The sequence below is a fragment of the Robertmurraya sp. genome, from assembly GCF_036676585.1.
Lineage (GTDB): Bacteria > Bacillota > Bacilli > Bacillales > Cytobacillaceae > Robertmurraya_A.
The window spans coordinates 1-52,671 of record NZ_JAKFCQ010000101.1; the positions used below are offsets into that span (position 1 = coordinate 1).

Consider the following 52,671-nt stretch of genomic DNA (forward strand, 5'->3'; position numbering starts at 1 on the left):
TTTTCAAAACAGAAGGAAGAACGAATTCGTCGAAGATTCCGTTGTTGTAAGAGTCTTCTACAACATCCATAGCGTTTGAGTAGGCAGGACCTTCTCCATACACCATAGCACGGTAAGACTTTTCTACACGTTCCCAACGCTTGTCACGGTCCATCGAGTAGTAACGACCAGAAATCGTTGCAAACTGACCAACACCGTATTCCTTCATCTTTTCTTCTGTTTGTTTGATAAAGTCACCAGCAGACTGCGGTGCTACGTCGCGGCCGTCTAAGAATGCGTGAACGTATACGTTCTTCACACCTTCCCCAGCAGCTAACTTTAGTAGCGCAAATAAATGCTGAATGTGACTGTGAACTCCACCATCAGATAATAATCCGAATAAGTGAAGGTTTGTTCCATTCTTTTTCACGTGGTTGATCGCATTTAAAAATGTTTCATTACGCTCGAATTCACCTTCGCGAATCGATACGTTCACACGCGTTAAGCTTTGGTACACAATACGTCCTGCACCGATGTTTAAGTGGCCCACTTCAGAATTTCCCATTTGACCTTCAGGTAATCCAACCGCTTCCCCAGAAGCAGTTAGCTGTGCGTGTGGATAGCTGTTCCAAAAACGATCAAAGTTCGGTTTGTTCGATTGTGCAACTGCATTTCCCATACGCTCGCCGCGAAGTGCAAAGCCGTCAAGGATGATTAACGCAACAGGAGACTTACTCATTCTTACCTGCCTCCAATAATTGTACAAACGAATCAGCTTCTAAGCTTGCTCCACCAACTAAAGCACCGTCGATATCTGGCTGTGCCATGTACTCAGCGATGTTACCTGGTTTTACACTTCCGCCGTATTGAATGCGAACAGCAGCTGCTACTTCGTTAGAGTAGTTGTCTGCAACCACTTGGCGAATATGTGCACATACTTCGTTTGCATCTTCAGCAGTGGAAGATTTACCTGTTCCAATTGCCCAGATTGGCTCATAAGCGATAACCGTTTGCTTTACTTGCTCATCTGTTAAGCCAACAAGTGCTTTTTTCACTTGATCGCCCACAAGCGTGTTAGTTTCACCAGCTTCACGTTGCTCTAAAGTTTCCCCACAGCAAACGATTGGTGTAATTCCATGCTTAAATGCAGCAAGAGTTTTCTTATTTACAGACTCGTCTGTTTCATTGAACATTTCACGACGCTCAGAGTGACCGATGATCACATATTGAACACCAAGATCAGCAAGAGCTGGTGCAGATACTTCACCTGTGAATGCTCCGCTTTCTTCAAAGTGCATGTTTTGAGCACCGATTTTTACTTCTGTTCCTTTTGCTCCGTCAACTAAACGCTCTAAAAATAATGCTGGAGCACAGATTACAGAATCCACTTTTTCAGAAGAAGGAACGATTGACTTTACTTCATTCAAAAAGCTCGTTGCTTCTGAAAGAGTTTTATGCATTTTCCAGTTACCTGCAATAATAGGTTTACGCATGGTTTTCATCCTCTCTAAAAATATTACTTATCGTTTAACGCAACGACTCCAGGAAGAACCTTACCTTCCATGAACTCAAGAGAAGCTCCGCCACCAGTAGAGATATGGCTCATCTTATCAGCAAGGTTGAATTTTTCAACGGCTGCAGCTGAATCTCCGCCACCGATAACAGAATATGTACCTTCAGATGCTGCTAATGCCTCTGCTACTGCCTTTGTTCCGTTTGCAAACGAATCTAATTCGAATACACCCATTGGTCCGTTCCAAATAACAAGCTTAGACTCTTTAATTACATTGCTGTAAAGCTCAGCTGTTTTTGGTCCGATATCAAGTGCTTCCCAATCTGCAGGGATTTCATCGATTCCAACTGCTTTTTTGTTTGCACTATCAGAGAAGTCGTCAGCAACAATAGCATCAACTGGCATATAGAACTTAACGCCTTTTTCTTCCGCTTTCTTAATGAAAGAAAGAGCTAAATCCATTTTGTCAGCTTCTAAAAGTGACTTACCAATCTCGTGACCTTGAGCTTTAATGAATGTGTAAGCTAAGCCACCACCGATGATTAGGTTGTCTACTTTATCTAAAAGATTGTCAATTACACCAATCTTGTCTTTTACTTTTGCTCCACCGATGATTGCAGTGAATGGTCTTTCCGGATTAGAAAGAGCTTTTCCAAGAACATCAAGTTCTTTTTCCATTAATAGACCAGATACAGCTGGTAGGTGGTGAGCGATTCCTTCTGTTGAAGCATGAGCACGGTGTGCAGCTCCGAATGCATCATTCACGTATACGTCAGCTAGCTCAGCGAATGCTTTTGCTAATTCTGGATCATTCTTTTCTTCCCCAGCATAGAAACGTACGTTTTCTAATAAAAGAACATCGCCTTCAGCCATTTCAGAAACTAAAGCTTTTACGCTATCTCCGTAAGCTTCGTCTGCCTTCTTCACATCTTTACCAAGAAGTTCAGATAAACGACCAGCCACTGGAGTTAAACGCATTTCTTCTACTACTGCACCCTTTGGACGACCAAGGTGGCTAGCAAGGATAACTTTTGCACCCTGCTCAGTTAGGTATTGGATTGTTGGAAGAGCTGCACGAATACGAGTTTCGTCAGTAATCTGTCCATCCTTCATAGGTACGTTGAAATCCACACGGCAAAATACTCTTTTACCTTTTAAATCAATGTCTTTTACGCTTTTCTTGTTCATCGGAAAATCCTCCTATTTAGCATAAGCTTTGAACATTAGAAAAGGAGGGGGATTTTGTTCCCCTCTCCCCTTTTTACACCTATTTTGCTTCAAAATGGAAAGAGTTAAACCCATAATCCATTTATTGTCGCAATTGAAGTTTTTTTCCCTTAAGATTAAAGGCCTTTAGAAGCGATGTATTCAGCAAGGTCAACTACGCGGTTAGAGTAACCAGACTCGTTGTCATACCAAGAGATAACTTTCGCCATGTTGCCTTCCATAACCATAGTAGAAAGAGCATCGATTGTAGAAGAAGCTGGGCTACCGTTGTAGTCAGTAGAAACTAGTGGCTCTTCAGAGTAATCAAGAATTCCTTTTAAGTCACCTTCAGATGCTGCTTTAAGAGCTGCGTTGATTTCGTCAACTGTTACATCTTTGTCAAGTTCAACAACTAAGTCTACTAAAGAAACGTTAGGAGTTGGAACACGCATAGCTCCACCGTTTAACTTACCTTTAAGCTCAGGAAGAACTAAAGATACAGCTTTAGCAGCACCAGTAGATGTAGGGATGATGTTTTCAGCAGCTGCACGAGCACGACGTAAATCTTTGTGTGGTAAGTCTAAGATTTGTTGGTCATTCGTGTAAGAGTGAACAGTTGTCATCATACCGCGACGAACACCGAAGTTGTCGTTAAGAACTTTAGCAAAAGGAGCTAAACAGTTTGTAGTACAAGATGCGTTAGAGATAACGTGGTGGTTAGCTGCATCGTACTTGTCGTCGTTAACACCCATAACGATTGTGATATCTTCATCAGTTGCAGGAGCAGAGATGATAACTTTCTTAGCGCCAGCTTCTAAGTGCTTAGCAGCGTCAGAACGCTTAGTGAAACGACCAGTAGATTCAACTACTACTTCAACTCCAAGGTCTCCCCATCCAAGTTGAGCTGGGTCGCGCTCAGCGATAACTTTTACTTTCTTTCCGCCAACTACTAGGTAGTCGCCGTCAACAGTTACGTCTTCATTAAGCTTACCGTGAACTGTGTCATATTTTAAAAGGTGAGCAAGTGTGTTTGCATCAGTTAAATCGTTTACTGCTACAACCTCTACGTTAGGGTTTGTTAATGCTGCGCGGAAAACATTACGTCCAATTCTACCAAATCCGTTAATACCTAATTTTACTGCCATGATTTGTTTCCTCCTTTAATTGAATAAGGATATTTTTTATTTAAGGGGGTTAACCCTGTAATAACTGTTTTGCGGCTCCTTCATCCGTAATTAATACGGTGTTTTTGGGAGCTTGCTTCATATAAGAGCGAATTGCCTTTTCCTTTGAAGCTCCTCCAGCAACGGCGAGCACATGCCCTGTCTTTGCTAGATCATCGAGCTGAAGTCCAACTGTTCTAACTTTGTGAACCACTTCTCCCGCTTCGTTAAAGTAATACCCGAATGCTTCACCAACCGCTTGCCTTTCTTCGATTTTACGTAAGTCCTCCGCGCTTGTTCGCCGGCGTTGGGCCATTGTCATAGCGTCTCCTACTCCGTGTAAAACCATGCTTGCAGATTTGATTAAACCAAGAACTTCTTTAATATGAGGTTCCTTCAACATCATGTGGTACGTTTCACTGCTTACTTGATCAGGGACATAGAGCACCTTGTGGCTTGATTTGGTTCTTTCAGCCATTTTGGCACAAATGGTGTTGGCTTGATTTTGAACATCTTCCCCAATTCCCCCGCGTCCCGGTACAAAAAGAAGATCTTTGCCGAGGTCTGGAGTTAGCATCTCTGCTACAGTTGCCATTGTTGTACCACCAGTAACTGCGATGATATTTTTTCCCTGCAACGAATTTTTCATACAAAGAGCACAAGCTCTTCCTAATTCGCTTTTTACCCATGGTGACTCATCACTGTTACCCGCTACAATGATCACTTGCTGAATACCAAGTTTCCTTCGGAGTCTTTCTTCCATTTTGTCGATACCTGATATCTCACGCATAACCGCTTCTAATCCCTCTAGTAATTCCCTTCCATCTTCAGTAAGACTCATTCCTACACTTGATATAGTGATTAAATCTTGTTCTTTTAAGAAGGAAACTTCACTTCTGAGGACTCGTTCTGTTACACCGAGACTGACAGATAAGCTTCGACGACCTACTGGCTCCATGGAACCTATGTACTGTAAAATATGAAAACGTTCCTGCATAACAGAGAGCAAATCAGGTAATAATCTTTTTTGGATATCAATGATCGACTGCATATTGATGTCTCCTTCATCCTATATGGACATTATATGTCCCTCATAGACATAATGTGTCCCGCTGAAGGTAAAAAAAATCACCCCTGCTACAAAACTTATTCTAACAGGTGCGATTTCCCTTTTCAACTCATATACGGTGTATTTTTTTTGTAAGCGCTTCGTTTATGAACATTTTGTCTAACTGTCCATATTGAAGCTCCTCTCCGTCCAAAACCACGACAGGGATCATTAATCCATACTGCTCGGTCCATTCATCATTCGTATCAATATCTTTCTCGATAATTTCAAACTCCCAGCTTTCCTGGAGTTCGGTTAAGATCGCTTTTCCTTTTTCGCATAAAGGGCATCTTTTTCTAGTATAAAACTCAATAATCATTAGACAATCTCCTTTAAAATCTCTTTCGCTTTGATGAAGATGGAATTCCGAGCTGGTCCCGGTATTTGGCTACCGTCCTTCTGGATATCACAAATCCATCGTTTTCTTTTAATATATCTAAAATTTCCTGATCGGAATAAGGCTTTGCTTTATCTTCCCCATCAACCAATTTCTTAATGGCATCCTTCACCTGGTTTGACGAAGTAGCCTCTGAGTTGGTCGTGGAAACCATGTTTGTAAAGAACGATTTTAGCTCAAACGTTCCAAACGGGGTTTGCATATACTTTTCACGGACCGCCCGACTAACAGTGGACTCATGAACCTCTATCTCCTCTGCAATTTCTCTCATCGTCATCGGCTTTAAGTGTAATGGCCCTTTTTCAAAAAAGTCCTGCTGTCTTTGTACAATCGCAAGCGACACCTTAGTAATCGTTTCCCTTCGTTGCTCTAAGCTTCTGACAATCCATGAGTAATCTTGTTGCTTTTCTTGCAAGTATTTGTTGAGACTTGCATCTTTTACGGATGAAAATTGCTGATAATACTCCTGCTGGAACGTAAGCTTAGGGAGCACGTCATCGAACACACTGATCTCAAAATGTTTCCCGTCCCATTTGACCGAGACATCTGGTATCACATAGGACGATGCTTCTTCATGAAAGTCAGCCCCTGGGCGCGGGTTTAATGTTTGAATCAAGTCAAAAGCCGCTTGAATATCAGAAAGACTTACGTTTAGTTGTTTGGATATTGTTTTCCATTTCTTTTCAGCAAACTCCTCAAAATGATCATTGACCAATTTTTCCGCTAAAGGATTTCGGTTCGGCATACGGACGAGCTGTAAGAATAAACACTCCCCTAATGACCTCGCGCCTACTCCTGCTGGTTCAAGGTCTTGGATGATAGAAACTACTGAGTCTACTTTCTCGTGTGAAACGCCTAATGCAGTTGCAAGAGATTCGTTGCTCACTCCGATGTAACCGTTTCCATCAATGCATTCTAAAAAAGTCTTAAGTAGCTTCACTTCCGAGTGGTTTATCACTTGCGCATAAAGATGGTCATATAAGGTAGTGGCAGTTTTACCAATTTGCTCAATCCAGTTCTGCTGATCTTTATCTATGACTCTCGTTTTTTTCGGTCTATCTTTGCGGGGATCCATCGTTTTAACATGGGAGGTTTCGATCTGGATAAGGGGATTTTCCAATGCTTTGCTTTCTAAAAAAGCCGTAAGCTCCTGGGAAGAATACTGAAGAAGCGTAATTGCCTGAGAAAGCTCTTGCGTCATCTTTAATTTTAATGTCTGCTGTTGCCACAAACCTGCTTTTAAATTCATCTTCTCACCCCCAATATCTATTTTACATGAAGATAAGAGGGAATTGAATGGGTAGTAAATAAAAAAACACCTGTCTATAGTGACAAGTGTTTCTCCATATAAATGACGCCCTCGGCAGGAATCGAACCCACATCTCAAGAACCGGAATCTTACGTGCTATCCGTTGCACCACGAGGGCCGAAAAGTGCTTATATGCAAAATAAGCGCACTTACATCATACTAGATGATTCGTAATGCTGTCAACGACTAGTCGACCCTTGTTCCCACTCTACTTCATATACTTCTCTATAAACTTCTCTTCTTCTTTCATGCTTAACAGGCCAGTCGCTTTTCCAACATTTCCGTCCTGTAATTCCCATATCGCATTATGGTCACTGACTGCTTGTGAAAAATCCCCTTCAAGCCATCTTTCTAGAATCTTGATGTACGTGTTCGCATACTTATATTCATTTTGATTGGCGACCACCACATCGTAAAGGCGCTTGACTCGCTCTTCCGTAATAAGAATGGCTCCCCATTTTTTTTCTGCTTCTACTTTTTGATGTGACATATGGTGAATAGCAGATTGCACTTCAAATTCTTTTAAGTCACTCGGAAATACTTGCTCCACGTTTTCATCTATTTGGATTTCAAGTCCTCCTTCTTCAACGGATGCCTCTGCTTCCTCTGCCTGCTTGAGCACCCGGTCGGTCCCACCGCTTGATGGAGTGGCATTTGTCCAATACGAAAACACACCAAAACCAGCCATGATTACGAGGCCTGCACTAATTGCTGCGATTTGTATTTTGTTTAGTTTGAAGGTCTTTTTCGTTTCCACGTTTCCCACTCCTCTGCTAATTTTTCTACATTTTATGATGTTGAATTGCTGGATTTCGTGGGGCTGAGAGTGTTTTTGATGGTTTTTTCGCGAATAAGAGAGTGATTCTTTCAGATTCATAGAGTTTGTTTGGTGATTCTGAGAATTCATTTGCGATTTTGAAATTTTACTTGCGATTCTGAGATTTTTCTTGCGATCTTCAGATTTTATTTGCGATTCTAGGATTTTACTTGCGATCTTCAGATTTTATTTGCGATTCTGAAATTTTTCTTGCAATCCTCAGTCTTTATTTGCAATTCACAAAAGTTACTTGCGATTCCCCGACAATATTTGCGATTACTAACCCTCATTCGCATTCAACCGATCCCACTACCCCAAACCCATCCACCACTAACCAATTCCCTCATTATCATTACCCTACATTTTACAACAGTTCCCATTTCCAGTATAGCGGAAAAGCTCAACTTCTTGTTTAAAAAACTGCCCAGTGGGTATGATGGAAAGTGGGTTTAAAAGTACATAGCAATTTGTGTCGAACAATTCTGCAGCTATTTGTTTGACCTTTATTGACCATGAGTGTATCATGAAAATACATACAGTTACACTTTAAACATACTTAACCAATTGTATGTTTGACTCTCATTTAAAGGAGGAAAAAGAAATGAATTTAATCCCTACAGTTATTGAGCAAACGAACCGTGGAGAGCGTGCATACGATATTTACTCACGCCTATTAAAAGACCGCATTATCATGCTTGGAAGTGGAATTGACGATAATGTGGCTAATTCAATCGTCGCTCAGTTATTATTTTTAGAAGCGGAAAATCCTGAAAAAGACATATCCATCTACATTAACTCACCAGGCGGCAGCATTACGGCTGGTATGGCAATCTACGACACAATGCAGTTCATTAAGCCTGACGTTCAAACAATTTGTATCGGTATGGCGGCATCTATGGGTGCATTCCTTCTTGCTGCTGGTACAAAAGGAAAGCGTTATGCTCTTCCAAATGCAGAAGTAATGATTCACCAACCGCTTGGTGGAGCACAAGGTCAAGCAACAGAAATCGAAATCGCTGCAAAGCGCATCCTTTTCCTTCGTGAAAAGTTAAACGGCATTCTTGCTGAGCGTACTGGTCAACCAATGGAAGTCATTTCTAAAGACACAGACCGCGACAACTTCATGACAGCTGATCGTGCAAAGGAATATGGCCTAGTTGACCATATCATTTCACGCAACACGCTTGAAACGAAGAAGGAAGAAAAATAATATTTGAACAGTAAAAAACTCGCTCTCATATACTGGAGCGAGTTTTCTTTATTATGCTTCTTTTTGAACATATTTTTCTAATGCTTCAAGTGCTGCTTCTTCATCAGTTCCATTAACGATCAAATTCACAGATGAACCTGAGCTAACAGCTAAGCTCATAAGCCCCATGATGCTCTTTGCATTTACCTTCTTGCCGTCTTTCTCTAAAAATACTTCTGACGAAAAACGATTTGCTTCTTGTACAAACAACGCTGCAGGGCGTGCCTGTAAACCAGTCTTCAACTTTACTACCACTTGTTTTTCCACCATACTTGCTTTCCTCCCCTATCCTTATCTTTTTATCTATATAATTACATGGTTTTACTCACGTTTTCCCCGACTCGTAGCTTTTCGGCAATTTCGTCAATTTTGCGAAGACGGTGATTGATACCTGATTTACTAATGTTCCCTCCAGATACCATTTCTCCTAGCTCCTTCAACGTGACATCTTGGTATGCAATACGAAGTTCTGCAATTTCTCTCAGCTTTTCAGGTAAAATATGAAGACCTACGGTATCTTGTATAAACCGAATATTTTCAACCTGTCGTAAAGACGCACCAATCGTCTTGTTTAAGTTCGCCGTTTCACAATTGACCAACCGGTTCACCGAATTACGCATGTCACGTACGATCCGAATGTCCTCAAACCTTAGCAGTGCATTATGGGCACCGATAATATTTAGGAATTCGGTGATTTTTTCAGCTTCCTTTAAGTACGTGATGAAGCCCTTTTTTCTTTCCAGCGTTTTGCTGTTTAAACCAAATGTATTCATCAATTCACATAAAGAGTCGTTATGCTCTTTATAAAGTGAAAAAATTTCGAGATGATAAGAGGAAGTTTCCGGATTGTTCACCGAACCTCCTGCTAAAAATGCTCCACGTAAATAGGAGCGCTTACAGCATTTCTTTTTAATAAGTACCTCAGCAATATTGTGAGCAAACACAAATCCTTCTTCTAGGATAAATAAATCCTCTAAGATGATCTTTGCATCCTGTGATAGCCTTACAATATACACATTGTTCTTTTTCAATCTCATTTTCTTTCGAACTAGAAGTTCTACTTGAACGTCGTAGTATCTTTTTACCAACGTATAAATTCTTCGTGCAATCGCAGCATTTTCCGTTTGGATATCGACCACTAGTTTTCGATTAGAGAAGGACAATGAGCCATTCATTCGAATCAAAGCGGACAGCTCCGCTTTCCCGCAGCATTCTTTTCCTTCAATATTCGTTAACTCTTTTTTCGTTTCCGAAGCGAATGACACATCTTCACCTCCTACACAAACGGTTGCTTAAGTTCTTCTACGCTTTAGACCGCTTGCGGGTTTCATTTATTAATAAAGAATATAAAATATTTGCTACTTCCCTTGTGTCATGGCGGATTACTCCATTTTCAAGGCTCATGATTTCTCCCTCTACCACTTCAAGTCCTAAATCATATAGAGTAGTTAAATCAAAGTGTACAGGTTTTGCTAGCTCTTCGCTATAGCGAGTAAGAACCTCTTCTGGGATATGTTCCCTATTTACTAAAATGGTGTTCATAAAATCATTCTTCATATGGTCGTAAATCGCTTTCACATGGTCGCTCGCGGAATAATCAAGCGTCTCACCCGCTTGAGTCATTAAGTTGCATATATACACCTTCTTCGCCTTTGCACGGCACACTTCCTCGCCAAGCTTTGGTACAAGAAGATTAGGTAAGATACTAGTATATAAGCTTCCTGGTCCAATTACGATTAAATCCGCTTTTCGAATGGCTTGAAGAGTTTCTGGCAGTGGAGTCGCATCACCAGGTGTTAAAAACACCCGCTTGATCCGTTTTCCGGAGTAAGGAATTTTCGATTCTCCTGAAACGATCGTGCCGTCCTCCATTTCTGCATGTAACACCACACTTTGTGTGGCAGCTGGAAGCACCTTCCCACGCACGTTCAATACCTTGCTCATCTCTTGAATGGCATGAGTAAAATTCCCTGTGATGGATGTCATTGCTGCTAAAATCAAATTACCAAGCGAATGGCCAGATAACTCGTTAGCTGTTGCAAAACGGTGCTGAAACATTTCCTCAATTAACGGTTCAACATCAGATAATGCCGCTAGTACATTGCGAACATCTCCCGGAGGAGGAATGTCCATTTCATCTCGAAGGCGTCCAGAGCTACCGCCATCGTCAGCAACCGTAACGATGGCCGTAATATCAACGGGAAACTTCTTTAATCCGCGAAGCAACACCGGTAGCCCTGTTCCGCCCCCAATAATCACAATTCGAGGCTGTCGAATCTTCGTCATGTAGTTTGTTCCTTTCTCCTTTCGATGTCACGATGAGTGATTCGAGTTTCATAGTCTTTTTCGAAGTGGTGTGCAATGGTTTCAGTCAATGCCACAGATCGATGCTGCCCACCTGTACATCCAATGGCCACCACGAGCTGCGCTTTCCCCTCGCGTTTGTAATGAGGAAGCATAAAGGCTAACAGCTCCGTTACTTTTTCTAAGAACTTCGTTGTCTCATTCCACTTCAGTACATACTTTGAAACATCCTCATCAAGACCCGTCTTTGGTCTCATCGACTCAATATAGTGCGGGTTCGGTAAAAAGCGAACATCGAAAACTAAGTCTGCGTCAATCGGAATTCCGTACTTAAATCCAAAGCTCATCACATTGACCGTAAAGATCGTTTGCTTATTCGCTGAAAACTCCGTTAAGATTTTTTCGCGTAATTCTTTCGGCTTCATTTGTGAGCTATTGTAAATGAGCTGTGCTCTTCCCTTTAATTCCTCAAGCAGTTCTCGCTCCAGCTGAATACCTTCTAATGGAAGTCCGGACGGAGCAAGCGGATGAGTACGTCGAGTTTCCTTGTAGCGACGAACAAGCGTGGAATCGTCCGCATCTAAGTATAGAATTTGCGGTGTCACCCATGATGTTTCAGCAAGATCATCGAGCGCCTTGAATAAGTGGTCGAAAAACTCCCTCCCCCTTAAATCCATTACAAGCGCTACCTTATTCATCTTATTTCCGGACTCTTTCATAAGTTCAAGAAATTTTGGCAATAAGGTTGGTGGCAGGTTATCCACACAGAAAAAACCTAGATCTTCAAAGCTTTGAATGGCGACTGTTTTCCCTGCACCAGACATCCCCGTTATAATCACCATTTGTGTATCTTGTGTCGCTCCAGTACTCATAAAAATTCCTCCTTAGCTAGGATCAAGACGATATTGAATTAACTGAAAATCGGTTGTATATGTAAAAGTGCCATAGATGATTCCTTGACCGTGGATCATGTAGTCCAATATATGATAATCCCCGTCTGCCATCGGTAAATCTTTAATCTGATGAAAGTCATGCCAAGCAAGCTTTCCTTCCTCTGACTCATCCAGATTGATACCATCAGCTTCTGTTCCAAAAAAGGTGAACATCATCCACTCTGAAACAACTTGGTCTCCATCTTTCATGATAAATGTAAAAATGCCCTTAATATTGGGATTTCTCAAGTAAATACCCGTCTCTTCACGGTACTCTCGAATACAGCAGTCCCTCACTGATTCACCGGGCTCCATCTTTCCACCGGGAGCCACCCACCAGCCACGTCTAGGCTTTTGGAGCAGCAAGACTTTATTATCCTTTACTAATACACAATTTGTCACTCGTTGCACGCTTCAATCACCTCAGAGACTAGATTTAACGACTTTTATTCTTTCTATTATACTATTTTTACAATGGGCTCACAATGAATAGGAAATGGACAAATATAAAAAAAGAGCACAGGACATGTTCCTGTGCCAAAGATATATATCTTAAAAGGGGGTCAATTTCAATTCTTATTCTACACGAACAATGTTTCACTACTGTTACAGTATAATTAATTGGAGATTACGTTTTGTTAAGAATGGATGAAGTGATGCACCAATTTGATTCATAGATGTTTCTCGATGAACTTCATTTCACCCTAAATCTTCATCACTTTTGATCTTCATCAGCTTGATGAACTTCATTTCATTCTAAATCTTCATCACTTTTGATCTTCATAAGCTTGATGAACTCCATTTCATACTAAATCTTCATCACTTTTGATCTTCATAGGCTCGATGAACTTCATTTCACCCTAAATCCTAGATCCTTTATCCCTAAAAAGCAAACAAGCTAACCCCAAAAGGCTAGCTTTTCCTATGTTATGCTTTTTGCTTTAATGATTCCATTAGTTCTTCTACATAGTGTTGCGCAGCTTGAGCGGCGATACTTCCGTCACCTGTTGCAGTAACAATTTGACGAAGTGTTTTTTCGCGAATATCTCCAGCAGCGAAAATACCAGGAACCTTCGTTTCCATACGGTCATTGGTTTCAATGTATCCGTCACTGTTAGTAATACCAAGGTTCGCAAACGGTTTTGATAGAGGAACCATTCCGATGTAGATGAATACGCCATCCGCTTGGAATTCCTGTTCTGCGCCATCTTGTGTTGACACAAGAGTAACACTTCCAACTTTGCCGTCCTTGTCATTGATTTGCTTCACTGTGTGATTCCAGATGAAATCAATTTTTTCATTGTCAAACGCACGTTGCTGAAGAATTTTTTGGGCACGAAGCTCGTCACGACGGTGAACGATCGTTACTTTAGAAGCGAAACGTGTTAAGTACACTCCTTCTTCTACCGCAGAGTCTCCTCCACCAACAACGACAAGTTCTTTTCCTTTGAAAAATGCGCCATCACAAACCGCACAGTAAGAAACCCCACGGCCACCAAGCTCTTTTTCACCAGGAACGCCAATTTTCTTATATTCAGCACCAGTTGTAATAATCACGGCACGAGCTTTATACTGCTTTGAACCCGCAACAACCGTCTTATACTCTTCACCATCAATGACTTCTTTTATATCGCCATACGCGTACTCAGCACCAAACTTTTTCGCATGATCAAACATTTTTGTAGAAAGCTCAGGTCCTAAAATATGGTCAAAACCTGGATAGTTTTCAACCTCTTCAGTGTTCGCCATTTGTCCACCTGGTACACCGCGCTCAATCATTAATGTAGAAAGATTCGCACGTGATGTATACACAGCGGCCGTCATCCCAGCAGGACCAGCACCAGCAATAATGACATCATAGATTTTTTCTTCAGACACGTTTATTCACTCCTTTTAAAAAAGAAAACAATACTTGTATTAGTATTTCCTTGTTACCCTTATCCTATAAAACAAAGTGAGTGGAGTCCAAATATATGCTCACTAAATGAGCCCTTTTACAATTTTGACATATTTTTGGAGGGTGGAGCTGGATAGACTGTACAGCTTTGCCACCTGCTGCTGTGATGTTCGCTCCCCACGTTGCTTTCTCCACATATATTCGGTCGCAGCTGCCAAAGCCTTCGAGTTGTTTGCTTGCACATTTTCTTTCATAAGACCTGGCAAAATGGTAAACCATAATAAAAACAAGCTCGACTGTGTCGTTCCAATCGGTTGATGCTGTTTATAAAGCTCCATTGCTGTCTCGTGACCGGAACGCATGATAGGTTTTTCACATGTTTTCATGCTTAAAAGCTCGACATATTCCTTTTCTATCAAATACTTTGGCTTCATAGAAGTTAAAAGCTTCTCTTTTTCTCCCGATAAAGAAGCAAGGAATAACCCGAATAAACGCTCTTCAATAAAGTTGCTTTCTAGCTTTTGATGAATCGCTTTTGGAATATGCTCAAAGCCAGCTGCTTCTGGCTTATTCTTTTCCCATGGCTCATGCCCTTCTTTTTCAGGGCTGAATTCAAGAACTCTTTTCCATGCTTGCTCAGCCATGGATTGACGATCCGTATGGTACGCAGAGTAAGATAGCCAGTAATAAAACGGTCCGTCCCCTTCAAAGCCTACTCGTTGCAGCTTTCTTAGCCAACCGTAAGCCAGCTCATACTCTCCAACAAGCGCAAAGCTCGCACCAAGTTTGAATTGATGTTCTTGCAGCATCGGCTTAATCTTTTTCAACACTTCCATCAGGCTGCTCAGCTCCTTTTTATCCTTCAGATAAAAAGCAAACACAAGCTTGTTGCACAACGCATGCAAGTTGCCTGGATTTTTCGTGAGTACATCTTCAAGAATGTCGTCCGCCTTGTCTGTTTCTCCTAGATAGAAATAAGCAAGGGCTAGGTTGTTGTAAGCTGACCAATATTCAGGAAATTCCTCGATCACCTCTTCTAATAGGTCAACAGCTCTTGGAAAATGTCCCGATTCTAATAAACGGCGCGCCTCATCCTGCTTTACGATTAAGTCATCCTCTTCGTACAGGTCCTCTTCAAGCTCCTCCGCTTCAAGAGTTAGTAAGTCGATTAATTCTTCCGTATCCTCGACAAACTCTCCGTCTTGATCCAGTTTTAAATACAGCGACGCGTGTGTGTATGCATCTTTAAAAAGGCCGAGATGTGCGTAGTTGTTAGCCAAGAAATAATGACACTCCAGCATATGCTCATCCAGCTCTTCTAAAATTTCGTGCAAATAACGATTGGACTGCTGATAATCACCAAGCTCCGTACAAACAATCGCCAGCTGACAATAAATCATCGGCTCGCCCGGCTCTAGCTGAATCGCACGCTCCAAATATTTTTTTGATTTATAAAAATCCCTCCGTTGATACGCCTTTAAGCCTTTCGCAAAGTAGTATTCACCAGTTGGATGAAAAGATAACAATTTACCTTTAGGTTGATATGCTTTAGAGTCTTTGCTCATGAAATCCTCCATTTAACGTGTTTACAAGCACTTCTTAGATGTAATGAAGTAAGTTATAAAAAATATGATTAACCTAATTATTATATCATAAGTCCTATGTGGCTGAAACCATGAATGTAGAAAGGCTATCGAGGAAGCTTTGTCCAAAAACAAAAAACCAGCCCCTCGGCTGGTTATTTTGCTGCTGATTTTTCATGTCGCTTATTTAATACGGACAATACGTCTCTAGCTGGCAAGCCTTGCTCTACCAACAGTACGTATAAGTGGTACAATAAATCGGCTGCTTCCCACTTTAGCTCCTCGGCATCACGGTTTTTCGCAGCGATGATCACTTCAGATGCTTCTTCGCCGACCTTTTTCAAAATCTTATCAACGCCTTTTTCAAACAGGTACGTCGTGTATGCTCCTTCTGGACGTTCCTTTTCACGGTTGCGAATCAACTGCTCAAGCTCAAACAATATCTGATAGTCTGCTAGGCTTTCCGCACCAGACGCTGCTTCCTCACCTGTGAACACACTCTCTGTAAAACAGCTTGTTGTTCCGTTGTGGCACGCAGGACCAGCTGGTTCTACCAATACAACCACTGCATCTTGGTCACAATCGAACTTCATATCAACGATTTTCTGTGTATTCCCGCTTGTTGCTCCTTTATGCCAAAGCTCCTGACGTGAACGACTGTAAAACCATGTTTCACGCGTATCAATGGATTTATCTAAAGACTCCTTGTTCATATACGCAAGTGTTAATACTTCCTTCGTCACTGCATCCTGAACGATTGCCGGCAGCAAGCCGTTTTCATCAAATTTTACATTCATCGTACATTCACCCCTTTTTCTTTTAAAAATGATTTCACTTCTTCAACTGATGTTTCCTTGTAGTGGAAAATTGATGCCGCTAATGCTGCATCTGCCTTTGCTTCTAAAAAGGCTTCCGCAAAATGCTCAGCGTTTCCTGCTCCACCAGAAGCAATGACCGGCACCGATACCGCCTCGCTCACAGCACGAGTTAGTGCCACATCAAAGCCTTTTTTCTCTCCATCACTATCCATGCTTGTTAACAGAATTTCTCCTGCCCCGCGGCGAACCGCCTCTTTTGCCCATTGTATAACTTCATATTCGGTAGTTTTTCGACCACCATGCGTGAAAACACGCCACGAACCAAGCTCTTCGTCGTATTTTGCATCAATAGCAACGACAATACATTGTGTCCCGAAGAAGTTCGCTCCTTCTGTAATGAGCCCAGGGTTAAGCACAGCTGCTGTATTCAATGACACTTTGTCCGCACCCGCACGTAAAATGCGCTTCATGTCTTCAAGGGAATTGATCCCTCCACCTACAGTAAACGGAATTGCTAACTCGGAAGCAACAGATTTTACCACATCCACCATCGTACCGCGGCCTTCATGCGAAGCAGAAATATCTAAAAAAACTAACTCATCTGCTCCCTGCTCATCGTAAAAACGAGCCAGTTCCACAGGGTCTCCAGCATCGCGCAGCTGTACAAACTGAATTCCTTTTACCACACGACCGTCCTTCACATCCAGGCATGGAATAATACGCTTGGTTAGCATGTTACTTCACCTCTTTCAATGCTTCAGGAACAGAGAATCGTCCTTCATAAATTGCTTTTCCGACAATCGCACCGCTCACGCCTTTTCCTACAAGCTCCTTCAATGCCCGTAGATCAGCTAACTCACTTACCCCACCAGAGGCAATGACGCTTTTTCCTGTTTCAACCGCTAGTTTCTCTACAGCCAATAAGTTCGGGCCAGAAAGCATCCCATCTGTTGCGATATCTGTAAAAATAAACGTCTCTGCACCCGCTTCAGCAAGTCGCTTTCCAAGCTCAACCGCTGTGACAGAAGAGGTATCGAGCCAGCCGTGCGTTGCCACATAGCCATCCTTCGCATCGAGCCCAATCGCAATCTTTTCTCCGTACTTTTGAATCATTTCAATGGCAAACTCTGGGTTAGACACTGCCACACTCCCGATAATGACACGTGACACGCCATTATTTAAGTAATGAAGAATATCTTCCTCGGTACGAATACCTCCACCAATTTGCACTTTCGCATCAAGCTTTTGAGCAGCCTCGATCACAAAGCGGTCGTTCACACGCTTTCCATCCTTTGCTCCGTCAAGGTCGACCATATGTATCCACTCGGCTCCTGCCTCGGCAAAGCTTTTCGCCATATCAAATGGTGAATCTCCATACACGGTTTCTTGATTATAATCTCCTTGTAAAAGGCGGACACATTTGCCTCCGCGCATATCAATCGCTGGATAAATAGTAAAGCTCATCGTGCCACCCTTTCTTTCGTTAGCTCAGTAAAATTACGCAATAGCTCCATGCCTAGCTTGCTGCTTTTTTCCGGGTGAAATTGCATTCCGAATACATTTCCACGGCCTACTACAGCAGGTACTTCAACGTCATAATCGCAGCTAGCGATTACGACCTCATGATCCGGCGTGTTTACGTAATATGAGTGAACAAAATACACAAAGTCTTCATGGATATTTTCTAAAATCGGCGACGAACGGAAGAAGTGAATATTGTTCCAGCCCATATGCGGGACTTTGTACGCCTCTCCCTCAGGAGTTACTCCTGGAAAACGAATCACGTTTCCTGGTAGTAACGCCAATCCCTTCGTTAGGCCATTCTCTTCGCTTTCCTCAAATAATAGTTGCATTCCAAGGCAAATGCCTAGCAATGGCTTTCCAGTTTTCACATATTCCTTGATCATCGCAGTCAGGCCTGATTCGTTCAGCTTTTCCATAGCATCCTTAAACGATCCAACCCCTGGTAAGATTAAGCTATCAGCTTGTAGCAGTTCGCTAGCATCCTCTGAAATGAAGTAAGGAGCTTCGAGCCGTTCAAGGGCCTTCGAAACACTGAATAAATTCCCCATTCCATAATCAATAATTCCGATCATTTACAACATCCCTTTCGTTGATGGAACGCCCTTTATTCTTGGGTCAATCGTGGTTGCTTCATCCAACGCTCTAGCTAATGCTTTAAAAATGGCCTCGATGATATGGTGTGTATTTTGACCATAGTGAACGATCACATGGAGGTTCATTCGTGCTTCAAGAGCAAGCTTCCAAAGAAATTCGTGAACTAACTCTGTGTCAAAGGTTCCAACCTTTTGACTTGGGAATTGCGCTCGCATTTCTAAATGCGGACGGTTGCTTAAGTCAACGACTACTTGCGCAAGTGTCTCATCCATTGGTACAAAGGCATTACCATAGCGCTTGATTCCTTTTTTATCGCCTAATGCTTCACGAAGGGCATGTCCTAAGCAGATGCCGATATCCTCTGTTGTGTGGTGATCGTCCACCTCTGTGTCGCCCTTGGCGTTGATGGTTAAGTCAAATTGACCGTGCTTGGTAAATAAGTCAAGCATATGCGTCATGAAAGGAACGCCAGTCTCTAGTTCTGATTTCCCTTCACCATCAATTGTTAAAGCAAGTTCTATATTTGTTTCACCTGTTTTTCTTGTAATGCTTGCTGTCCTTGTCATCCCGAATCCTCCTGTTCAAAAAAGTGTTGGTCAAGGGTCGTTTCACCCTCCGTGCGCTGGTGTTGCTACGCAACAAAGGCTTCTTCGGGTGGAAACGCCCCCTATTCCATTTATTTAAATCGTGATTCTACCGCTCTAGCGTGGGCTTCTAAGCCTTCGAGTCTTGCGAAGGCGGCGATTTTCTCTACGTTTTGTTGTAATGCTTTTTCACTGTATGAGATAATGCTTGATTTCTTTTGGAAATCGTCAACGTTTAATGGGCTTGAGAAACGGGCGGTTCCGTTTGTTGGCAGCACGTGGTTTGGGCCTGCGAAATAGTCTCCGACTGGTTCGGAACTATATCGACCGATAAAAATCGCACCTGCATGCTTGATTTGCCCTAATAGCTCCATTGGGTTAGCCGTCATCACTTCAAGATGCTCTGGCGCCAATGTATTAATGGTAACAATCGCTTCCTCTAATGTGTCGGCTACATAAATCGCTCCGTAATCAGCGATTGATTGTTCGGCAATCGCCTTACGAGGCAGTGTTTCTAGCTGACGAACAACCTCCTCAGAAACCTGTTCTGCTAACTTTTGCGAGGTGGTAACAAGCACACAACACGCTCTCTCATCATGCTCCGCCTGCGAAAGAAGATCAGCTGCCACTTCGCTTGCTCGAGCCGTGTCATCTGCTAAAACGGCAATTTCACTCGGACCTGCAATCATATCAATATCCACGTCACCGAACACTTCACGCTTGGCTAGGGCCACATAGATGTTTCCCGGTCCGACGATTTTATCAACCGGCTTAATTGCTTCAGTGCCGTAAGCAAGGGCTGCCACTGCTTGTGCTCCCCCTACCTTGAAAATCTCCTTCACACCGGCTTCTTGTGCCGCAACAACGACCGCTGCTGGTAACTTCCCATTGGCACCTGGAGGAGACACCATGACGATGCGCTCAACCCCAGCCACTTTTGCTGGCATCACATTCATAAGGACAGACGATGGGTATGCCGCTGTTCCACCTGGTACGTATACGCCAACGGAATCAAGCGGAGTTACCTTTTGGCCAAGAATCGTTCCATTCGCTTCTGTCGTCAGCCATGAATTACGAACCTGCTTTTCGTGAAACGTGCGAATATTCTCAGCCGCTTCCTTGATAATCGCCACATATTCCGCACCTGTTTCCTCGTATGCTTCACGGATTTCTTCTTCAGAAACCTGCATCGAAGTTAACGTGGCACGATCAAATTTTTCTGTATAGGCAAATAGAGCAGTATCTCCATTTTTTCGTACATCTTCAATAATTGCCTTTACCGTTTGGCGTTGCTCCTCGGTTCCCGCATCCACCGAACGCTTAATGGAAACCGCCTCACTCACCTTTTGAATGTTCATCCTGTTCAGCTCCTTACACCGTGAATCACGTCTGTTAACTTATCAACGATCTCACTAATTCGCTCATCCTTTGTTCGGTAGCTGACCGGATTTACAATCAGACGAGAGGTAATATCGGCAATGCGCTCGTATTCTACTAGTCCATTTTCGACCAATGTTTTTCCTGTAGACACGATATCTACGATGCGATCAGATAATCCAATAATCGGTGCAAGTTCGATCGAACCATTTAGCTTGATAATCTCCACCTGCTCCCCTTGTTCACGGAAGTAGGCTGCTGCCACATTCGGATACTTGCTAGCCACCTTTGGAGCGACATCGTTCATCTTTGTATTTGGTAAACCTGCAACAGCTAAGTAGCAGGCACTAATTTTCAAATCTAATAGTTCATACACGTCACGCTCTTCTTCAAGCATAACATCTTTTCCTGCAATCCCTAAATCAGCCACGCCGTGTTCTACATAAGTGGGGACGTCCATCGGCTTTGCTAAAATAAAGCGAAACTGCTCTTGTTCCACATCGATAATAAGCTTGCGAGAGTCTTCAAACTCTGGTGGAAGATTGAACCCCGCTTGACGAAGAAGCTCGACTGCTTCGTCAAAAATCCGCCCCTTCGGCATTGCAATTGTTAGCATTTCCTTCACTGTTAAGACCCCCTGCCTGCTTTTCCGATTAAAAAGACGATATCTGTATATTGATTCGTGCATGCATCAATATTTTTCACACCATTGATATCTTGTAACACGACTTTTTCTCCGATGGCGCGCTTCTCTTTTGCCACTTCGTACGCTTCCTGTCGTCGTTCATCACTGAATAAAATACATGTCATCGGTGTTTCTTCTGATAATCCACCAAGCGCTTCAATTAGGCGGTCTAAGTATAAAGCAAATCCGGTCGCTCCGGTTGCCTTCCCGAACTTTTCTAAAAGAAGATCGTATCTGCCGCCGTTTCCAATCGGTGTTCCTACCGCATGGGAGTATACTTCAAACACGATTCCCGTGTAGTAGCTCATATGACTAATAAGCGTCAGGTCAAACTTTAGCTTATCTTCCTCACCAAAGGCTACGACAATCTCCCACAATTGCTGAAGCTGAGAAAGTGCTTCACGACCACTTTCGTTTTCAATAATATCATTGGCAAAGCTTAGTACCTCTTTTCCTCCACGAAGCTTTAAGAAGTCTAATAATCTTTGCTTATCAATAGAAGATAACCCGAGGTTTTTCACATGCTCACGGTATCCTACGTAATTTTTTTCGTATAAAAATTTCGTTAATGCTTGGGCGCGCTCTTCCGTTCCAAGAATTTGCTGGAACAATGTCTGTACAAAGCCGATATGACCTACGGAAATTTGGAACTTTGGTAGTCCAGCCTCACGTAATGATGAGATTAATAGAGCAATGACCTCTCCATCTGCGCTAATCGTATGGTCACCAATACACTCTACACCGATTTGCTCAAATTCTGCAGGTCTGCCCCCTTCTCTTTGCTGTGCTCTGTATACATTCGCAGAGTAAGCTAAACGTAGCGGCAAGTCTTCCTTCAACAGCTTTGACGCTGCCACACGCGCAATCGGCGCGGTCATATCTGGTCTCAGCACAAGTGTATGTCCTTGTGAATCTAATAATTTAAACAACTGCTGGTCAAGAATAGCTGAAGCCGTTCCGACCGTTTCATAATATTCAAGTGCGGGCGTTTCAATAAACTGAAAACCCCAGCGCTTCATTTCTGATTTTATTGCATTTCTAGCAATGCTTTTCGTTTCATATAATCCTGGAAGGGTATCTCTCATTCCAAGCGGTTTTTCGAACATAAACAAACGACTCAAGACAATCACCTCTATATCTAAATGTTCCGAATCCTTTAGTTCGCTAATATGTTAGCAAAATGAAGTTATATGTAGTTTACTCCTTTCCCAAGGAGGTCGTCAACTGAAAAATTGGATAAATTGTCGGTTGGTGCCCAGTCTCTTCGCTGTTATTGCTAGCGCAATAAAGGCTCGATTATGGGCACCAACCGATCAAAATATACAAATAAGCCTCACTAACTTGCGTTAATGAAGCTTATTATTTCCGTAAATCGGATCTTGTTCCCATCTTTCTGCGAGCTCTTCCTTTGTGTAAATCACACGCATGGGGTTGCCACCAACGAACGCTCCTGCAGGAACATTCTTATGAACGAGCGTTCCTGCTGACACAATAGCTCCGTCTCCAATGGTGATGCCAGGTAAAATCGTCGTATTCGCCCCGATCATTACTTCGCTTCCGATTTGTACTTCTCCTAACCGATACTCTTTGATTAAGTATTCGTGTGCAAGAATCGTGGTGTTATAACCGATGACGGTGTTTTTTCCCACGCTGATTTTTTCCGGAAACATAATATCGAGCATGACCATAAGAGCAAACGAGGTTTGGTCACCAATATTCATTTTTAGAAATGTTCGATACAACCAGTTTTTCATTCCTAAAAACGGTGTATATCGTGCCAGTTGTATGACGATGAAGTTTTTAACGACTTTTACAAATGGGACGGTTTTGTATACATGCCAGAGAGAGTTCGCTCCTTCGACCGGGTAGCGAGTCGTCCTTCTCATTGACCTTCTGCCTCTAAAATAGCCAGTAAATCGGTCATGTTTTCAAGCATATAGTCTGGATTGTACTTGGCTAAATACTCACGACCTTTAATCGACCAAGCAACCGCAGCCGTTCTTACTCCGGCATTTTTCCCTCCTAAAATATCATGATGGTTATCTCCAACCATGATCGCTTCCTCTGGAGAAGAATGCAGTTTTTCTAAAGCCATACGTACCGGACCTGGGTCTGGCTTTGCTTTTTCCACGTGATCAAGTGCCACAATGATTTCAAAATAAGGATCTAGCTTGGTTAGCTTCAACCCTTTCATAACGACGTCAGACATTTTCGACGTTACGATTCCAATTTTATAACCTTTTTCCTTTAAGGCAATTATGGTTTCCTTTACACCCTCGAACTCCTTCACAAGCGAATCATGATTGCTAATGTTAAAGGCACGATACGTCTTTATCATTTCCTCGACACTATCCGGATTCATTCCGCCAAATGTTTCAACAAGCGTTGGTCCCATAAACGGGATCACATCCTCACGCTTGTATTGGTCAGGATAGTAGTGCTGCAAGGTGTGTAGAAAGGACTGAATAATCAGTTCGTTTGTATCTATTAATGTTCCGTCTAAATCAAATAAGATGGTTGTCGTTTTAGTGGTCATAGACTGCTTCCTTTCGTTTTGAGAACTCGACTCGCTTCCATATTTTCACCACAATGGCGGTCAGGACGATCGCCAACACTAATCGGATGAGTAGTAGAGGAAGGACAGGAATTCCTAATGGTAAAAAGATGAGGGTATCTTCCACAACGGCGTGGCAGGCTGCGAGGAAAATAAAAGCAATCGTTACGTCCTTCTTGCTCACTCCATCCTCTTTTACGGCCTGAATCATGACGCCGGCTCCATACGCAAGGCCAAAAATCAATCCTGCCGCAAGAGTCGTTGACGTATTTTCCTTCATTCCTAATGCTCTTGTCACTGGTGCCATCCAACGCGAAAACACTTGAAGCCATTGTAAGTCCTTTAATACTTGAATCACAATCATTAACGGCATCACAATCATGGCTAATTGAACAATTCCAAGCGCGGCTGTTTGCAAAGCATCGAGAAGGACCGGAATGACGCCACTCACCGTTTCTTCTTTCGCTGCCACCAACCCGTATTGGGCACGCTCACTACCACCTTGCCATACTAAATTAATGACAATTCCTGAAAAAATGGCCAATCCAATTCTCACGGTTAGCGCAATCCAAAGCTTCACTCCTACTTTTATCGCGACACTCGATTCCACGAGCATATTGTGTGAAAAAGAAAGCATAACTGCGATGATAAACACTTCTTTTACCGATAAATCAATCGTTAGCATGGCACCGATTGCCGCGTACAGGTTTAGAAAGTTTCCTAGTACGAGAGGAATCGCTGCGTCACCAGAAAGGCCAAAAATCCCCATCAAAGGAGTAATTAACTGAATCACCCATGGCAGAACAGGGGTGTGCTGCAGCAAAGCAACAATAAGGGCAACCGGAAATATAATTTTCCCCAATGCCCAAACGGTCTTCAAACCGACGAAAAAACCTGCTTTCGTAGATTGTAGCATCTTCTCTCCGTGCTCCCTTATTTGTATTAGGATGAGGGCAGTTTCACCTGAAGCCAGCCTTTGTTGCGTAGCAACACCAGCTGGTGAAAGGGGAAACTGTCCCTCTCACTTATTTCATATTGGGTAAAGTTTCTCCTAAAGAAAGCCTTTATTGGGCAGCTTTCGTAAGGAGAGATTGCACCCTTATCTCTCTATGTTTTACACACTCTGGTCCAAATACCGGACCTTCGCGTATCCTTTTACTCTTCGATAAACGATTAAAGCAACGGCTAAAACAATTAAGGCAATCGAAATCGTTTGGGCAATACGTAAAGATTCTGTTAGCATCAAGCTGTCCGTACGCATTCCTTCCACAAAGAAGCGGCCGATCGAATACCAAATCACATACGAAAGGAAAATCTCTCCTTGTCGTAGATTCACCCTTCTTAATGACATTAAAAGGACGAATCCTACAATGTTCCAGATCGATTCATACAAGAAGGTTGGATGATAATAGACCCCATCAATATACATTTGATTAATGATAAACTCCGGTAAGAATAAGCCTTCTAAAAAGCTTCTTGTTACCTCGCCACCATGCGCCTCTTGGTTGATAAAATTCCCCCAACGACCGATGGCTTGCCCAAGAATAATACTCGGTGCTGCGATATCTGCAAGCTTCCAAAACGAAATATTTTTATTCCTTGAAAACACAATCGCTGTAATAACCGAACCGATTAGTGCTCCATGAATCGCAATTCCACCGTTCCAAATCTTAATAATATCACCTGGATTTTGCGAGTAATAATCCCATTCAAATGCCACATAATAAATACGAGCCGAAATGATCGCAATAGGTATCGCCCAAAGCATCAAATCAGGAAAAATATCTTTATGTAGTCCCCTTCTTTCTCCTTCTCGCATCGCTAAAAATAAAGCAAGTGCAATACCCACCCCAATGATCACACCGTACCAATGGATCTGGATTGGACCGAGTGACACCGCAATTGGGTCAATCGGTTGAATAGTTGATTCCATTACAGCTCATCCCCCTTAGGATTAATGTTCTTCGTCATGCTCGCCTTCTTCAATCACATCAGCTAGACGATTCGTAAACTGCTCCGCTGCGTTCACTCCCATTCGTTTCAGACGGAAGTTCATCGCTGCTACTTCAATAATAACGGCTAAGTTCCGACCAGGTCGAACGGGAACCGTTAATTTTGTTAAATCTGTGTCAATGATACGCAATTTTTCTTCATCTAATCCTAAGCGATCATATTGCTTGTTTTGATCCCATAACTCTAGGTTAATTACTAATGTAATGCGTTTATGACTTCGAACCGCTCCTGCTCCGAACAGTGTCATCACGTTAATGATTCCTAATCCACGGATTTCAAGTAAATGCTCAATCAATTCCGGAGAATTACCAATGAGCGTATCTTCATCCTCCTGACGAATTTCTACGCAATCGTCTGCGACCAATCGGTGTCCACGTTTGACGAGTTCAAGGGCTGTTTCACTTTTCCCGACTCCACTTTTCCCGGTAATTAAAACCCCTACTCCATAAATATCAATGAGAACCCCATGAACAGCAGTTGTAGGCGCAAGCTTACTTTCTAAAAAGTTCGTCAAACGTCCAGAAAAACGAGTCGTCTTCTGTCTAGAACGCATAAGTGGCACAGCCTCACGTTCACACGCTTCGATCAGCTCTTCAGGTACGTCAAGCTCCCTTGTCACAATGATTCCAGGAGTTACATCCGTACAAAGCTTTTCCATACGAATAGCACGCTCCGTTGGCGACAATTTTTCCGCAAAGGTTAGCTCTGTTTTCCCAAGCAGTTGAATCCGCTCGGCTGGATAATAATCGAAAAAACCTGCTATTTCAATACCCGGTCTAGAGATATCACTCATCGTGATCGGGCGATTTATTCCTTCTTCTCCACTAATTAACTCAAGGTCAAATTTTTCAATAATATCTTTCGTACGAACTTTCGCCATGGTCGTCTTCCTCCTCTGTATGTAAAGAGACAATTCCTATCTATTTTACCATCTTTTTTTAAAGAACCAAATTTGATCCTCATATTTTGTCAAAAAAATGACCCTCCTCAAAATTGAGAAGGGCTAGAATTTAAGGGAGAAACTCTTTTACTTGTTCACTTACAAAAAAGTCTCTTCCATTGAAAATCGATATCCCATTCAGTGAATGTGACTTTCCGTTAACCGTAATGATATTTTTATTAGTGGGGATTTCAATGGATACCTCTCCTTTGGTAGCCGTAAACACAAGGTTATATTGTTCTTTTTGAACCATTTTTGTGACGTAGCCTTGCTTCTCAAATGATTCCTTTGCATTTATGAAGAACGATTGGCTCAACTTTTCTAAGTTAAACCCCATGAACTCTGCCATTATCTCAGGTAACTCCGTGTTCTCCAGGTAGCCTGTAGGATGAGACGGACCGTACGCATATAGAAAAACATCTTCTCCCGTATGTCCACCTGTTGTAAAACCAAGATTCGCTTTTTTCGCTAACAAAGCCGATAGATCTGCACCTACATGATTGGAGTATGTCAGCATTCTTACTTCGTTGTTTGATAAATCATCCAAACCATACAACTTCGCCACTTGTTTGATATTGGAGCGATCCTCCTTTAGATCCTGTAGTGCACCCTCGACCGTGCGCTTGGCTTTTTTCAATGGCTGAATGAAGCTTTCAACAGGAGTATGCGCATACGATCTAGACGTTTGCCTATTCCCCATCGTGATTCCACTATTTCCATGATCGGTCACGGCAATCACCATCGTATTTCCATCTCTTTCAGCAAATGCGACTGCTTCCTTTACCGCCTCGTCGAAGGCCAACACATCGCTAATCATGCCAACAATATCATTTTTGTGAGCAGCCCAATCAATTTTGCTTCCTTCCACAAATAGGAAAAATCCATCTTTGTCTTTTGAAAGGGTTTGAATCGCCTTGTTTGTCATCTCGGCAAGAGTGGGCTCGGAAGGTTTAGTTGCCGGACGGTCTATATCATAGGCAAGCGACTCCTCCGCAAAGCTTCCCCAGATTTTTGTACTGTTTGCCTTTTGTAATTCGCTTCTCGTGTCGACCCATTGATAGCCTTTTTCTTTTATGACATTTTGTAGATTTTCTTGGTCTTTCCGATTCGTCAAATGGACACTTCCGCCACCAAGTACGACATCGATTCCTTGATACACCTGTTGTTCAGCAATATCTTCTTGTTGCTTTCGGCTCAGAACATGTGTGGAAAATCCAGCCGGCGTGGCATGTTGAATTTCAGAGGTAGCAACGATACCCGTCGTTTTCCCTACTTGTTTTGCACCTTCTAGAATATTAGCTACCGGCGTAAGCGCATGCTTCGGGTTCTCGTCCTGCTTGCCTGGTGTCGTAATTTTCGATGGAAGAAGCCCAATATAGTGCTCATCTGTTTTGTTTCCAGTCGCTAGAGCGGTAGCCGCAGCGGCAGAGTCTGTGATCGCAGACTCTGCGGAATACGTTCGCACGCCTCCCGTTAAAATTTGATCTAACGCAAGATCTCTTCCTTTATACCAGCGGGCTAATGCGACCGCTCCCGAACTTGTTCCATCCATCACCATCATAATTACATTCCTCGGGGACTCAGTATGCGGCTGCTGGGCTTTCATCTCTGTACAACCTACACTCCCAAGTAATAAAATACACGCTAAGGTTGTGATTAGCAGTTTCTTGCTCATAAAAGCCTCCCTTCCCAATCGTTGTTTATTTTACTCATGTTGTTGGAAAGTAAACGGGAAAATGAAAATTCGTGATGGAAAACTTGAACTTTCGGGGAAAGTGGATGAATTTTTTGAATCGCTAATATGTACTTGGGATCGCAAGTAATTTTCTTGGATCGCAAATATATTTTTGGAATAGCAAATAAATTTCTAGAATCGCAAAAAAGTTTTTAAAATTGCAAATAAATCTCTAGAATCGCAAGTAAAATCACATTGAACTTCAGAAGTGAACGTAAAAACCATTGATTTCTACTAAATTCCCCCTTTTCCATATAAAAAACCCTCCTTTGCTTAAAAAGGAGGGTGGAAACTTAGTCATTTTCCTTCTTTCTCGAAAAAACGGTCTTCTGAAGGATGACATTTACGATCGACATGATGAGCGCGATGAAGAAGGCCATCCAGAATCCTTCGATTTCAAAGGAGGAACCGACCAATTCATCGGTGAGCAGAAGCGTCAATGCATTGATGACTAGCAAAAACGCGCCAAGCGTCACAATCGTGATTGGCAGAGTTAATATGATTAAAATAGGCCTAACCAGCATATTTAGGATCGCTAATATGAAACTCGCGGCCAAAGCCGCCCCAAAGCCTTCTATATAAAAGGAGTTTTCAAAATAGCCTGCCAGTGCGATAAACAAAATCGCATTAATTCCTATTCCTATTAGCCATCTCATCGCAATCATCCATTCTTATTTCACTTTTTTCAACGAAATCGAACCGGTCTTTGTATCTGCAAGAATCGTTGTAAAGGTATCCAGCGGTCTTGTAGATTTAAAACTAAACATTTTTTGAACGACTTCACTTTTATTTTCTACAACTGAAATATCGTCAACGTCTACTTGGAACCCACCAAGATTGGATTTTAGTTCGCCACTTAGTGACCATGAAGCGGGTACCTTCACCTTGATGGAGCCTGTTGTTGCTTTGGCTACCACCACATCACTTTGGTCTCCAGCCAGCTCACATTCAATATTTCCGTTAAAGGATTGGAGGTCTAGCTTTTTATAAGTACCATCCACTCTAATAGCTCCATTAATCGTCTCCGCTTCACAGTCTTCCATTTGACTTTTTTGAACAGAAATTTGCCCATTTGCTGTTTCCAGTTCTGCTTTTGATGCCTTAATGTTCGATACATCTACTTTTCCGTTTGCTGTTTTTGCTTTAAACGACGCCACCACAAGGTTCTCACTTGTAATCGGCCCGTTAAACATGCGAATGCGAATATGGTCAAAATCAGTAGAAGGCACGTATACCTTTGCCTGAACCTTCATCCATTTTTGTTGTGCCCCGAAACGTAGTTTATCCCCTTCCACCGAAAATAACACATCTTTGATAAAAAGGCTTTTCGCTTCCTCTGGTGATTCCACACGGTACACCTTTGCTTCACATTCGACACGAACATCCGATTGATCCCACGGAATAAGGGTCACCGAACCATTCGCGACGTCAATATCTATATCCTTTACTCTCGCGTGGGTTTGTTGATAAATATGAGAAACATCTACTGATTGACCAAAATTCCAATCAAGATCAAAATCTTTAATCTTTTTAAACGCGACATCAACAAACTCTAGTATTTTTTCTTTGGCAGATTGAGCCTTTTGATAAGAAAAACCTGACGACTTTTTCCCTTCCTCAAAATTCACAACCGTTGAAAGCTCATTGTATAATTTTTGTTGCTTTTCTTCCATGGAAGTATTGGATTTCTCCAACTCTTCTAATAGTAGCAATGCTTCATCTACCTTAAGCTTTCCTTCCTCTACCATCTGTAAGATTCGTTTTCTCTCTTCTTTCATGTCTATACCCTCCCCAATGGACTAATAATCTTCATTCGCAAAGACTTTAATCGCTTTTACAAGATTCCAAATCGTAACGATGATGGCAATTAATCCAGTTAAAAGCGCGCCGATAATAATAGCAATCGGTGCTGTGTCTGTTAATTGGTTGGTCATATCTAGGTAAACCGCTGAACCGACTAGAAACGGAACGGGAACAATTGGAATTAAATGCGACAAAAAGGCTTTCTTCGCATGCTGTTTGACATAAGAACTGGATGAAACTAAAAATACGACCAATGGAAAAATAAACCCAGCGAAAAAGATACTCAAGTAACTCATACCGGCCAAAACTTTATTCGTATTCATTTTCCTTCATCACCTCTGCTCATATGTACGTTCTTAATAATTAAAAGTTTCATGAATTTTGAGGAGATGGATACAAAAAGGAGCAATTCCCTATCGGAACTACTCCCCACCCTTACACGTTAGTTACTTGCTCTTCCTTTTGCTGAATCTGTTTCTTCATTCTCTCACGATCACGGTCTAGAATCGGCTTTAAGTATTTCCCTGTATACGAAATTGGTACTTCAGCTACTTGTTCCGGGGTTCCCATCGCAATAATGGTACCTCCCTTATCCCCACCCTCTGGTCCGAGGTCGATAATATAGTCGGCCGCTTTAATGACATCGAGATTGTGCTCAATGACCAACACCGTATCACCGTTTTCCACCAGGCGCTGTAGGACGACAAGCAATCGTGAAATATCATCCACGTGTAACCCAGTGGTCGGCTCATCGAGAATATAGAACGAGCGGCCAGTAGAACGGCGATGAAGCTCAGACGCAAGTTTTACCCTTTGCGCCTCCCCACCAGATAAAGTCGTGGCAGGTTGACCGAGCGTAATGTAACCAAGACCCACATCGTGGATGGTCTGAAGCTTCCTCTTAATTTTAGGGATATTTTCGAAATAAACAAGTGCATCTTCCACCGTCATATCTAGTACATCCGAAATATTCTTGCCTTTATATTTCACTTCTAGCGTTTCACGATTGTAGCGTTTCCCGTGACACACTTCACAAGGGACGTAAACATCCGGCAAAAAGTGCATTTCGATTTTGATAATTCCGTCTCCGCGGCACGCCTCACATCGGCCACCTTTGACGTTAAAGCTAAAGCGACCTTTTTTGTAGCCTCGAACCTTTGCTTCATTTGTTGCAGCAAACACATCACGAACATCGTCGAACACCCCAGTATATGTCGCTGGGTTGGATCTTGGTGTACGACCTATTGGTGATTGGTCGATATCTATGACCTTATCAAGATGCTCGATCCCTTTGATTTCTCGATGCTCACCAGGTTTTGTTTTTGCGCGATTCAGCTTTTGAGCTAATGATTTATGAAGAATTTCATTAATCAATGTACTTTTTCCTGAACCAGAAACACCTGTTACCGCAATGAACATCCCAAGCGGGAACTTCACGTTCACATTGTTCAAGTTATTTTCCTTGGCGCCCTTAATTTCGACGTATCTACCATCACTTTTTCTCCGCTCAATTGGTAGCGGAATAAATTTCTTACCTGCTAAATACTGACCGGTTAGCGAGTTTGGATCGTCCATAACCTCCTGCGGTGTTCCAGCAGAAACAATTTGTCCTCCATGAACTCCTGCCCCTGGGCCTACATCAATTAGGTAATCGGCAGCAAGCATCGTATCTTCATCATGCTCAACAACGATCAGTGTGTTTCCAATATCACGCATATTTTTCAATGTATCAATTAATCGGTCATTGTCTCGTTGGTGAAGACCAATCGATGGCTCATCTAGAATGTACAACACACCGGTTAATCTTGAACCAATTTGTGTAGCTAAGCGAATCCGTTGTGCCTCTCCCCCAGATAGAGTTCCCGCCGCACGGTTCAATGTTAAATAATCAAGTCCTACATTAATTAAGAAACCTAGACGCTCTTTAATTTCACGAAGAATTAAGTTAGCAATTTTTGTTTCTTTTTCCGTTAAATCGAGATGGTCAAAGAAATGATTAGCTTCTTGAATCGAGAAGGACGTCACTTTACCAATATGGTGGTTGTTGATTAGCACCGCTAATGTTTCCTTCTTCAGGCGGTCCCCTTTACAAGTCGGACAGTGATGCTGAGCCATGTACTTTTCCATTTGCTCACGAATAAAATCAGAGCTTGTCTCCTTGTAACGGCGCTCCACATTTCGAATTACACCTTCGAATTGGATATAGCCTTCACGGATTTGACCGAAGTCATTTTCGTAACGGAAGTATATATCATCTTCTTTTGATCCAAATAGCACTTTTTCAAACAAATGCTTTGGAATATCCTTCACAGGAATATTCATATCAATTCCAAAGTGGTTACACACTGCTTCTAATAGCTGTGGATAGTACTGAGAGCTTGTTGGCTCCCACGGTGCGATGGCATGCTGTTTTAAGGATAACTCTTTATTCGGAACAACAAGGTCCACATCCACTTCAAGCTTTGATCCTAATCCATCACAGTCCGGACATGCACCGAACGGACTGTTAAAGGAGAACATACGAGGTTCAAGCTCTGTAATTGAAAAGCCACATAATGGACAGGCATGGTGTTCGCTGAATAGCAGCTCCTCTTCGCCAATAACATCAATAATCACTTTTCCTTCACCAAGGCCAAGAGCGGTTTCAAGGGAATCAGCGAGACGGGCAGTGACTCCCTCTTTGACGACAATACGGTCAACTACCACTTCAATCGTATGCTTTTTATTTTTCTCCAGCTCAATTTCATCTGAAAGATCAAGCATTTCTCCGTCTACACGTACGCGAACAAAGCCTTGCTTTTTAATATCTTCAAAAACCTTTACATGTGTCCCCTTGCGACCCGAAACAATTGGGGCAAGCACTTGGAGCTTTGTTCGTTCAGGATACTCCATAATTCGGTCGACCATTTGCTCGATCGTTTGTGAGCTAATTTCAATCCCGTGATTCGGACAGGTCGGTCGACCCACTCTTGCATATAATAGACGTAAATAATCATAAATCTCGGTAACTGTTCCTACAGTCGATCGCGGGTTACGACTGGTTGTCTTCTGGTCAATCGAAATAGCGGGTGATAGTCCTTCAATCATATCAACATCAGGCTTATCCATTTGTCCTAAAAACTGTCTTGCGTACGCTGATAGTGATTCTACATAACGTCGCTGCCCCTCTGCATAAATGGTATCAAATGCAAGAGAGGATTTCCCCGAGCCTGAAAGTCCAGTCAGTACGACGAGCTTATCTCGCGGAATGGTCACATCTATATCCTTTAAATTATGAGCTCTAGCCCCTTTAACTATGAGCTTTTCCATTGCCATTGGTTCGTCATCCTTCCGCTTTCAACTCTAATATTAAATCGCGAAGCTCTGCCGCTCTCTCGAAGTTTAGCGCCTTCGCAGCTTCTTTCATTTCCTTCTCCATATCCTCAATCAGCTTATCACGCTCTTTTTTCGTAAGCTTTGTAAGCTTTTCTGTTGTCTTATACTCTGCTTCGTCCTCAGCCGCATGCGTCGCACGAATGGCATCTCGAATACCTTTTTGGATCGTCATTGGTGTGATACCATGCTTTTCATTGTACTCTTCTTGGATGGCACGACGGCGTTTGGTCTCTGAAATCGCAAGCTCCATAGAATTTGTCATTCGATCCGCATACATAACCACATGACCTTGGGAATTACGCGCTGCACGACCAATGGTTTGGATCAACGAACGTTCTGAACGAAGGAACCCTTCCTTGTCTGCATCCAAAATGGCTACTAACGAAACCTCAGGAATATCAAGTCCTTCTCTTAACAGGTTAATCCCTATGAGAACATCATATTTTCCTAGTCGTAGCTCACGAATGATTTCAATTCTTTCGAGCGTTTTTACTTCAGAGTGTAGATATTGTACCTTGATACCAATTTCTTTCAAGTAATCTGTTAAATCCTCGGACATCTTTTTTGTTAACGTCGTTACAAGAACGCGTTCATTCCTCTTAATCCGCTCATGAATTTCGCCAATGAGGTCATCAATTTGCCCTTCAATCGGACGAACGTCAATCGTTGGATCAAGCAATCCTGTTGGACGAATGATTTGTTGAACCATTTCTGGCGTATGCTCAAGCTCATATGGTCCCGGTGTTGCCGATACAAACACAATTTGATTGATCTTCTCCTCAAATTCTGTAAACGTTAACGGTCGGTTATCCATCGCTGAAGGCAAACGGAATCCATGATCCACGAGAACCTGCTTACGCGCTTGGTCCCCGTTGAACATTCCACGTATTTGAGGCAACGTTACATGTGACTCATCGACGACAATCAAGAAGTCTTCTGGGAAATAATCGATCAATGTATACGGTGTTGACCCAGGTGGTCTTAGAGTTAGATGTCGGGAGTAGTTCTCAATTCCCGAACAGAAGCCCATCTCCCTCATCATTTCTAAATCGTAACGTGTTCGTTGCTCTAAACGCTGGGCCTCAAGAAGCTTTCCGTTTTCACGCATGTCCGCTAGCCGTTCTTCGAGCTCCTTTTCGATATTTTCAATGGCAACAAGGAGCTTTTCTTCACGTGTAACGAAGTGGGAAGCTGGGAAAATAGCAACATGTTCTCTTTCTCCAAGAATCTCCCCTGTTAATGCATCAACCTCTCGAATGCGATCAATTTCATCACCAAATAACTCCACACGCAAGCAATGCTCATCACGTGAAGCCGGGAAAATCTCGACCACATCGCCACGAACACGGAACGTTCCGCGCTGAAAATTAATATCATTTCTTTCATATTGAATATCTACTAAGCGATGCAGGAGTTGATTTCGTTCAATTTCCATCCCTGTTCTTAGTGACAGCACAAGATCCCGATATTCCTCAGGAGAACCGAGACCGTAAATGCAAGAAACACTCGCGATGATGATGACATCTTTTCTCTCAAACAAAGAGGATGTAGCCGAGTGACGAAGCTTATCAATTTCGTCATTGATGCTAGCATCTTTTTCTATAAACGTATCCGTTGAAGGAACATACGCTTCTGGCTGATAGTAATCGTAATAACTAACAAAATACTCGACGGCATTATTCGGAAAAAACTCCTTAAACTCGCTATAGAGCTGGCCAGCAAGCGTTTTATTGTGAGCGATCACAAGTGTCGGCTTATTTACTTCTTTAATGACATTGGAGATCGTGAATGTTTTTCCAGTCCCTGTTGCTCCGAGCAACGTTTGACGTTTTTCACCGTTATGTATTCCATCAACAATCCTTTGAATTGCTGCAGGCTGATCTCCTTGTGGTGAGTATTTAGAGACTAATTCAAATTGGTCCTTCACAAGTACTCCTCCTATTAAAAGCATCAATTGGAATTTCATCTATAGTAACTAGCTGCGACGGACCTAGCTGAGCAAATAACCTATATTTTCATATTAATCATTCTACCACAAATAAGGGAAAACAAACCAATAATATACGAACAAATATTCGATGTTTTTTCTTTTGGCGATGAAGTCTGTCAGTCCTAGTCGAAAAAAGGTCAATCAAACATTTGATTGAATTGACCCAAACACCCTCTATAAGTAAAAAGCGCATAAAAAAACTTGTCGAAAATTTCATCGACAAGCTTCTACCTACGATCGTTTTTTTGCCCTTTCTCGAACCATTTTCGAGTAGGCAAACCCAACCGTTAAAGACAATGCATCTACAATAATGAGCGATAAGGAATCGGTATAACCCTTATAAACCGATGCAGCTATTAGTGCAACTGTAAGCAATAAACCAATCACATGGCTGTATGTAACTCTTGTAAAAAAAATAACGAGAGCACCAGGGATAAAAAGACCCAATACATACTTCATCTCGTTCAACCCCTCTTTGTTACCACTTATATTTCTAGAATATATGGTCAACTCCTGATGCACAAGTATTTCACTTAAGGAAAGTGCATACTAAGAAGAAAATGAAAGGGGCATGACGAATATGGCTAGAAAAAGACGTCCATTAATCCCGGAGGCTAGAGAGGCATTAGATTCGCTAAAAGCAGATGTCATGAAACAGAGAGGATATGTGGTGTCAAAAGATAACCCGGATCAGGTTAAATACGAAGTGGCAGCGGATATGCATATTCCACTTAGTAGAGGAAATAACGGAAATCTCACCTCCCATCAAGCAGGAAAGATCGGTGGTCAAATTGGTGGAAGCATGGTCAAAGAAATGGTCCGACTTGCACAGGAAAAAATGAGAAATGAATCGTCGGAATAGAAGCACGAACACATAAAAAATGCCTCTAAACCTAGAGGCATTTTTAGCTTGCAGCACCGTGTTTCGTTAAAATATCTTCATAATTAGAACGCTCGACTGGAGGTGAGTAGAAATAACCTTGCACCTCGAAGCAATTCATATTTTGCAGGAAACCGATTTGATTCGATGTTTCCACACCTTCCGCAATGACCTTCAGATTTAGGTTGTGAGACATCGAAATGATGGCAGAAATGATTTCTTTATTGCTTTCATAATCAGCAATAAAGGATTGGTCAATTTTCAAACGATCGACAGATAGCTTTTGTAAATAACTTAAGGAGCTATACCCTGTACCAAAATCATCGACACTGATTTCAACCCCGACTTTTCTTAGCGCAAGCAGATTTCGATTGACTCGCTCTTCCCCACGCATAATAACACTTTCCGTAATTTCAATCTCAATATCACTACCGTCAATTTCATAGGTGGCTAGATTTTTAATGATAAAATCGACAAAGTCTTCTTGGTAAAAATGAATGACGGAAATATTAATAGAAGTTCTTGGCACCGGCATACCTTTCCGCTTCCACTGCCCAATCGTCTCAAATACTTCCGTAATCACAAATCTCTCAAGATCAATAATTAAATTGCTTTCTTCAGCGATTGGAATAAACTTACTTGGTGGAATAAATCCGTTCTCTTCATGTTTCCAACGAATTAGTGCCTCGGACCCAACCAACTGGTTTGAACCCGTATCAAATTTCGGTTGGTAATACACCGTTAGCTTGCGATTCGCAATATCTCTACGAAGATCACTTTCTATCTTAATTTTATTTAGTGATTGCTCCTTCATCGTAGATTCATACACCACATATCGATTGGACCCTTGATTTTTCGCTCGATACATCGCAAGATCTGCTGCCTTTAATAATTCCAAAATCGACTCTCCATCTTTTGGAAAGTAAGCAACACCGATGCTCGCTGTAAGTAAAAAGTCAAAGCCATCGAGTACGATGGGGGTACGAAAACCTTCGATAATTTTTTGAGCAATCTCATCATAGTCAGCTGGATGAGGAAGGAGGGCCGCAAACTCATCTCCCCCAAGCCTTGCAATCGTACAATTTTCAGGCATGAGCTCCTCAAGTTTTTTCCCGGTTTCTTGAAGAATTTTATCACCGAAAAAATGACCAAAAGTATCATTAATCCGTTTAAAACGATCAAAATCAATATAAAAAAGATAGAAAGGTTTATTTTCACCAATCGCCTCTGCTGCCACTTTTTCAAGCTTCCGTTTATTCGGTAAGTTGGTTAAATCATCGTGATAAGCGAGGTAGCGAATCGTCTCCTCGGCATGCGTCTTCTCTGTAATATCTCGGACAATTCCATATACTCCAATCAGTTCTTCTTTCACGATTATTCGAACAGGCGTAATTCTTACATCAATAAAAAAGCCATCTCGATGTCGTAGTTTTACTTCAACCGATTGTATTTCTCCTTGAAGAACACTTTTTAAATAACCATTAATTTCGTCTTCATCGTAGATTAATAGCTCTTTAAAATGCAGTCCTTTAATCGCTTCCTGATCATAGCCCGTAAGCTTAAAGGCTTCCTTATTCGCATGCAAGATGTTCCCAGACAAGTTTACGGCAAATACGGCATCAGGATTATGATTAAATAGCGATAAGTACGATTGAATATTACGCATCAATAAACGTTCGCCAAACAGGTCAGGAACAAGCATTAAGGCAAGATTCATAATGACACTGTATGTAAAAGGTAAAAGCATGACCAATGGTTTTGTATTACCCGCACCAATTTCTTCAAGATTCAGCATGGATACAACGACCATAAAAGGAATTCCCGCAAAAGCAGCTCCGCCAAGAATACTGCCAACAAGCTTCCATCTAGACAGAAATTGATATATATCTGAGTTCGTTATTTGAATAAGGAACCGAAGCAAGGAAAACATCGTTGCTAATGTGAGAAATGCCGTCATGATCGCAAGCATCGGCTTTAAATCAAGATGGTCCGAGTAAAGAAGATAAAAGCCAAGGCCAAGTGTACCTAAAATACAAAGCGTAACGAACAGTCCTGCAAATAGGTATTGAATCGAGCTATTTAGTCGCTGCTTCGTTACCCCAAGAGCAATATAAGATCCGATAAAGCAGAAATAAAAACTTAATTGAAAGTATAAATTGATATTCCCTGTAGAGTACGGTAATTCAATTGAAAAACAAACCAATAACAATGCTAACCAAAAAGTAAAGCCTAGCATTAACGAGTATAATAATCTTCTCGTAAACGTATAATTTTCTAGCTTCAACCGACGACAAAATTCTGCCCCTAATGTACAGCATATTATCGAAATGAAGATAGCAATCAACACATCGCTTAAATTGAACACATAAAATGTGGCAGACCCAAGCAAAGTAACCCCTCATCCCAGAGCAAAATTCAGTAGACTGCCCTTTTCCGACCTACTGTGGACTCCATTTTACCATGATTCGACAGTAATATCCTACTATTTTCGCAGGGAAAAGGGATTATTTATTCGATCAACGAATGAAAGACCCACCTGTTTTGGAGGAGGGTCTTTGTCTAGCTTTCATGATTCTCAAAGTCGAGATACTTAGAAAATAAATGCGTCGATTGCGTATGCTCCAGGACCTGTTAATGCAACACCAATGGCTACAACTAATAATGTTAGGTTATATTCATACCCATTTGCTGTTGACCATAACCCATTGGCACCGTGAACTTTTACAATGGCCATAACCATCGTTGCAGCAATAAGTAGACCTGCAAGTGGAGTTAAGAATCCAGCGGCAAAGAATAATCCTCCTACCAACTCAGCTAAACCAGCAAGAAGAGCCATTGTTACACCTGGCTTTAATCCAAGCGACTCCATCCAGCCACCTGTTCCTTTCAGTCCGTAACCACCGAACCAACCAAATAATTTTTGTGCACCATGACCAATAAATAATAACCCGATAACCACACGAATCAATAATAATCCTAAATCTAACATCTTGTAATTCCTCCTAGTTGTTTGTTAATTTGATCGTTCTTCTACTTTCTTCTTCGTTTTTCTTAGTACATCTATTAAACTGTTTACCTCATGACGATCTAATGAAGCAAACATGGAATCAATCAGTACTTGATGCTCCGGAATAAGGACATCCATTAATATTCTCCCTTTATCCGACAAAGAAATATGAATAGCTCGTCGATCTCCTGGACAGATATTTCGCTCTAAAAAACCCTTTTGTACCAGCTTATCAACCACATACGTCATCGAACCGCTAGCCACAAGAATGCTGCTCCCCACTTGATGAATCGTCTGAGTCCCCTTATGGTAAAGAACTTCAAGGACCGAAAACTCTGTCACACTTAGATCATGTTTTGTCACATTTGCCTTTATACATTCTTGAATCGCCTTTGTTGTTTGCATGAGGAGCAGAAAAGGTTCGTTAGAACAAATCTTATCCATATGCTCACCCCCTTGTCTCTTTATCTCTGATTCAAATATCTTGAATATGAGATAATAATATTACGAATTCGAGATATTGTCAATGGGTGATTAGAGAGTTTTTTTCTTATGACTCACTCCCCCTTGAAAACCAGCTCCTGAGGTCATAAACATGTTTTTATGACCTTATTCCCTTAAAAACAAGCTAATCTCGGGTCATAAACCTGACTTTATGACGTGTAAGAAAATCTAAATCAAACACCACAGGTCATAAACTCTCCTTTATGACCTGATACACAAGTAAAACCAATGCCACGAGTCATAGGCCGCTTCATCTAGAAATCTTCTCTAAATTAATTCCATTAGGACAAAAAAACACCAAGCATTTTTTACATGCTTGGTGTTCATTTCACAATTAACACCGGACAGTTTGCTCGTTTGGCTACTTTATGACTCACACTTCCAAGAACAAATTCCTGTAAGCCGCTTAATCCTCTGCTGCCAATCACGATAATATCCGCGTGATGATTGTTTGCATATTCAACAATCGCAGGGCCTGGATCACCTGAAAGAATCGTGACCTTATAGGATACCTCATACGTTCTGGCCATTTTTTCGACTTCCCTTATTCGTTCCTTGCGCTTTCCGTCTAAATCTGCTGAGTTCCAATGGCTCAGTACTTCTGATTTCACTTTATCAGCATCAACGACAAAAACAATTTCTACTAATGACCCTGGAGTGCATTTCGCAATATGCATGGCGTTTTCTGCGGCTCTTTTCGCATGATCTGATCCGTCCGTGGCTAGGATGATATTTTTATACAATCGATGACCTCCTTCTTTTGTTAAAAAAGTCTAATATGTTAATTATGCGTGAAATGCATCATTATCGCAGTGATGTTCCTCACCGTACCCTCTCCTTTATTCACATATGAGCTATCCAAAAAAAGAGAGACATATTCCCATGTACAAGCCCATATAGTTTAAGGTAGAATATAAAACGTAATTGTTACGGTTTAACCAATACATAGGAGGGACATATGAATCGAATTGTTCGAACGAACTTGTTTGATATTACTGGATTGATTTTATTAGCTGCTGCTTTTCTTTTACTATCATTAAAATTAGACGTTGGGGACGTTCTTCCCTCCTCATTTTTAAATCTTAATACCATTTTTCTAAGCATATTAATTGAAGCTTTTCCTTTTGTGCTTATCGGTGTTTTGATTGCAGGGGTGATTCAGATCTTTGTAACAGAAGAACATATTCAGCGGTGGATTCCTCAAAGCAGGACGAAGGCCATTATCATGAGTTGTGTTGTCGGTGCATTGTTCCCTGCCTGCGAATGTGGAATTGTACCGATTGTTAGACGACTTGTATCAAAAGGGGTTCCTCTCTATGCAGCCATTGGGTTCATGCTGACTGGACCACTTATTAACCCGATCGTGATTGCATCCACGTATATGGCTTTTGGAAATAACGCGGCCATTGCTGGGTGGAGAATGGGACTTGGATTTGCGGTTGCTCTCATTGTTGCGTTTCTAGTGAGCTTTTTCTTTAGAGGACATCAATTCAAGGAGGCTTTGGTCAGCACACAAACCCTTTCAGCAAGTAGAAAGAAAGAACCTTTTACGAAGCGTTTCTTCTCGATGCTTACCCACTCCATCGATGAATTTTTCGATATGGCGAAGTTCTTAATTTTTGGAGCATTTCTTGCTGCCGCTGTTCAAACGTATATGCCAGCAAAATCCTTATTAGAAGCAGGAGATGGTCCTTTTTCCTCCATCGCTGTCATGATGGGTCTTGCTTATGTATTATCTCTTTGCTCGGAAGCAGATGCTTTTATCGGATCATCTTTTAATAGCATTTTTCCAACACCATCTGTCCTAGCCTTTCTTATATTCGGACCGATGATCGATTTAAAAAACACGCTTATGATGCTAAGTGTGTTTCGTGCAAAATTTGTGTTTAGTGTACTGTTCTTTGTTGCAACGACTGTATTTTTATCCATTGTGCTCGTGCAGAGCTTTTTATAAGGAGGGATTATAGGTGGTCTTCCAAGCCCAACAAGCTTTACGTGCAGCCATATTGCTTTTTTTCACGGTGTTAATTTTTAAATTTCACTATACAGGTGAGATTACAAAGTTTATTAATCCAAAATACATCGGACTCAGTCAGATTGCTTCAGTTCTGTTCCTTATTTTGTTCTTCATCCAGATTACGCGAATTTGGGAGAAAAAGACTCATCACCATCATCATGACCATGAGTGCAGCCATAATCACGACTGCGATCATAACCATGACCATGGAAATACGCCGATGACACTTAAAAAAGTGGTCTCGTACGTCATTATCGCCTTTCCTCTCGTGACTGGTTTTACCATACCAGCAAAAGTGCTCGATTCCTCTATCGCAGAGAAAAAAGGGGGAATGGCGGTGATTACAGGAAAAAGTGAAAAATCACCAACCACTGAGTCAACAAATGAAGAAGTAGTTCAACCATCCGACACGGAGGTACTTCCAAATCCGTATGGGGAAATTACTCAAGATGAGATGAATTCACTTGTGCAAAAACTAAAGCAAAGTGACCCGATTGACATGGATGACTATGTGTATTATTTAAACTATGAAGAAATTAGTAAGGACGTAGCTTCTTATAAAGGAAGAGAAATTACTTTAAAAGGCTTCGTTTATAAAGAGGATGGCTTTCAAACGGATCAGCTCGTTATCTCCCGTTTCTTGATCACTCACTGTGTGGCAGATGCTAGTATTATCGGTTTTTTAACACAATTTGATGAAGCAGCGACTCTTGAAAAAGACACATGGGTGGAAGCCACTGGTGTACTAGATGTGACAACCTATAACGGGACGGAGATGCCTTTTATCAAAATTACCGACTGGAAAACGATTGAGGAACCAACCGAACCATATCTATTTCCGTTAAATGTGAGGATTTTATAATAAACAAGAGGGGAGAATGGCATCGATTAGTCATTCTCCCCTCCTTTTATACTATTCATCTTTTTCATCATAGGCGATTAACACGATATTTTCGTTTGTTTCCTTCCGCAATTCCTTCTCAAGTGAGGTAATTTTGTCTAATTGACCTTTTTCTAGATTGGCTACAGGGAAATTTTCATACACACTCATCTAAGTACCCCTTTCTAAGGTGATAATTAGATTTTTTCCATGTGGGATCTCAATTATACAATTAGCGATTCACGACTCTTTGTATATGAATAATCAAGTATAATTTCTCGTTATTCGTAAGCCTGTAGTCAAATTGATTTTCGATATATTCATTAATTTTCTCCGTACATTCAAAAGCTGCTTTATGCTTCTCACGCACGGTTTCGAATAAGAACGGATCGTCATCTTCTATATACGTTTTGCTATATAATCTTTGGGCAAAAAACTTTAAATGCGTAATAAATCGAAAATAATTTAATGATTCCTCGTCGAAGTCCATTTTAAAATGATATTTAACAATATTTAAAATATCCTGCATGACTTTAGTAATATTTGCGACATTCGGCATTTCCTGATTAAGCTCAGCATTCACGATATGCATGGCGATAAAGCTTGCTTCATCTTCTGGTAAAAGGACACCAAGTTTCTCCTGAATGATCTTCAAGGCTTCCAAACCAATGACAAATTCTTGCTTATAAAATCTCTTAATTTCCCATAAAAGAGCATTTTTAATGTCGTACCCTTTTTGATTACGCTCGACCGCAAAATGAATATGATCGGTTAAAGAAATATAGATGCTATCGTTTAGGTTTCTTCCTAGTCTAGATTTGGCAATCTTAATAATATCCTCTGTTACTTCCATGTATTCGATCGGAACTTCATATAAAAGAGTTTTAAATTTTTCTGACATATCATTATTTTTGAGAGCAAAAATCTTCTCAATCTTGTCTTCATCTACAGAATCTCCTGGCTTTTTTTGAAACGCCAGACCTCTCCCCATAACCACTAGCTCTTCATTTTTTTCATTAAACGCACTGATGACGTTGTTATTGTATACTTTGGCTATTTTCATTTGACCACCTATAAGTTTATTATGGTTCTCTTACTTTAATTATAATGGAAATAGTGCGCGTTATAAAATCTTTTAGACATTCAAAAGAAGGAAAGCTAACCAAAAGCTTTCCCACTTTTATCCAACTTATAGTTTTTCCCCGTTTGAAGCAATCACTTCTTTATACCAGTCAAAGCTCTTCTTATTAGAACGCTTCAATGTTCCATTGCCTTCATTATCCTTGTCAACATAAATATAGCCATAGCGTTTTTTCATTTCACCTGTGGATGCACTAACAAGGTCAATCGGGCCCCAGCTCGTATATCCAAGGATTTCTACGCCGTCTTCAATCGCTTCAGACATTTCAGACACATGCTTACGTAAGTATTCAATGCGGTAATCGTCGTTCACTTCACCGTTTTCGTTTGGAACGTCAACCGCACCTAGTCCATTTTCTACTACGAAAAGAGGCTTTTGATAACGATCATATAATTGGTTCGCTGTAATACGGAAGCCCTTCGGATCAATTGTCCAGCCCCATTCAGACTTCTCTAAATATGGATTCTCAATGGAACCAAATACATTTCCAGCTGTAGTCTTATTAATTTCTGGATCTGTACTAGTCGTACGGCTTGCATAGTAACTAAAGCCAAGATAATCTACTGTATGATTCTTAAGAAGCTCTTCATCTCCCGCTTCCATAACAATGTTCAAGTTATTGTCTCTAAAGAATCTCTTCGCATAACCAGGATATTGACCGCGAGATTGAACATCGATAAAGAAGAACGAATCACGATCCTTTTCCATTGCATCAAACACATCATCCGGGTTACAAGAGTATGGATACGTTTGACCAGCCGCTAACATACAGCCAATTTTCATATCAGGATTGATTTCATGGCCTGCTTTTACTGCCAAAGCACTGGCAACCAATTGATGGTGTGCTGCTTGATACTTCACTTGCTTTTTATCTTCGCCTTCTTCAAATACAAGACCAGCTCCAACGAATGGCAAGTGCAGGAGCATATTGATTTCGTTAAATGTCATCCAGTACTTTACTTTGTCTTTATATCGTTTGAAAAGAGTCGTCGCATAGTTTTCAAAGAAAGTAACAAGCTTTCGGTTTCTCCAGCTACCGTAATTTTTCACCAAGTTTACTGGTACGTCAAAGTGAGCAATCGTCACTACGGGCTCGATGCCATACTTTAATAATTCATCAAATACATTATCGTAAAATTGTAGTCCTGCTTCGTTTGGTTCTGCATCGTCTCCATTTGGAAAAATTCTTGCCCAAGAGATCGATAAACGCAAGGCTTTAAAGCCCATTTCTGCAAATAGCGCGATATCTTCTTTGTAACGATTGTAAAAATCAATCGCTTCATGCGAAGGATAAAATTCGCCTTCAAGTGGTTCATAAGAAGGTAAATTACCGAGCAAGATCTCCCAACGTAATTTTCCCGTTGGCATTAAATCAACGGTTGTTAAACCCTTTCCATCTGCTAGATACGCACCTTCTGCTTGGTTTGCGGCAATCGCGCCACCCCATAAAAATCCTTTTGGAAAAGCCATAAATATCCTCCCTTTCTTAAAACAGCAGGAAGAAAGGAAACGTATTTTCCTTTCTCCTGAACATGTTGATTACTTACTATCTAGTGTAAATAATGGAGCACCTGTTTTCACTTGTTTTACATCCACAAGTTGTAAATCGAACTCTTTATAGTTTGTTACAACGATTGGAGTTGTTAACGGCTTACCAGCTTCTTTAATTTGATCCATATCAAACTCAATTAATAATTGACCTGGTTTCACATAATCACCTTGAGACACATGAGCGGTGAAAAACTTTCCTTCTAATTGAACCGTATCCATACCGATATGGATTAAAAGATCGGCACCTGCATCTGTTGTAATACCAATCGCATGCTTTGTTGGGAAAAGTGCGGAAACTGTTCCTGCCACTGGAGCAACTAATTTCCCTTCACTTGGCTCAATCGCTACACCATGACCTAATGCACCAGATGAAAATGCTGCGTCCTTTACTTCTGATAAGGCAATTACTTCACCATTTAATGGACTAACTACTTCTTCATTTTGAACCTTTTGAACCTTAGTCGCTGCTACTTCACTAGCTGCAGACGTTGTTTCTTTTGAAGCTTGTTGTTCTTTGTTGATTCCACCGAAAAGTAATGTAAGAACTAAACCTGCGATGAAACCTACTACGATAGAAATGATTGCTCCATAGAATCCTAAATCGATTCCTTCTGGGCTGAGATAAGATGGAATTCCGAAGATTCCAAGACCACCGATAATGTAACCCGTTACATTTGTAGCACCTGCAATAGCTCCACCAATACCTGCAGCGATACAGCTCATGATAAACGCTTTCTTTAATGGAAGTGTAATACCGTAAATAGCCGGTTCAGTTACACCAAAAATACCTGAGATAAATGCTGGAATACTTAGTGACTTTAACTTTTGGTTCTTTGTTTTTAATAGGATTGCTAGTACTGCACCTGTTTGTGCAAATGATGCTGCAAATACAGTTGCAAGGATTGTGTCATAACCTAGTGTTGCTAAGTTGTTGAATGCAATTGGTACTAATCCCCAGTGAAGACCAAAGATAACGAATACTTGCCAGAAACCACCTAATAGTAGACCTGCAATCAATGGGCTTACGTTATAGATTGCTAATGTCCCTTGACCTAATAAACTTCCTGCCCATGTTGCTACCGGGCCAATAACAATAAATGTAAGTGGTACAACAATTAATAATGTTAACATTGGTACGACAAATGCTTTAATTACATCTGGAATAACTGTCTTTAACCATTTTTCCACTTTAGCTGCAAAGAATGCTGAAATAATAATCGGTATAACAGATGAAGAATAAGACATTAAGATAACTGGAATTCCTAAGAATGTAACGTAAATTGGTGATTCAAACATGGTTCCTGAAAATAATGTGTAAAGAGGTTCACCAGCTGTTAGTGTTGATAAAGTTGGATACACTAACGCTGCCCCGATCGCCATCCCTACGAATGGGTTACCACCAAATTTCTTAATTGCTGTATAACCTAAGAAGATTGGTAGGAAGTAAAACAATGCGTCACCTGTTGCATTTAAAATTTGATACGTACCTGATGTATTATCTAACCAACCAAATGCGACAAATAATGCGTTTAATCCTTTGATCATCCCTGTTGCTGCTAATACACCAAGAACAGGAGTAAAGATACTTGAGATCATATCAATAAAGCGACTGAGTAGTGATCCTTTTGGACCTTCCTCTTCTTCAACAGGCGTTTGACCTTGGAATCCACCAACAGTAGTAACTGCTTTGTACACATCTGGTACATGGTTTCCGATTACGACTTGATATTGTCCTCCGCTTTTCATAACAGTTACAACATCATCCATATTTTTTAACACTTCTGTGTTTGCTTTGCTTTCATCTCTTAACTTAAAACGTAAACGAGTAACACAGTGGACCACACTGGAAACGTTTTCTTTTCCGCCCACATTGGCAATAATATCTTTTGCTAATTGCTCGTATTTCATTTTTTGACCCTTCCTTCTTTTATATGATATTTATTTTTTCCAAATAAAAAACCTGAGCCAATTAGGAACACACACAGCTAGCGATAGCGTGTTTCTAATCGGATCAGGTTATGCCCACTTAAGGTAACATTCCTTCAAGGAATTTATTAAGTTTTATTTGATACGTGTAATTTATCACGGGAATTTGGTAGGTGTCAACGCTTTCTTTTAATTTTTTTTAATATTTTTATAGATTGCCGACTTGTATCTTATATATATAAAAATGCAAAAAAATTGCATGAACTACTCCACCTAGAATGGAAACGTCACTTGTGATCCATTCTCTTCGCTGGTATTCCTTCGTAATAAAGGCTTGTTCATGAATCACAAGTGACAATTTAAAAATAACGTTTACAAAATTCTTGCTTCGACAAAATATTCATGTTATAGTTAACGCAATTAAACAAACAACCTTTTTTAGGATTGTTACTGGTTATGCAGGCAAAACCTAAATCACGTAAACTATGAGACTAGTGTGTCTTACTTACGTGGTTTAGGTTTTTTATTTTATCCCTATGAAAGCGTAGCCATAAAAACATATATGGAGGTTTTTCAAATGACTAAATATCAGTTCCCAGAAGGATTTTTATGGGGCGGTGCTACAGCTGCCAATCAATTAGAGGGTGGGTATCTTGAAGGCAACAAAGGTATGAACCTTGCAGATGTAATGCCTGGTGGAAAAGTACGATTGAAGTTGATCATGACTCCTGGTTTTGACTTTGAGATCGATAAAGAAAAATATACGTATCCGAACCATGACGGAATTGACTTTTATCACCGTTACAAAGAAGACATCGCTCTTTTTGCTGAAATGGGCTTTAAAGCATACCGTATGTCAATCGCGTGGTCTCGTATTTTCCCTAAAGGAGACGAGCTTGAGCCAAACGAAGAAGGTCTAGCATTCTACGAAAGAGTTTTTGATGAGTGCCTAAAGCACGGAATTGAACCTGTTGTAACCATCTCTCACTATGAAATGCCTTTATATTTAATTAAAGAGTACGGTGGTTGGAGAAGTCGTGAAGTGATTGGGTTCTTCGAGCGCTATGCAACGACTTTATTTAACCGTTATAAAAACAAAGTAAAATACTGGTTAACATTTAATGAGATTAATGGAGCAACACATATGCCAATATTTGGTCTTGGTTTCTCTCCAGCTACAGAAGATGTTCGCCTACAAGAAAGCTTCCAAGGCTTGCACCACCAATTTGTAGCAAGCAGTTTAGCAGTTAAAGCTTGTCACGAAATCATTCCTGGATCTCAAATCGGCTGTATGTTAATTTATGCTCCTGTTTACTCAGTCGACTGTAATCCAGAGAATGTGTTGTATGCATTACAAGAAGCGCAAATCTTTAACAATATTTGTGGAGATGTACAAGTTCGTGGAGAGTACCCAGCATTTTCTAAGCGTTACTTTAAAGAAAACGGCATCTCAATCAATATGCAAGAAGGCGATTTAGAAACGATCAAGCAATATCCTGTTGACTTTATTTCGTTTAGCTACTATATGTCACGTACAGAAAAGAAAGTGAAAACAGAAGAAGAAAAATCAGCAGGAAACATCATGGCTGGTGTAAAAAACCCATTCCTTAAAGCAAGTGATTGGGGCTGGGAAATCGACCCAACTGGTCTACGAATTGCATTAAATGAATTATATGACCGCTACCGTGTTCCTTTATTCATCGTTGAGAATGGACTTGGTGCATATGATAAGGTTGAAGAAGATGGAAGCATCAACGACGACTACCGGATCAATTACCTTCGTGAGCATATCGAAGCGATGGGTGAAGCAATTGAAGATGGCGTAGATTTAATGGGTTACACATCTTGGGGCTGTATTGACCTAGTAAGTGCATCAACGGGTGAATTGTCTAAGCGTTACGGCTTCATCTATGTAGACAAGCACGACGACGGAAGCGGTACTCTTGAGCGTAGTAAGAAGAAGTCATTCTACTGGTACAAGAATGTTATTGCTACGAATGGGCAAGAGCTATAATAAATAGAAAGCATTGGTCCACTTGTATGGACCAATGCTTTTTTTGTGGGTGGACGTTTTTTATGGCTGGCTTTTTCGGGCAATTGAGGGTTGGGGGTGACCTAGATATGAAGGATGACGACTGTTTCTCTTAGATTCCTAGCTCGTTTGGGTCTTGATACCCGTGATGATGACCGTTAATTCTAGTTAATCTAGTTCCTCTGGTCTTCATAAGCCTGATGAGATTCATTTCTTCCTAATTCATCCCTCATTTTGATCTTCATAAGCCCAATGAACTTCATTTCCAACAGATTCCTCGTTCCTTTTGATCTTCATCAGCTTGATGAACCTCATTTCCAACAGATTCACCGCTCCTTTTGATCTTCATCTGCTCGATGAACTTCATTTCCAACAGATTCACCGTTCCTTTTGATCTTCATCAGCTCGATGAACTTCATTTCCAACAGATTCACCGTTCCTTTTGATCTTCATAAGCCCTATGAACTTCATTTCTACCGGATTCACTGCTCCTTTTGATCCTCATCAGCCTGATGAACTTCATAGAACCAATATCCTTCTGTCTTTCAGATCCTATTATGAAAACTGCGATAACACCAACACCAACGGTCCCACAATAAAGCAATAATAAGCGAAATACTTCAGATTCCCTCGCTCCATTAACCCCATAAACCATTTTAATGAGAAATAAGATAACAGCAGTGACATCACAAACGCCACGATATAAGGAATAAGTAGTTCTCCCAATTGCATGTCGCCTACTTTTAACACAATTGCTCCTAAGCTAACAGGAATATATAGAAGGAATGAGAATCGTAAGGCCGTTTCTCTTTTCATCCCTATTCCCATCGCAGCCACAATCGTAGCACCCGAGCGGCTTATTCCAGGAATTAATGCCACCGCTTGAGCGAAACCAACAATAAGGGCATCTCTAACTGTTAACCCTCGGTCGCCTTTTGTTCCCTTAAGATTTCTAATGAGCCAAAGAGCGATCCCTGTCACGATTAAAGCTCCACCAATCGGAGCAACTCCCCTGAAATAACTAGAGATCGTATCTTCTAACAGAATCCCGATCACACCTGCAGGAATGGTACCAATTATTAAATAAACGATAAAGAAAAAATCATTCTTATCACTTGGATCCTTTTTAACCATATATTTGCTTCCGTTTTTCACTAATCTAATAAGATCGTCTCGATAAATAAGTAATACAGCCAAAAGGGAAGCAAAATTCATTAATACTTCAAAGCTAAAATCACCTTCAGCCACATCAATACCTAAAAATTCCTGAACAAGCACCAAGTGTCCGCTAGAGGAGACTGGAATGGGTTCTGTAAAACCTTGAAGAGCTCCTAAAAAGGCATATTTTAATATGATTAATACTTCTTCCACCGACTCACTCCTTAACCAAAATTAAAAGGAGCTTGGAAAAGATCCAAGCCCTACATTATTATACTATTAAGCTCTTTTAATTTCCAAATATTGAATATGGTGCCCATCCTTCTTCTGGACTTTAAACACATATCCTTCTGTTTTTATCTCAGTACCAACCTGTGCTTCCATATCCTGAGTCATGAACCATCCACCAATCGTATCCACATCTTCATTTGATAAAGTGGTTTCCAATAGATGATTTACATCCTCAACCAGCAACTTAGAATCTACGATATAGTGATTTTCATTTAGCTTTCGAATGTCAGGTAATTCATCCTCATCAAACTCATCTCGAATTTCCCCAACAATCTCTTCTAATATATCTTCAACAGTGACTAATCCGGATGTTCCACCATACTCATCTATTAATATCGCAATATGTGTACGTTCCTTTTGCATTTTTACCAGTAAGTCATGAATTGGAACGGTCTCAATCACACGGATAATTGGGTTTATATAGGTCTGGACCGAAAAGCCTTCTCTCTTCTCTTCCTCTGAAATATCAGCAGTTAAAAGCTCTTTCACGTTAATAAAGCCAACAATATTATCTTTATCACCGTTCTCAACAGGATAACGAGTATAATTCTCCGACTTTATGGTTGCTAATATATCGGCATATGTTTCATCAATAGAAATAGATACCATTTCTGTACGAGGAACCATAATCTCTTTCGCAATTCTTTCATCGAATTCAAATATATTATTCATGTACTTCAATTCATTTTTGTTAATTTCTCCACTCTTATAGCTCTCGGACAAGAGGATTCTTAATTCTTCCTCCGAGTGAGCTAATTCATGTTCGGAAGCAGGCTTTAATCCGAAAAGCCCTACAAGCTTACGAGCTGATCCGTTTAGGAACCAGATGATTGGGTACATGATTCGGTAGAACCAAATGATTGCTCCCGCGAATAATAAAGTAACTGTCTCTGCTTTCTGGATAGCAAAGGTTTTTGGTGCAAGCTCACCTACAACCACATGTAAAAATGTGACTAAGGCAAAGGCAATTCCGAAGGACAAAATTTCCGTCAATGACTCATTTATATGGAAATGCTCAAATAAAGGATGCAATATTTTTTCAACAGTCGGTTCACCCAACCACCCTAAACCTAACGCGGTAATCGTAATTCCTAATTGACACGCAGATAAATACTCATCCAGATGGGTCACTACTTTTTTAGCAGATAGTGCTCCCTTTTTTCCTTCCGCAATCAGTTGGTCAATTCTCGACATACGAACCTTTACAATAGCAAACTCTGTAGCTACGAAAAAAGCAGTTAAAGCAATTAATAAAGCAATCAAAAGTAAATTTACAGTTGTCAACGATCGGTCTTACTAAGTAAGACCTACACCTCCCAATATAGTAAAACAAAGTTTAATTAATCAATAACAAAAGCGTCTGTATTAATGAAAGACTCTCATTTGATACATTCTTTTTTACATTCTTTAAATTATTTTGATCCAGATGAGCCAATACATCTGTGACCTCTTTTTCCAATCCTTGAATCTTCAGTCTCAGTTCAAGAACATCGATTTCTTCTGCATCTTTTTCTACCACTTTTTCTTTTATTTCTTCTAGTGACATTCCATCTTTTTTGCATTGTTCAATATAATGTAGGCGTTCGATCGCCGATTTATCATAATATCGATAATTCGAAGTAGAACGTTCTACTTTCAATAGTCCTAGATTCGTATAATAGTCAATGGTTCTCTTTGTAACATTTGCTCTTTCAGCTAATTCCCCAATTTTCAACTTCTCAGTCCCAATGGAGTCCCTCCAAACCGTCACGTGATAGTTATGAAATGAATTATACAATGAGTCTAGCTTTATAACAACTAATACGTTCGATATGGAATAAAGTTTCATAGAAAAA

At 41.1% G+C, this 52,671-nt stretch carries 50 protein-coding genes, 1 tRNA gene and 1 pseudogene; 5 read left to right on the forward strand and 47 right to left on the reverse strand.

The window, feature by feature from the left end; all coding sequences use genetic code 11:
• The 9 genes and pseudogenes from ACGLXV_RS13900 to ACGLXV_RS13940 form a co-directional block, all read right to left on the reverse strand.
• Nucleotides 1–718 (reverse strand): annotated as a pseudogene (locus ACGLXV_RS13900) (2,3-bisphosphoglycerate-independent phosphoglycerate mutase); the annotation flags it as partial.
• On the reverse strand, nt 711–1,472 hold the full coding sequence (tpiA, locus tag ACGLXV_RS13905; protein ID WP_119709961.1) for a triose-phosphate isomerase: 762 nt from the start codon (nt 1,470–1,472) through the stop codon (nt 711–713). The pseudogene ACGLXV_RS13900 and the gene tpiA, both read right to left, overlap by 8 nt.
• 23 nt (nt 1,473–1,495) lie before the next feature.
• Complete coding sequence (locus ACGLXV_RS13910) at nt 1,496–2,680, reverse strand: phosphoglycerate kinase (protein ID WP_119709962.1); 1,185 nt, start codon at nt 2,678–2,680, stop codon at nt 1,496–1,498.
• A gap of 155 nt (nt 2,681–2,835) precedes the next feature.
• Entirely contained in the window at nt 2,836–3,843 is a 1,008-nt protein-coding gene (gene gap, locus ACGLXV_RS13915) for a type I glyceraldehyde-3-phosphate dehydrogenase (RefSeq protein ID WP_119709963.1), read from the reverse strand.
• A gap of 49 nt (nt 3,844–3,892) precedes the next feature.
• Nucleotides 3,893–4,912: a sugar-binding transcriptional regulator gene (locus ACGLXV_RS13920; protein WP_391559096.1), complete on the reverse strand. Its 1,020-nt coding sequence runs from the start codon at nt 4,910–4,912 to the stop codon at nt 3,893–3,895.
• A gap of 127 nt (nt 4,913–5,039) precedes the next feature.
• The gene (locus ACGLXV_RS13925) at nt 5,040–5,288 is read right to left on the reverse strand and encodes a glutaredoxin family protein (RefSeq protein WP_391559097.1); all 249 of its coding nucleotides are present in this window, start codon (nt 5,286–5,288) and stop codon (nt 5,040–5,042) included.
• 13 nt (nt 5,289–5,301) lie between these two features.
• Nucleotides 5,302–6,615, reverse strand: coding sequence for an RNA polymerase factor sigma-54 (gene rpoN / locus ACGLXV_RS13930; protein WP_391559098.1), 1,314 nt, complete (start codon nt 6,613–6,615; stop codon nt 5,302–5,304).
• A 106-nt stretch (nt 6,616–6,721) separates the two neighbouring features.
• A tRNA-Arg gene (locus ACGLXV_RS13935) sits at nt 6,722–6,793 on the reverse strand.
• Nucleotides 6,794–6,883: 90 nt separating this feature from the next.
• On the reverse strand, nt 6,884–7,432 hold the full coding sequence (locus ACGLXV_RS13940) for a DUF6241 domain-containing protein (RefSeq protein ID WP_119709967.1): 549 nt from the start codon (nt 7,430–7,432) through the stop codon (nt 6,884–6,886).
• A gap of 628 nt (nt 7,433–8,060) precedes the next feature.
• Here ACGLXV_RS13940 and clpP point away from each other — a divergent pair.
• The gene (clpP, locus tag ACGLXV_RS13945) at nt 8,061–8,702 is read left to right on the forward strand and encodes an ATP-dependent Clp endopeptidase proteolytic subunit ClpP (RefSeq protein ID WP_391559099.1); all 642 of its coding nucleotides are present in this window, start codon (nt 8,061–8,063) and stop codon (nt 8,700–8,702) included.
• Nucleotides 8,703–8,753: 51 nt separating this feature from the next.
• Here clpP and ACGLXV_RS13950 read toward each other — a convergent pair whose 3' ends face one another.
• From ACGLXV_RS13950 to ACGLXV_RS14080, 27 genes are all read right to left on the reverse strand, one after another.
• The gene (locus ACGLXV_RS13950; RefSeq protein WP_119709969.1) at nt 8,754–9,011 is read right to left on the reverse strand and encodes an HPr family phosphocarrier protein; all 258 of its coding nucleotides are present in this window, start codon (nt 9,009–9,011) and stop codon (nt 8,754–8,756) included.
• A gap of 41 nt (nt 9,012–9,052) precedes the next feature.
• Entirely contained in the window at nt 9,053–10,006 is a 954-nt protein-coding gene (gene whiA / locus ACGLXV_RS13955; protein WP_119709970.1) for a DNA-binding protein WhiA, read from the reverse strand.
• Nucleotides 10,007–10,043: 37 nt separating this feature from the next.
• Nucleotides 10,044–11,027: a gluconeogenesis factor YvcK family protein gene (locus ACGLXV_RS13960; protein ID WP_391559100.1), complete on the reverse strand. Its 984-nt coding sequence runs from the start codon at nt 11,025–11,027 to the stop codon at nt 10,044–10,046.
• On the reverse strand, nt 11,024–11,917 hold the full coding sequence (gene rapZ / locus ACGLXV_RS13965; protein WP_160548677.1) for an RNase adapter RapZ: 894 nt from the start codon (nt 11,915–11,917) through the stop codon (nt 11,024–11,026). The genes ACGLXV_RS13960 and rapZ overlap by 4 nt, the downstream gene beginning before the upstream one ends.
• 12 nt (nt 11,918–11,929) lie before the next feature.
• Complete coding sequence (locus tag ACGLXV_RS13970) at nt 11,930–12,388, reverse strand: NUDIX hydrolase (RefSeq protein ID WP_119709973.1); 459 nt, start codon at nt 12,386–12,388, stop codon at nt 11,930–11,932.
• A gap of 516 nt (nt 12,389–12,904) precedes the next feature.
• Nucleotides 12,905–13,855: a thioredoxin-disulfide reductase gene (gene trxB / locus ACGLXV_RS13975; protein ID WP_119709974.1), complete on the reverse strand. Its 951-nt coding sequence runs from the start codon at nt 13,853–13,855 to the stop codon at nt 12,905–12,907.
• 102 nt (nt 13,856–13,957) lie between these two features.
• Nucleotides 13,958–15,439: a tetratricopeptide repeat protein gene (locus ACGLXV_RS13980; RefSeq protein ID WP_391559101.1), complete on the reverse strand. Its 1,482-nt coding sequence runs from the start codon at nt 15,437–15,439 to the stop codon at nt 13,958–13,960.
• Nucleotides 15,440–15,612: 173 nt separating this feature from the next.
• Complete coding sequence (gene hisIE, locus ACGLXV_RS13985; RefSeq protein WP_391559102.1) at nt 15,613–16,254, reverse strand: bifunctional phosphoribosyl-AMP cyclohydrolase/phosphoribosyl-ATP diphosphatase HisIE; 642 nt, start codon at nt 16,252–16,254, stop codon at nt 15,613–15,615.
• A complete protein-coding gene (gene hisF / locus ACGLXV_RS13990; RefSeq protein ID WP_391559103.1) occupies nt 16,251–17,009 on the reverse strand; it encodes an imidazole glycerol phosphate synthase subunit HisF in 759 nt (252 codons plus the stop codon). Before hisF ends, hisIE begins: the two co-directional genes overlap by 4 nt.
• A 1-nt stretch (nt 17,010) precedes the next feature.
• Entirely contained in the window at nt 17,011–17,739 is a 729-nt protein-coding gene (gene hisA, locus ACGLXV_RS13995; protein ID WP_391559104.1) for a 1-(5-phosphoribosyl)-5-[(5-phosphoribosylamino)methylideneamino]imidazole-4-carboxamide isomerase, read from the reverse strand.
• Entirely contained in the window at nt 17,736–18,371 is a 636-nt protein-coding gene (gene hisH / locus ACGLXV_RS14000) for an imidazole glycerol phosphate synthase subunit HisH (protein WP_391559105.1), read from the reverse strand. Before hisH ends, hisA begins: the two co-directional genes overlap by 4 nt.
• Nucleotides 18,372–18,959, reverse strand: coding sequence for an imidazoleglycerol-phosphate dehydratase HisB (gene hisB / locus ACGLXV_RS14005; RefSeq protein ID WP_391559106.1), 588 nt, complete (start codon nt 18,957–18,959; stop codon nt 18,372–18,374).
• A gap of 110 nt (nt 18,960–19,069) precedes the next feature.
• The gene (gene hisD / locus ACGLXV_RS14010; RefSeq protein ID WP_391559107.1) at nt 19,070–20,335 is read right to left on the reverse strand and encodes a histidinol dehydrogenase; all 1,266 of its coding nucleotides are present in this window, start codon (nt 20,333–20,335) and stop codon (nt 19,070–19,072) included.
• 5 nt (nt 20,336–20,340) lie between these two features.
• Entirely contained in the window at nt 20,341–20,979 is a 639-nt protein-coding gene (gene hisG / locus ACGLXV_RS14015; protein ID WP_119709982.1) for an ATP phosphoribosyltransferase, read from the reverse strand.
• 2 nt (nt 20,980–20,981) lie between these two features.
• A complete protein-coding gene (locus tag ACGLXV_RS14020) occupies nt 20,982–22,160 on the reverse strand; it encodes an ATP phosphoribosyltransferase regulatory subunit (RefSeq protein ID WP_391559108.1) in 1,179 nt (392 codons plus the stop codon).
• Nucleotides 22,161–22,385: 225 nt separating this feature from the next.
• Complete coding sequence (locus ACGLXV_RS14025) at nt 22,386–22,925, reverse strand: acyltransferase (protein WP_391559109.1); 540 nt, start codon at nt 22,923–22,925, stop codon at nt 22,386–22,388.
• Complete coding sequence (gene ppaX / locus ACGLXV_RS14030; RefSeq protein WP_391559110.1) at nt 22,922–23,575, reverse strand: pyrophosphatase PpaX; 654 nt, start codon at nt 23,573–23,575, stop codon at nt 22,922–22,924. The genes ACGLXV_RS14025 and ppaX overlap by 4 nt, the downstream gene beginning before the upstream one ends.
• Nucleotides 23,565–24,509, reverse strand: coding sequence for a nucleoside recognition domain-containing protein (locus ACGLXV_RS14035; protein WP_391559111.1), 945 nt, complete (start codon nt 24,507–24,509; stop codon nt 23,565–23,567). The genes ppaX and ACGLXV_RS14035 overlap by 11 nt, the downstream gene beginning before the upstream one ends.
• Before the next feature lie 198 nt (nt 24,510–24,707).
• Nucleotides 24,708–25,526 carry a prolipoprotein diacylglyceryl transferase gene (lgt, locus tag ACGLXV_RS14040; RefSeq protein WP_391559112.1) on the reverse strand — a complete coding sequence of 273 codons (819 nt, stop codon included), beginning with the start codon at nt 25,524–25,526 and terminating at the stop codon, nt 24,708–24,710.
• A gap of 21 nt (nt 25,527–25,547) precedes the next feature.
• Nucleotides 25,548–26,486, reverse strand: a complete 939-nt coding sequence (gene hprK, locus ACGLXV_RS14045; protein WP_119709988.1) for an HPr(Ser) kinase/phosphatase — start codon at nt 26,484–26,486, stop codon at nt 25,548–25,550.
• 130 nt (nt 26,487–26,616) lie between these two features.
• On the reverse strand, nt 26,617–28,221 hold the full coding sequence (locus ACGLXV_RS14050; protein WP_391559113.1) for an alkaline phosphatase: 1,605 nt from the start codon (nt 28,219–28,221) through the stop codon (nt 26,617–26,619).
• Nucleotides 28,222–28,574: 353 nt separating this feature from the next.
• The gene (locus ACGLXV_RS14055; protein ID WP_391559114.1) at nt 28,575–28,937 is read right to left on the reverse strand and encodes a phage holin family protein; all 363 of its coding nucleotides are present in this window, start codon (nt 28,935–28,937) and stop codon (nt 28,575–28,577) included.
• A gap of 15 nt (nt 28,938–28,952) precedes the next feature.
• On the reverse strand, nt 28,953–30,059 hold the full coding sequence (locus ACGLXV_RS14060) for a DUF4097 family beta strand repeat-containing protein (RefSeq protein WP_391559115.1): 1,107 nt from the start codon (nt 30,057–30,059) through the stop codon (nt 28,953–28,955).
• 21 nt (nt 30,060–30,080) lie between these two features.
• A complete protein-coding gene (locus tag ACGLXV_RS14065) occupies nt 30,081–30,407 on the reverse strand; it encodes a magnetosome magnetite crystal formation protein family (RefSeq protein ID WP_391559116.1) in 327 nt (108 codons plus the stop codon).
• A 112-nt stretch (nt 30,408–30,519) separates the two neighbouring features.
• Complete coding sequence (gene uvrA, locus ACGLXV_RS14070) at nt 30,520–33,399, reverse strand: excinuclease ABC subunit UvrA (RefSeq protein WP_391559117.1); 2,880 nt, start codon at nt 33,397–33,399, stop codon at nt 30,520–30,522.
• A gap of 7 nt (nt 33,400–33,406) precedes the next feature.
• Nucleotides 33,407–35,386 carry an excinuclease ABC subunit UvrB gene (uvrB, locus tag ACGLXV_RS14075; RefSeq protein WP_119709994.1) on the reverse strand — a complete coding sequence of 660 codons (1,980 nt, stop codon included), beginning with the start codon at nt 35,384–35,386 and terminating at the stop codon, nt 33,407–33,409.
• Nucleotides 35,387–35,680: 294 nt separating this feature from the next.
• Entirely contained in the window at nt 35,681–35,908 is a 228-nt protein-coding gene (locus ACGLXV_RS14080) for a CsbA family protein (RefSeq protein ID WP_119709995.1), read from the reverse strand.
• Nucleotides 35,909–36,029: 121 nt separating this feature from the next.
• On the opposite strand from ACGLXV_RS14080, the gene ACGLXV_RS14085 reads away from it, so the two are divergent.
• Nucleotides 36,030–36,311 (forward strand): alpha/beta-type small acid-soluble spore protein, encoded by a 282-nt coding sequence (locus tag ACGLXV_RS14085; protein WP_391559118.1) that lies wholly within the window; start codon nt 36,030–36,032, stop codon nt 36,309–36,311.
• Nucleotides 36,312–36,354: 43 nt separating this feature from the next.
• Here the strand turns inward: ACGLXV_RS14085 and ACGLXV_RS14090 are convergent, their stop codons facing one another.
• The 4 genes from ACGLXV_RS14090 to ACGLXV_RS14105 form a co-directional block, all read right to left on the reverse strand.
• Nucleotides 36,355–38,718 carry an EAL domain-containing protein gene (locus ACGLXV_RS14090; protein ID WP_391559119.1) on the reverse strand — a complete coding sequence of 788 codons (2,364 nt, stop codon included), beginning with the start codon at nt 38,716–38,718 and terminating at the stop codon, nt 36,355–36,357.
• A 201-nt stretch (nt 38,719–38,919) separates the two neighbouring features.
• Nucleotides 38,920–39,318, reverse strand: coding sequence for a DoxX family protein (locus ACGLXV_RS14095; RefSeq protein WP_391559120.1), 399 nt, complete (start codon nt 39,316–39,318; stop codon nt 38,920–38,922).
• A 24-nt stretch (nt 39,319–39,342) separates the two neighbouring features.
• On the reverse strand, nt 39,343–39,780 hold the full coding sequence (locus ACGLXV_RS14100) for a MarR family winged helix-turn-helix transcriptional regulator (RefSeq protein ID WP_391559121.1): 438 nt from the start codon (nt 39,778–39,780) through the stop codon (nt 39,343–39,345).
• A 383-nt stretch (nt 39,781–40,163) separates the two neighbouring features.
• Entirely contained in the window at nt 40,164–40,583 is a 420-nt protein-coding gene (locus ACGLXV_RS14105; protein ID WP_391559122.1) for a universal stress protein, read from the reverse strand.
• A gap of 215 nt (nt 40,584–40,798) precedes the next feature.
• On the opposite strand from ACGLXV_RS14105, the gene ACGLXV_RS14110 reads away from it, so the two are divergent.
• Nucleotides 40,799–41,794, forward strand: a complete 996-nt coding sequence (locus ACGLXV_RS14110; protein ID WP_119710001.1) for a permease — start codon at nt 40,799–40,801, stop codon at nt 41,792–41,794.
• Nucleotides 41,795–41,807: 13 nt separating this feature from the next.
• Complete coding sequence (locus ACGLXV_RS14115; RefSeq protein WP_391559123.1) at nt 41,808–42,719, forward strand: TIGR03943 family putative permease subunit; 912 nt, start codon at nt 41,808–41,810, stop codon at nt 42,717–42,719.
• A gap of 51 nt (nt 42,720–42,770) precedes the next feature.
• On the opposite strand, the gene ACGLXV_RS14120 is transcribed toward ACGLXV_RS14115, so the two are convergent.
• The 4 genes from ACGLXV_RS14120 to ACGLXV_RS14135 form a co-directional block, all read right to left on the reverse strand.
• On the reverse strand, nt 42,771–42,908 hold the full coding sequence (locus ACGLXV_RS14120; RefSeq protein WP_391559124.1) for a hypothetical protein: 138 nt from the start codon (nt 42,906–42,908) through the stop codon (nt 42,771–42,773).
• A gap of 61 nt (nt 42,909–42,969) precedes the next feature.
• Complete coding sequence (gene licT / locus ACGLXV_RS14125) at nt 42,970–43,800, reverse strand: BglG family transcription antiterminator LicT (protein WP_391559125.1); 831 nt, start codon at nt 43,798–43,800, stop codon at nt 42,970–42,972.
• A 126-nt stretch (nt 43,801–43,926) separates the two neighbouring features.
• Nucleotides 43,927–45,348, reverse strand: a complete 1,422-nt coding sequence (locus tag ACGLXV_RS14130; protein ID WP_391559126.1) for a 6-phospho-beta-glucosidase — start codon at nt 45,346–45,348, stop codon at nt 43,927–43,929.
• A gap of 69 nt (nt 45,349–45,417) precedes the next feature.
• Nucleotides 45,418–47,337, reverse strand: a complete 1,920-nt coding sequence (locus ACGLXV_RS14135) for a beta-glucoside-specific PTS transporter subunit IIABC (RefSeq protein ID WP_119710005.1) — start codon at nt 47,335–47,337, stop codon at nt 45,418–45,420.
• Nucleotides 47,338–47,932: 595 nt separating this feature from the next.
• On the opposite strand from ACGLXV_RS14135, the gene ACGLXV_RS14140 reads away from it, so the two are divergent.
• On the forward strand, nt 47,933–49,369 hold the full coding sequence (locus ACGLXV_RS14140) for a glycoside hydrolase family 1 protein (RefSeq protein ID WP_391559127.1): 1,437 nt from the start codon (nt 47,933–47,935) through the stop codon (nt 49,367–49,369).
• 573 nt (nt 49,370–49,942) lie between these two features.
• On the opposite strand, the gene ACGLXV_RS14145 is transcribed toward ACGLXV_RS14140, so the two are convergent.
• From ACGLXV_RS14145 to ACGLXV_RS14155, 3 genes are all read right to left on the reverse strand, one after another.
• Nucleotides 49,943–50,758, reverse strand: a complete 816-nt coding sequence (locus ACGLXV_RS14145; RefSeq protein ID WP_391559128.1) for an undecaprenyl-diphosphate phosphatase — start codon at nt 50,756–50,758, stop codon at nt 49,943–49,945.
• A 66-nt stretch (nt 50,759–50,824) separates the two neighbouring features.
• Nucleotides 50,825–52,120: a hemolysin family protein gene (locus ACGLXV_RS14150; protein WP_119710008.1), complete on the reverse strand. Its 1,296-nt coding sequence runs from the start codon at nt 52,118–52,120 to the stop codon at nt 50,825–50,827.
• A gap of 52 nt (nt 52,121–52,172) precedes the next feature.
• Nucleotides 52,173–52,671, reverse strand: a 499-nt coding sequence (locus ACGLXV_RS14155; protein ID WP_391559129.1) for a MerR family transcriptional regulator, incomplete at its 5' end; no start/stop codon positions are given.

What these genes read in the sequence shown, in the direction of transcription:
- tpiA (WP_119709961.1), bottom strand. Translation starts at nt 1,472, where the DNA reads ATGCGTAAACCTATTATTGCAGGTAACTGGAAAATGCATAAAACTCTT.
- ACGLXV_RS13910 (WP_119709962.1), bottom strand. Translation starts at nt 2,680, where the DNA reads ATGAACAAGAAAAGCGTAAAAGACATTGATTTAAAAGGTAAAAGAGTA.
- gap (WP_119709963.1), bottom strand. Translation starts at nt 3,843, where the DNA reads ATGGCAGTAAAATTAGGTATTAACGGATTTGGTAGAATTGGACGTAAT.
- ACGLXV_RS13920 (WP_391559096.1), bottom strand. Translation starts at nt 4,912, where the DNA reads ATGCAGTCGATCATTGATATCCAAAAAAGATTATTACCTGATTTGCTC.
- ACGLXV_RS13925 (WP_391559097.1), bottom strand. Translation starts at nt 5,288, where the DNA reads ATGATTATTGAGTTTTATACTAGAAAAAGATGCCCTTTATGCGAAAAA.
- rpoN (WP_391559098.1), bottom strand. Translation starts at nt 6,615, where the DNA reads ATGAATTTAAAAGCAGGTTTGTGGCAACAGCAGACATTAAAATTAAAG.
- clpP (WP_391559099.1), top strand. Translation starts at nt 8,061, where the DNA reads ATGTTTGACTCTCATTTAAAGGAGGAAAAAGAAATGAATTTAATCCCT.
- ACGLXV_RS13950 (WP_119709969.1), bottom strand. Translation starts at nt 9,011, where the DNA reads ATGGTGGAAAAACAAGTGGTAGTAAAGTTGAAGACTGGTTTACAGGCA.
- ACGLXV_RS13960 (WP_391559100.1), bottom strand. Translation starts at nt 11,027, where the DNA reads ATGACGAAGATTCGACAGCCTCGAATTGTGATTATTGGGGGCGGAACA.
- rapZ (WP_160548677.1), bottom strand. Translation starts at nt 11,917, where the DNA reads ATGAGTACTGGAGCGACACAAGATACACAAATGGTGATTATAACGGGG.
- ACGLXV_RS13980 (WP_391559101.1), bottom strand. Translation starts at nt 15,439, where the DNA reads ATGAGCAAAGACTCTAAAGCATATCAACCTAAAGGTAAATTGTTATCT.
- hisIE (WP_391559102.1), bottom strand. Translation starts at nt 16,254, where the DNA reads ATGAATGTAAAATTTGATGAAAACGGCTTGCTGCCGGCAATCGTTCAG.
- hisF (WP_391559103.1), bottom strand. Translation starts at nt 17,009, where the DNA reads ATGCTAACCAAGCGTATTATTCCATGCCTGGATGTGAAGGACGGTCGT.
- hisA (WP_391559104.1), bottom strand. Translation starts at nt 17,739, where the DNA reads ATGAGCTTTACTATTTATCCAGCGATTGATATGCGCGGAGGCAAATGT.
- hisH (WP_391559105.1), bottom strand. Translation starts at nt 18,371, where the DNA reads ATGATCGGAATTATTGATTATGGAATGGGGAATTTATTCAGTGTTTCG.
- hisB (WP_391559106.1), bottom strand. Translation starts at nt 18,959, where the DNA reads ATGACAAGGACAGCAAGCATTACAAGAAAAACAGGTGAAACAAATATA.
- hisD (WP_391559107.1), bottom strand. Translation starts at nt 20,335, where the DNA reads ATGAACATTCAAAAGGTGAGTGAGGCGGTTTCCATTAAGCGTTCGGTG.
- ACGLXV_RS14025 (WP_391559109.1), bottom strand. Translation starts at nt 22,925, where the DNA reads ATGAGAAGGACGACTCGCTACCCGGTCGAAGGAGCGAACTCTCTCTGG.
- ppaX (WP_391559110.1), bottom strand. Translation starts at nt 23,575, where the DNA reads ATGACCACTAAAACGACAACCATCTTATTTGATTTAGACGGAACATTA.
- ACGLXV_RS14035 (WP_391559111.1), bottom strand. Translation starts at nt 24,509, where the DNA reads ATGCTACAATCTACGAAAGCAGGTTTTTTCGTCGGTTTGAAGACCGTT.
- lgt (WP_391559112.1), bottom strand. Translation starts at nt 25,526, where the DNA reads ATGGAATCAACTATTCAACCGATTGACCCAATTGCGGTGTCACTCGGT.
- hprK (WP_119709988.1), bottom strand. Translation starts at nt 26,486, where the DNA reads ATGGCGAAAGTTCGTACGAAAGATATTATTGAAAAATTTGACCTTGAG.
- ACGLXV_RS14050 (WP_391559113.1), bottom strand. Translation starts at nt 28,221, where the DNA reads ATGAGCAAGAAACTGCTAATCACAACCTTAGCGTGTATTTTATTACTT.
- ACGLXV_RS14055 (WP_391559114.1), bottom strand. Translation starts at nt 28,937, where the DNA reads ATGAGATGGCTAATAGGAATAGGAATTAATGCGATTTTGTTTATCGCA.
- ACGLXV_RS14060 (WP_391559115.1), bottom strand. Translation starts at nt 30,059, where the DNA reads ATGAAAGAAGAGAGAAAACGAATCTTACAGATGGTAGAGGAAGGAAAG.
- ACGLXV_RS14065 (WP_391559116.1), bottom strand. Translation starts at nt 30,407, where the DNA reads ATGAATACGAATAAAGTTTTGGCCGGTATGAGTTACTTGAGTATCTTT.
- uvrA (WP_391559117.1), bottom strand. Translation starts at nt 33,399, where the DNA reads ATGGCAATGGAAAAGCTCATAGTTAAAGGGGCTAGAGCTCATAATTTA.
- ACGLXV_RS14080 (WP_119709995.1), bottom strand. Translation starts at nt 35,908, where the DNA reads ATGAAGTATGTATTGGGTCTTTTTATCCCTGGTGCTCTCGTTATTTTT.
- ACGLXV_RS14085 (WP_391559118.1), top strand. Translation starts at nt 36,030, where the DNA reads ATGGCTAGAAAAAGACGTCCATTAATCCCGGAGGCTAGAGAGGCATTA.
- ACGLXV_RS14095 (WP_391559120.1), bottom strand. Translation starts at nt 39,318, where the DNA reads ATGTTAGATTTAGGATTATTATTGATTCGTGTGGTTATCGGGTTATTA.
- ACGLXV_RS14100 (WP_391559121.1), bottom strand. Translation starts at nt 39,780, where the DNA reads ATGGATAAGATTTGTTCTAACGAACCTTTTCTGCTCCTCATGCAAACA.
- ACGLXV_RS14110 (WP_119710001.1), top strand. Translation starts at nt 40,799, where the DNA reads ATGAATCGAATTGTTCGAACGAACTTGTTTGATATTACTGGATTGATT.
- ACGLXV_RS14120 (WP_391559124.1), bottom strand. Translation starts at nt 42,908, where the DNA reads ATGAGTGTGTATGAAAATTTCCCTGTAGCCAATCTAGAAAAAGGTCAA.
- licT (WP_391559125.1), bottom strand. Translation starts at nt 43,800, where the DNA reads ATGAAAATAGCCAAAGTATACAATAACAACGTCATCAGTGCGTTTAAT.
- ACGLXV_RS14130 (WP_391559126.1), bottom strand. Translation starts at nt 45,348, where the DNA reads ATGGCTTTTCCAAAAGGATTTTTATGGGGTGGCGCGATTGCCGCAAAC.
- ACGLXV_RS14135 (WP_119710005.1), bottom strand. Translation starts at nt 47,337, where the DNA reads ATGAAATACGAGCAATTAGCAAAAGATATTATTGCCAATGTGGGCGGA.
- ACGLXV_RS14140 (WP_391559127.1), top strand. Translation starts at nt 47,933, where the DNA reads ATGACTAAATATCAGTTCCCAGAAGGATTTTTATGGGGCGGTGCTACA.